General features: G+C 63.7%; 52 protein-coding genes (2 of these 52 running past the window's edge). 22 read left to right on the top strand and 30 right to left on the bottom strand.

The features are described 5' to 3' along the window. The 11 genes from flgK to flgB all read right to left on the bottom strand — a co-directional run. Positions 1-1,571, bottom strand: partial view of a flagellar hook-associated protein FlgK gene (gene flgK / locus GTP41_RS07095; RefSeq protein ID WP_161024867.1) — the 5' portion only. It extends 388 nt beyond the left edge of the window; 1,571 of the gene's 1,959 nt are visible here — the first part of the coding sequence; it begins with the start codon at positions 1,569-1,571; the stop codon falls past the left edge of the window. A gap of 47 nt (positions 1,572-1,618) precedes the next feature. Then, positions 1,619-2,530: a flagellar assembly peptidoglycan hydrolase FlgJ gene (flgJ, locus tag GTP41_RS07090; protein WP_161024866.1), complete on the bottom strand. Its 912-nt coding sequence runs from the start codon at positions 2,528-2,530 to the stop codon at positions 1,619-1,621. 10 nt (positions 2,531-2,540) lie between these two features. Next, complete coding sequence (locus tag GTP41_RS07085; RefSeq protein ID WP_161024865.1) at positions 2,541-3,647, bottom strand: flagellar basal body P-ring protein FlgI; 1,107 nt, start codon at positions 3,645-3,647, stop codon at positions 2,541-2,543. 2 nt (positions 3,648-3,649) lie between these two features. After that, positions 3,650-4,315: a flagellar basal body L-ring protein FlgH gene (locus GTP41_RS07080; RefSeq protein ID WP_161024864.1), complete on the bottom strand. Its 666-nt coding sequence runs from the start codon at positions 4,313-4,315 to the stop codon at positions 3,650-3,652. Positions 4,316-4,324: 9 nt separating this feature from the next. Then, entirely contained in the window at positions 4,325-5,107 is a 783-nt protein-coding gene (gene flgG / locus GTP41_RS07075; RefSeq protein ID WP_161024863.1) for a flagellar basal-body rod protein FlgG, read from the bottom strand. Positions 5,108-5,159: 52 nt separating this feature from the next. Continuing rightward, entirely contained in the window at positions 5,160-7,526 is a 2,367-nt protein-coding gene (locus tag GTP41_RS07070) for an EAL domain-containing protein (RefSeq protein WP_161024862.1), read from the bottom strand. 107 nt (positions 7,527-7,633) lie between these two features. Continuing rightward, the gene (gene flgF / locus GTP41_RS07065; RefSeq protein ID WP_161024861.1) at positions 7,634-8,377 is read right to left on the bottom strand and encodes a flagellar basal-body rod protein FlgF; all 744 of its coding nucleotides are present in this window, start codon (positions 8,375-8,377) and stop codon (positions 7,634-7,636) included. Positions 8,378-8,398: 21 nt separating this feature from the next. Continuing rightward, positions 8,399-9,952, bottom strand: coding sequence for a flagellar hook protein FlgE (locus tag GTP41_RS07060; protein WP_161024860.1), 1,554 nt, complete (start codon positions 9,950-9,952; stop codon positions 8,399-8,401). Between the two features lie 28 nt (positions 9,953-9,980). Next, a complete protein-coding gene (locus tag GTP41_RS07055) occupies positions 9,981-10,661 on the bottom strand; it encodes a flagellar hook assembly protein FlgD (RefSeq protein ID WP_161024859.1) in 681 nt (226 codons plus the stop codon). A gap of 2 nt (positions 10,662-10,663) precedes the next feature. Then, positions 10,664-11,068, bottom strand: a complete 405-nt coding sequence (gene flgC, locus GTP41_RS07050) for a flagellar basal body rod protein FlgC (protein WP_161024858.1) — start codon at positions 11,066-11,068, stop codon at positions 10,664-10,666. Beyond that, the gene (gene flgB / locus GTP41_RS07045) at positions 11,068-11,487 is read right to left on the bottom strand and encodes a flagellar basal body rod protein FlgB (RefSeq protein WP_161024857.1); all 420 of its coding nucleotides are present in this window, start codon (positions 11,485-11,487) and stop codon (positions 11,068-11,070) included. The genes flgC and flgB overlap by 1 nt, the downstream gene beginning before the upstream one ends. A gap of 128 nt (positions 11,488-11,615) precedes the next feature. On the opposite strand from flgB, the gene flgA reads away from it, so the two are divergent. The 4 genes from flgA to GTP41_RS07025 all read left to right on the top strand — a co-directional run bounded on the left by flgA (position 11,616) and on the right by GTP41_RS07025 (position 14,856). Beyond that, positions 11,616-12,332, top strand: coding sequence for a flagellar basal body P-ring formation chaperone FlgA (flgA, locus tag GTP41_RS07040; protein WP_161024856.1), 717 nt, complete (start codon positions 11,616-11,618; stop codon positions 12,330-12,332). Positions 12,333-12,439: 107 nt separating this feature from the next. Next, positions 12,440-12,763 (top strand): flagellar biosynthesis anti-sigma factor FlgM, encoded by a 324-nt coding sequence (gene flgM, locus GTP41_RS07035; RefSeq protein WP_161024855.1) that lies wholly within the window; start codon positions 12,440-12,442, stop codon positions 12,761-12,763. 6 nt (positions 12,764-12,769) lie between these two features. Next, positions 12,770-13,234 carry a flagella synthesis protein FlgN gene (locus tag GTP41_RS07030; RefSeq protein ID WP_229502772.1) on the top strand — a complete coding sequence of 155 codons (465 nt, stop codon included), beginning with the start codon at positions 12,770-12,772 and terminating at the stop codon, positions 13,232-13,234. 44 nt (positions 13,235-13,278) lie between these two features. Further along, complete coding sequence (locus GTP41_RS07025; protein WP_161024854.1) at positions 13,279-14,856, top strand: hypothetical protein; 1,578 nt, start codon at positions 13,279-13,281, stop codon at positions 14,854-14,856. Here GTP41_RS07025 and motD read toward each other — a convergent pair. The 8 genes from motD to GTP41_RS06985 form a co-directional block, all read right to left on the bottom strand. After that, positions 14,853-15,614: a flagellar motor protein MotD gene (motD, locus tag GTP41_RS07020; protein WP_161024853.1), complete on the bottom strand. Its 762-nt coding sequence runs from the start codon at positions 15,612-15,614 to the stop codon at positions 14,853-14,855. The genes GTP41_RS07025 and motD overlap by 4 nt on opposite strands. Position 15,615: 1 nt before the next feature. Further along, positions 15,616-16,362, bottom strand: a complete 747-nt coding sequence (locus GTP41_RS07015; protein ID WP_161024852.1) for a flagellar motor protein — start codon at positions 16,360-16,362, stop codon at positions 15,616-15,618. Next, positions 16,344-17,075 (bottom strand): RNA polymerase sigma factor FliA, encoded by a 732-nt coding sequence (locus GTP41_RS07010; protein ID WP_161024851.1) that lies wholly within the window; start codon positions 17,073-17,075, stop codon positions 16,344-16,346. Before GTP41_RS07010 ends, GTP41_RS07015 begins: the two co-directional genes overlap by 19 nt. Positions 17,076-17,092: 17 nt before the next feature. Continuing rightward, the gene (locus tag GTP41_RS07005) at positions 17,093-17,893 is read right to left on the bottom strand and encodes a MinD/ParA family ATP-binding protein (RefSeq protein WP_161024850.1); all 801 of its coding nucleotides are present in this window, start codon (positions 17,891-17,893) and stop codon (positions 17,093-17,095) included. Beyond that, on the bottom strand, positions 17,886-19,268 hold the full coding sequence (gene flhF / locus GTP41_RS07000) for a flagellar biosynthesis GTPase FlhF (protein ID WP_161024849.1): 1,383 nt from the start codon (positions 19,266-19,268) through the stop codon (positions 17,886-17,888). Before flhF ends, GTP41_RS07005 begins: the two co-directional genes overlap by 8 nt. Positions 19,269-19,424: 156 nt before the next feature. Next, entirely contained in the window at positions 19,425-21,548 is a 2,124-nt protein-coding gene (gene flhA / locus GTP41_RS06995) for a flagellar biosynthesis protein FlhA (RefSeq protein WP_161024848.1), read from the bottom strand. 12 nt (positions 21,549-21,560) lie between these two features. After that, positions 21,561-22,700: a flagellar biosynthesis protein FlhB gene (flhB, locus tag GTP41_RS06990; protein WP_161024847.1), complete on the bottom strand. Its 1,140-nt coding sequence runs from the start codon at positions 22,698-22,700 to the stop codon at positions 21,561-21,563. An 81-nt stretch (positions 22,701-22,781) separates the two neighbouring features. Further along, positions 22,782-23,813 (bottom strand): fumarylacetoacetate hydrolase family protein, encoded by a 1,032-nt coding sequence (locus GTP41_RS06985; protein ID WP_161024846.1) that lies wholly within the window; start codon positions 23,811-23,813, stop codon positions 22,782-22,784. Between the two features lie 92 nt (positions 23,814-23,905). Between GTP41_RS06985 and GTP41_RS06980 the strand changes: the two genes are divergently transcribed. Next, positions 23,906-24,301 (top strand): DUF2061 domain-containing protein, encoded by a 396-nt coding sequence (locus tag GTP41_RS06980; protein WP_161024845.1) that lies wholly within the window; start codon positions 23,906-23,908, stop codon positions 24,299-24,301. Between the two features lie 271 nt (positions 24,302-24,572). On the opposite strand, the gene GTP41_RS06975 is transcribed toward GTP41_RS06980, so the two are convergent. Continuing rightward, positions 24,573-24,953 (bottom strand): Rpn family recombination-promoting nuclease/putative transposase, encoded by a 381-nt coding sequence (locus tag GTP41_RS06975; protein ID WP_161024844.1) that lies wholly within the window; start codon positions 24,951-24,953, stop codon positions 24,573-24,575. Positions 24,954-25,063: 110 nt separating this feature from the next. Further along, a complete protein-coding gene (locus tag GTP41_RS06970) occupies positions 25,064-25,780 on the bottom strand; it encodes a pseudouridine synthase (protein ID WP_161024843.1) in 717 nt (238 codons plus the stop codon). Between the two features lie 144 nt (positions 25,781-25,924). Here GTP41_RS06970 and GTP41_RS06965 point away from each other — a divergent pair, with 144 nt between their 5' ends. Beyond that, entirely contained in the window at positions 25,925-26,218 is a 294-nt protein-coding gene (locus tag GTP41_RS06965) for a hypothetical protein (RefSeq protein ID WP_161024842.1), read from the top strand. 117 nt (positions 26,219-26,335) lie between these two features. Here GTP41_RS06965 and GTP41_RS06960 read toward each other — a convergent pair whose 3' ends face one another. The 4 genes from GTP41_RS06960 to rluC are packed head-to-tail and all read right to left on the bottom strand — an operon-like array spanning position 26,336 to position 29,415. Next, positions 26,336-27,364, bottom strand: coding sequence for a S49 family peptidase (locus GTP41_RS06960; protein WP_161024841.1), 1,029 nt, complete (start codon positions 27,362-27,364; stop codon positions 26,336-26,338). Beyond that, positions 27,361-27,726 (bottom strand): Rieske (2Fe-2S) protein, encoded by a 366-nt coding sequence (locus GTP41_RS06955; protein ID WP_161024840.1) that lies wholly within the window; start codon positions 27,724-27,726, stop codon positions 27,361-27,363. The genes GTP41_RS06960 and GTP41_RS06955 overlap by 4 nt, the downstream gene beginning before the upstream one ends. Continuing rightward, positions 27,726-28,385 carry an HAD-IA family hydrolase gene (locus tag GTP41_RS06950; protein ID WP_161024839.1) on the bottom strand — a complete coding sequence of 220 codons (660 nt, stop codon included), beginning with the start codon at positions 28,383-28,385 and terminating at the stop codon, positions 27,726-27,728. The genes GTP41_RS06955 and GTP41_RS06950 overlap by 1 nt, the downstream gene beginning before the upstream one ends. 10 nt (positions 28,386-28,395) lie before the next feature. Further along, a complete protein-coding gene (gene rluC, locus GTP41_RS06945; RefSeq protein WP_161024838.1) occupies positions 28,396-29,415 on the bottom strand; it encodes a 23S rRNA pseudouridine(955/2504/2580) synthase RluC in 1,020 nt (339 codons plus the stop codon). A gap of 568 nt (positions 29,416-29,983) precedes the next feature. Here rluC and GTP41_RS06940 point away from each other — a divergent pair. Genes GTP41_RS06940 through moeA form a run of 4 tightly spaced genes read left to right on the top strand, consistent with a single transcriptional unit; the run spans position 29,984 to position 37,397 of the window. Further along, positions 29,984-33,019 (top strand): Rne/Rng family ribonuclease, encoded by a 3,036-nt coding sequence (locus GTP41_RS06940; protein ID WP_161024837.1) that lies wholly within the window; start codon positions 29,984-29,986, stop codon positions 33,017-33,019. Beyond that, a complete protein-coding gene (gene chrA / locus GTP41_RS06935; protein WP_161024836.1) occupies positions 33,012-34,376 on the top strand; it encodes a chromate efflux transporter in 1,365 nt (454 codons plus the stop codon). Before GTP41_RS06940 ends, chrA begins: the two co-directional genes overlap by 8 nt. Positions 34,377-34,390: 14 nt before the next feature. After that, a complete protein-coding gene (gene moaA / locus GTP41_RS06930; RefSeq protein WP_161024835.1) occupies positions 34,391-35,503 on the top strand; it encodes a GTP 3',8-cyclase MoaA in 1,113 nt (370 codons plus the stop codon). A 7-nt stretch (positions 35,504-35,510) separates the two neighbouring features. Beyond that, positions 35,511-37,397: a molybdopterin molybdotransferase MoeA gene (gene moeA, locus GTP41_RS06925; protein ID WP_161024834.1), complete on the top strand. Its 1,887-nt coding sequence runs from the start codon at positions 35,511-35,513 to the stop codon at positions 37,395-37,397. Between the two features lie 127 nt (positions 37,398-37,524). Here moeA and GTP41_RS06920 read toward each other — a convergent pair whose 3' ends face one another. The 3 genes from GTP41_RS06920 to GTP41_RS06910 are packed head-to-tail and all read right to left on the bottom strand — an operon-like array spanning position 37,525 to position 39,533. Further along, positions 37,525-37,869: a hypothetical protein gene (locus tag GTP41_RS06920; protein WP_161024833.1), complete on the bottom strand. Its 345-nt coding sequence runs from the start codon at positions 37,867-37,869 to the stop codon at positions 37,525-37,527. A 3-nt stretch (positions 37,870-37,872) separates the two neighbouring features. Continuing rightward, complete coding sequence (locus GTP41_RS06915; RefSeq protein ID WP_161024832.1) at positions 37,873-39,141, bottom strand: DNA recombination protein RmuC; 1,269 nt, start codon at positions 39,139-39,141, stop codon at positions 37,873-37,875. After that, positions 39,141-39,533: a group II truncated hemoglobin gene (locus GTP41_RS06910; protein WP_161024831.1), complete on the bottom strand. Its 393-nt coding sequence runs from the start codon at positions 39,531-39,533 to the stop codon at positions 39,141-39,143. The genes GTP41_RS06915 and GTP41_RS06910 overlap by 1 nt, the downstream gene beginning before the upstream one ends. Positions 39,534-39,625: 92 nt before the next feature. Between GTP41_RS06910 and GTP41_RS06905 the strand changes: the two genes are divergently transcribed. After that, positions 39,626-40,855 carry a sensor histidine kinase gene (locus tag GTP41_RS06905; protein WP_161024830.1) on the top strand — a complete coding sequence of 410 codons (1,230 nt, stop codon included), beginning with the start codon at positions 39,626-39,628 and terminating at the stop codon, positions 40,853-40,855. A 3-nt stretch (positions 40,856-40,858) separates the two neighbouring features. Continuing rightward, complete coding sequence (locus tag GTP41_RS06900) at positions 40,859-41,854, top strand: response regulator (RefSeq protein ID WP_161024829.1); 996 nt, start codon at positions 40,859-40,861, stop codon at positions 41,852-41,854. Between the two features lie 24 nt (positions 41,855-41,878). Here the strand turns inward: GTP41_RS06900 and GTP41_RS06895 are convergent, their stop codons facing one another. Then, positions 41,879-44,404 (bottom strand): ABC transporter permease, encoded by a 2,526-nt coding sequence (locus tag GTP41_RS06895; protein ID WP_161024828.1) that lies wholly within the window; start codon positions 44,402-44,404, stop codon positions 41,879-41,881. 3 nt (positions 44,405-44,407) lie between these two features. Next, positions 44,408-45,421, bottom strand: coding sequence for an adenosine deaminase (locus tag GTP41_RS06890; RefSeq protein ID WP_161024827.1), 1,014 nt, complete (start codon positions 45,419-45,421; stop codon positions 44,408-44,410). A 330-nt stretch (positions 45,422-45,751) separates the two neighbouring features. Between GTP41_RS06890 and GTP41_RS06885 the strand changes: the two genes are divergently transcribed. From GTP41_RS06885 to ileS, 10 genes are all read left to right on the top strand, one after another. Next, positions 45,752-47,674, top strand: coding sequence for a PrkA family serine protein kinase (locus GTP41_RS06885; protein WP_161024826.1), 1,923 nt, complete (start codon positions 45,752-45,754; stop codon positions 47,672-47,674). Positions 47,675-47,724: 50 nt separating this feature from the next. After that, a complete protein-coding gene (locus GTP41_RS06880; RefSeq protein ID WP_161024825.1) occupies positions 47,725-48,993 on the top strand; it encodes a YeaH/YhbH family protein in 1,269 nt (422 codons plus the stop codon). A 5-nt stretch (positions 48,994-48,998) separates the two neighbouring features. Next, on the top strand, positions 48,999-50,528 hold the full coding sequence (locus GTP41_RS06875) for a SpoVR family protein (protein ID WP_161024997.1): 1,530 nt from the start codon (positions 48,999-49,001) through the stop codon (positions 50,526-50,528). A gap of 368 nt (positions 50,529-50,896) precedes the next feature. Further along, on the top strand, positions 50,897-51,562 hold the full coding sequence (locus GTP41_RS06870; RefSeq protein WP_161024996.1) for an energy transducer TonB: 666 nt from the start codon (positions 50,897-50,899) through the stop codon (positions 51,560-51,562). An 87-nt stretch (positions 51,563-51,649) separates the two neighbouring features. Further along, positions 51,650-52,564 carry a MotA/TolQ/ExbB proton channel family protein gene (locus GTP41_RS06865; protein WP_202419650.1) on the top strand — a complete coding sequence of 305 codons (915 nt, stop codon included), beginning with the start codon at positions 51,650-51,652 and terminating at the stop codon, positions 52,562-52,564. 4 nt (positions 52,565-52,568) lie between these two features. Continuing rightward, positions 52,569-52,994 carry an ExbD/TolR family protein gene (locus GTP41_RS06860; protein ID WP_161024824.1) on the top strand — a complete coding sequence of 142 codons (426 nt, stop codon included), beginning with the start codon at positions 52,569-52,571 and terminating at the stop codon, positions 52,992-52,994. A 53-nt stretch (positions 52,995-53,047) separates the two neighbouring features. After that, complete coding sequence (locus tag GTP41_RS06855; RefSeq protein WP_202419649.1) at positions 53,048-53,470, top strand: ExbD/TolR family protein; 423 nt, start codon at positions 53,048-53,050, stop codon at positions 53,468-53,470. A gap of 84 nt (positions 53,471-53,554) precedes the next feature. Next, positions 53,555-54,775 (top strand): tetratricopeptide repeat protein, encoded by a 1,221-nt coding sequence (locus tag GTP41_RS06850; RefSeq protein WP_229502771.1) that lies wholly within the window; start codon positions 53,555-53,557, stop codon positions 54,773-54,775. A 101-nt stretch (positions 54,776-54,876) separates the two neighbouring features. Continuing rightward, the gene (locus tag GTP41_RS06845) at positions 54,877-55,827 is read left to right on the top strand and encodes a bifunctional riboflavin kinase/FAD synthetase (RefSeq protein WP_161024823.1); all 951 of its coding nucleotides are present in this window, start codon (positions 54,877-54,879) and stop codon (positions 55,825-55,827) included. Positions 55,828-55,840: 13 nt separating this feature from the next. Further along, positions 55,841-56,803 carry the beginning of an isoleucine--tRNA ligase gene (gene ileS, locus GTP41_RS06840; protein ID WP_161024822.1) on the top strand. It continues 1,902 nt past the right edge of the window, so the window shows 963 of its 2,865 coding nt (coding positions 1-963); its start codon is at positions 55,841-55,843; the stop codon falls past the right edge of the window.

The following is a 56,803-nucleotide window of genomic DNA, read 5'->3' as shown; positions in this document are numbered from 1 at the left end:
CCGCTGAAGCTGATCTTGGCGCCCGAAGTGTAGGTCACCGGGGTGCCGGCCGGGAATACGGTGGCAACACCGGCTTCGTCAGTCACCGTCACATCCACTGCCGGGAAGCCGCTCAGCGTGTTGCTGGCCAGGTCGTAAGTCAGGTTGACCGGCGCCGCCAGCGCATTGCCCGGCAACAGGTAGTTGGCATCAACCTCGCCCGGGCTCATCTTGACCTTGCCGGTATTGGTGCTCGGCGTCGAGGTGCTGATCGGGGCGGCCAGGGCGATCTTGGTGCCGTCCTTGATTGCCACTTCCATGGTGGAGGCGGCGTAATACGTCGGCCGGATCTCGGCATGGTCGCCCACCACCGGCACACCGGTGATATTGAACGAGACGCCGTCGATCACTTGCGGCACGCCCCCCTGCGGGAATGGCGAAATCGCGGTCGCCACGCCATCCGAGCGGCGCGTCAGCACCAGGTTGGTGCCGTCGAAATTCATATCATAGTCGGCGCCGGTCAGCGCGCCGCCGTCCACCACGGTGGCGGCGATGTCCAGCGTGCTGCTGCTGGCGTTGTCGCGGTCATAGCCGACGTAGGCCTGGATATCCTTGAAGAAGTTGCCGCCCGGCTGGCCGTTCTGGTCCAGGCCCAGCTTGTGCTGGTCATTGAAGGTGTCGGTCAGGCCAGCAGCGATCAGGCCCAGCTGGTTCTGCGCCTTGTCCAGGCCTTCATTACGGAATTGCATCAGGCCGCCCAGTTGGCCGCCCACCAGCACCGCGTCCGGCAGGATGGCCAGCTTGTTTTGCGTCTGGTAACCCACCACCACGCGGCTCGGGTCGGTATCCGAGGTGCCGACCGCCAGGGCTTGCGCGTTGCCACCCACCACCAGCGGCTGGCCGCTGCCGAACGACACGTTCAGCATATGGTTGTCGGCCTGGGTCACATTGACCTTGATGATCTTGTTCATCTCGCTGATGACCTGGTCACGCTGGTCCAGCAAGTCGTTCGGGATGCGCGAAGGATCCACCGACAGGCCGGCGATCTGGTTGTTCAGGTCGGCCACGCGGCGGGCGAAGGCGTTGAGTTCGGACACATTGGCCGTGATGGCGGCATTGGTGCCACTTTGCAAGTCCGACAAGCGGTCGTTCATGGTGTGAAAGCGCGAGGCCAGCGTTTCCGCGGAGGACAGCATGGCCTGGCGCGAGGCCGACGAGGCCGGCGCCGAGTTGGCGTCCTGGATGCCCTTGAAGAAACCTTGCAGCGCAGGCGACAGCCCGACCGTCGAATCGGCCAGCATATTGTCGATCTGGCTGATCTGCTTCAGGTAGGTGTCGACCGACGCCTGCTGGGTCTGCACGCCCAGCAGCTGCTTGTTGACGAAATCATCATAGACGCGCTTGACCTGCGCCACTTCGGTGCCGGTGCCGATGAAGCCAACACCCACATTCAGCGGCGGCGTGGTGCCCTGGATGACGGTCTGGCGGCTATAGCCGGGCACAGCCGCATTGGCAATATTGTGGCCGGTCGTGGTCAGCCCGGTCTGGGCGGCCATTAAGCCGGATTTCGCGATACCAAAGAGTGCAGTCATGATGTCTCAGTTAACGGCGCTGCGCAGCAAAACTTGAAATGGCTCAACTAAGCCAATGTCCTTTTGATAATGCTGGCCAGCTTGGTGGCATAGTTGGGGTCGGTGGCGTAGCCCGCGTTCTGCAGGTTGCGCGCAAAGCCGGCGGCGTCAGTGCCGTTGGCGGCGGCCAGGGCTTTTTCGTAGCGCGGATTCTTGGTAATCAGGCGCGCATAGTCTTTAAAGCTGTCGGCATAGCTGTCATAGGCGCGGAATTTCTCGACGCGCACTTGCGGCTTGCCATTCACATATTCGGTGGTGGCGGTTTCGACCACGCGGCCTTTCCAGTCGGGGCCGGCCTTGATGCCGAACAGGTTGTGGCTGTTACTGCCGTCGCGGCCCTTGATTTCGCGGCGGCCCCAGCCGGACTCCAGCGCGGCCTGGCCCAGCATGAATTTGGCCGGGATGCCGGAGGCGCGGCTGGCCTCCTCCGCATGGCTGGTCAATTTGTCCTGGAAGGCGCGCACGTGGGCCGGCTTGTTGTCGGCCGCCTTGTCGCTCTTGCCGGCGATGGCGCTGGCGCCGCCGCTGGCTTCGATCGAACGCTGCAGTTTGGCCTGGTCGAGCAAGGCGCGCGCCATCGGGTCACCGGCGCTGATGTCCTGCTGCTGCAGGGTTTTCGACAGCTGGCGCACCAGCACGTCGGCCAGGCCGATGCCCTTCTTGGCGATGTCCTGGCTGGTCTGCTGGTCCAGCATGGTGGTGAACATCTTGGTCTGCTGGTTGTCGAACATGCCGTCCTGCGGCGTGGCCTCGCGCATGCTCTTCATCATCATATTGACGAACATGGCTTCGAACTGGACCGCCGTGGTCTTCAGCGCTTCCGGCGAACCGGCGCGCGCCGATTGGCGCAAGTCGCCAAAGCCCTTGCTGTCGATGGCAAGCCCGTTGTTCAGGTCGGTCGAGACGGTCCGAGGGATCATGGCGGCGTCCTCAAATGATTTCCAGCTCGGCGCGCAGCGAACCCGCTGCCTTCATCGCCTGCAGGATGGCCAGCAAATCTTGCGGCGAGGCGCCGATGGCGTTCAGGGCCTTGACCACTTCGGCCAGCGAAGCGCCGCCCTTCAGCATGATGACCTTGCCGGAGTCTTTCTTGATGTCCACATTGCCCTGCTGGACAACGGCTGTCTGGCCACCGCTGAGCGGGTTGGGCTGGCTGACCTGGGTCTCGGCACTCACCGATACTGACAGGTTGCCGTGCGATATGGCGCACGTCTCAAGCGTCACTTCCTGGTTCATCACGACCGAGCCGGTGCGCGCATTCATGATGACTTTGGCCGCCTGGCGCGCCGGGCGCACATCGATGCTTTCCAGGTCGCCGATAAAGGCCACCCGCGCGTCGCTCGACGAGGGCGCGGTGACACGGATGGTGCGGCCATCCTGCGCGTAGGCCACGCCCGGGCCGTATCTGTCGTTGATGGCGGTGACCACGCGGCTGGCCGTGGCAAAATCGGTAGTGTTCAGTTCAAGGCGGATCTGGTTGCCGTCGCCAAGCGCGGTCGGCACCGCGCGTTCCACCGTGGCGCCGTTGGAAATGCGGCCCACCGACAGGTGGTTGACCACCACGGAAGCACCGCCGCCCGGCGCCTGCGCGCCCACGCCGCCCACCAGCACATTGCCCTGTGCCATGCCGTACACCTGGCCATCCGCGCCTTTCAGCGGCGTCATCAGCAAGGTGCCGCCGCGCAGCGATTTGGCGTTACCCATGGAGGAGACGGTGACATCGATCTGCTGGCCCGGCTGCGCGAACGCCGGCAGGTTGGTGGTCACCATCACGGCCGCCACGTTTTTCAACTGCAGGGTGGTGCCGGCCGGCAGCGCCACCCCCATCTGCTGCAGCATGGAGGCCACCGATTGCACGGTGAACGGGGTTTGCGTGGTCTGGTCGCCCGAGCCGTCCAGGCCAACCACCAGGCCGTAGCCCATCAACTGGTTCTGGCGCACGCCGGCAACGCTGGCCAGGTCCTTCAGGCGCTCCGCCTGCGCGGACGGCGCCAGGACCAGGGCGGCGGCAAGAGCGAGGATCGTGAAAGTTTTCATGGTCAGAATGGCAGCAGGCTGAGGAAGAAGCGCGACAGCATGGACTGCACTTCAGCGCGGTCGATATTGCTCTTGGTGCGGTATTCGACGCGGGCATCGGCAATGGCGGTCGAGGTGACGGAATTGCCGTTGACGATGGAATCCGGGTTCACCATGCCGGAAATGCGGATGTACTCGGTACCCTTGTTCAAGCCGACCTGCTTTTCGCCGGCGATCACCAGGTTCCCGTTCGGCAGCACTTCGACCACGGTGGCGCCGATGGTGCCGGTGAACGTGTTGCTCATGGACTGGTTGTCGGCGTCGGCGTACTTGTTGTCGGCGCTGGTGGCAACATTGGTGCCCAGCTTGTTCTGGAACACGCCCGGGATGCCGAAGTTGACGCTGCCCGACTTGTTGCCCGAGCTGGCGCCGTTCTTCACCGCCGCCGTGTTTTCCGTGATGACGACATTGATCACATCGCCCACGTGGCGCGCGCGCCGGTCTTCGAAGGCTGGACGGTAGGAATTGCTCTGGTAAATCGCGCCATTGGTCTGCGCCACGGGCGGATACGGCGGCGGCAGCGGGCGCGCGCTGGTCGGGCCGCTGACGATGGACGACGGCGCCGTGGCGCAGGCGGACAGCAGCAGCGCGGCAGCGGTGACGGCAAGGGCGGCGAAATTCGGGCGCATGGCGAATCCTTACAGCTGCGACAGGCGCTGCAGCATCTGGTCCGAGGTGGTGATCGCCTTCGAGTTGATCTCATAGGCGCGCTGGGTCTGGATCATATTCACCATTTCCTCCACCACGTTGACGTTGGAGGTTTCCACGTAGCCCTGCAGGATCACCCCGGTGCCATTGGTGCCCGGCTGGTTGACGGTGGCCGCGCCCGAGGCGCCGGTCTCCACATACAGGTTCTCCCCTTTCGACTCCAGGCCGGTCGGGTTGATGAAGGTCGACAGCTGGATATTGCCGATCTGCTGCGGCGCCACCTGGCCCGGCAGCGTGACCGACACGGTGCCGTCGCGGCCCACCGTGATGCTCTGCGCATTGATCGGGATGGTGATGGCCGGCTGCAGCACGAAGCCGCTGGAGGTGACCATCTGGCCATTATTGTCGCGCTGGAACGAACCGTCGCGGGTATAGGCCGTGGTGCCATCCGGCAGCAGCACATTGAAGAAGCCGTTGCCGTTGACCATCATGTCCTTGTCGTTGCCGGTCGACTGCGGGTTGCCCTGGGTGTGGATGCGCTCGATCGCCACCGGACGCACGCCGGTGCCAAGCTGCATGCCGGAAGGCAGCTGGGTCTGCTGCGAGGAAGCGGCGCCCGGCTGGCGGATGTTCTGGTACAGCAGGTCCTCAAAGACCGCGCGCGACTTCTTGAAGCCATTGGTTTGCACGTTCGCCAGGTTGTTGGACACGGTGTCCATCTGGGTCTGCTGTGCTTCCATGCCTGTCTTGGCAATCCACAGTGATCGAATCATTTGCCTGCTCCAGTTACGGTTTTTCTATGCAGGCATTATCCCGTGGGGGGCGTCAACTCAAAGCGTCGATCTGGGTGGTTTTCGCGGCCTTATTCGCCGCTTGCCACTCTGACAAGGGCTGGGGCCGCCCTACCCCGTAGCCCTGGGCATAATCGACGCCCATGGCGCGCAGGCAGGCCAGCTCGGCTTCAGCCTCGACAAACTCGGCAATGGTCTGCTTGCCCATGACGTGGGCGATCTGGTTGATCGATTCCACCATGGCGCGCTCGGTCGGGCTGTGCAGGATGCCACGGATGAAGCTGCCGTCGATTTTCACGTAATCGACCGGCAAGTGCTTGAGGTAGGCAAAGGACGACATGCCGGCGCCGAAGTCGTCGAGGGCAAAGCGGCAGCCCAAGGTTTGCAGGTTCTGGATCAGGGCTGCGGCCTGGGCCAGGTTGCCCACTGCGGCGGTTTCCGTTATTTCGAAGCAGACGTTCTCCAGCGCCACGCCGCAAGCGCGCTGCTGCGCCAGCACGTACTCCAGCAGGCCCTCGTCGCACACCGAGGCGCCGGACAGGTTGATGGCCCAGCTGGTGCCGGGCGGCTGCTGCGCCAGCGCGGCGAAGGCGTGACGGATCACCCAGCGGTCGAGCAGCGGCATCAGGTCGTAGCGTTCGGCGGCGGGGATGAAGGCCATGGGCGGAATCAGCCCGCCTTGCTCGTCCAGCATGCGCACCAGCACTTCGGCGTGCGCCTGGCCGCCCGGCTTGAGCGGGGCGATGGTTTGCAGGTACAGGCAGAAGCGGTCGTGTTCCAGCGCCGCGCGGATGCGCGACACGGCTTCCATTTCCGTCTGGCGCACCGACAGCTCGGCATCGTCGTCGCTGTACAGGTGGATGCGGTTGCGCCCCTTCTCTTTCGCCATATAGCAGGCGGCGTCGGCCGACTTCATCACTTCCTTCAGGTTGCCCTGGCGCCCGGCCAGCAGCACCACGCCGATGCTGACCCCGATGCGGTAGCTGCGTACGCCCCACAGGAAACGCAGGTCGACCACGGCTTGCCGCACTTTTTCGGCCACATGCAAGGCGTCGCTATGGCTGCACTGGGTCAGCACAATGCCGAATTCATCGCCGCCCAGGCGGCCAACGATGTCGCGCTCACGCAGGGTGGCTTGCAGCAGCTGGCTGACCTGGCGGATCAGTTCGTCTCCCGCCGCGTGGCCGCTGGTGTCATTGATCACCTTGAAGCGGTCCAGGTCGAGATAAAGCACAGCATGCTCACCTTGCCGTCCTTCCTGCAGGCCGGCCAGCAGTTCGCACAGGCGGCGCTCGAATTCGCGCCGGTTCAGGATGTCGGTCAGTTCGTCATGCGTGGCCTGGTAGGACAGCTGGGCCGCGTGGCGCCGCGCCTCGCTGGCGTCGTGCAGCACGATCACCTGGCCTATGGCCTGGCCGTCCGGCGCGTGGATCGGCGCCAGCGAGCGGTCCACCGGCAATTGGCGGCCATCGGCCGACTGCAGGTGCAGGTGGACGCTGCCTTCCGCGCCTTGCAGGCGGCACACTTCGTCCAGCGGGCGGCCCACCAGCATGTCACTTGGCAGCCCCAGCATTTGTTCGGCGTTGCGGTTGCAATAGCTGACGCGCTGCTCCTGGTCGGTGGTGATCACGGCGTCGGCAATGGAACCGAGCGTGACCTGCACCAGTTCCTTTTCGGCAAAGGCTTCCGCCTGACTTTGCTGCAATTGCAGCAGCAGGCGTTCGCGGCGCAGGAACGCGCGGCGCAGGTAGCTATGGCAGCTCCATGCCAGCAGCGCGGCCGACAGCACCAGCACGCCAAGCAAGGCGTGGGTGACCTGACGCGCTGCTTCATTGATGGCGGAGGCGAAACCCAGCGCCAGCGGCGACAGGCGGCGGTCGATTTCCTGCAACTCGAGCAGGAACACATCCTGCGCCGGGCGCGCGGCATGCGGCGTGGCGTGCAGGCGTTCACCCAGGTCGCGCAGGCGCAACAGGTGTTCGTCGCTGTGTTTCCAGTAGGCGATGGCGCGCGCCATCAGGGGCACTTGCTTGAAGTTGCGGTAGAGCCAGACCATGCCGCCGATATCTTCTTCGGCATTGCGTCCGCCCAGAAATCCGGTACGCACGAGCTCCCAGTCCGGCTGATCCTTGTCCATTTCGCGCCGCGCGCTAAGGTCGGACAGCGGCACCGCCAGTTCGTTGCGGAATTGTTGAAAATCCTGTTCGTCGGCAGTGACCAGGTAGCGCTGCAACGTCGCAATGGCGGCCTTCTGCCCCTTTGACCAATGGCTTTCGCCCGCCACGTAGGCGCGCAGCATGGACATGATCGACACGCTCAGCACCGCCACCAGCGTCAGCGCGGCGACGGCCAGCGCGAACGGCAGAACCACGGCAATATATCGTTCCTGGGACGAACGCATGGGCTTGCTCTGGCGGGTGGCAAAACCCCATGATGGGCAATTCCCCCATCCCGCGCAATGGCATAAATGTCATGCCGTTGCCAAGCGGCAACAAGCATGCAAGCTGCTTAATTCAAGGCCAGGATTTGCGTTGCCTTGGCGGCATTATTTTCCGCATTTTTCAGCAAGCTCATCTGCGTTTCGAACGAGCGCGCCAGGGAAATCATATTGACCATGGCGTCGATGGCATTGACGTTGCTGCCTTCCAACGTGCCGTCCACCAGGCGCACGCCCTGGTCCACGTCGGCCGGCAGTCCGCTTTGCTGGCGGAACAGGCCATCGTCACCGCGCACCAGGCCGCGCGTTTCGGGATTGACCAGCTTGATGCGCCCCAGCACATTGCTGGGGCCGGGCTGGGTCTGGGTGGTGTCGATGGCCGAGACAGTGCCGTCGCTGCCGATCGCCACCTGGGCATCGGGCGGGATGGCGATCGGGCCGTTCTCGCCCACCAGGGTCAGGCCGGCAGCCGTTTGCAGCAGGCCGTTTTCGCTGACTTTCAGGCTGCCGTTGCGGGTGTAGGCTTCCGATCCGTCGGCCGACTGCACGGCGATGAAGCCGTCGCCGCGCAGGGCCACGTCCAGCGGCCGCCCGGTGGTCTGCATCGCGCCCTGGCGGAAGTCGGAACCGACCGTGTTGTCGACCACGAAGGTGCGGGTCGGCAAGCCATCGGCCACCACCGGCACGGCACGGAAGGAATCGAGCTGGGCCCGGAATCCCGTCGTGGTGGCGTTGGCCAGATTGTTCGACGTCGTCGCCTGCTGCTCCAGCAGGTGGCGCGCGCCGGTGGCGGCGGTGTAGATGAGACGGTCCATGGCTTGCTCGCTCCCTTACGCTTAGCGCAGGTTGACCAGGGTTTGCAGCACCGAGTCCTGGGTCTTGATGGTCTGCGCATTGGCCTGGTAGACGCGCTGCGCGGTGATCATGTCGACCAGCTCTTCGGTCAGGTCCACGTTCGACGCTTCCACCGACGAGGAGCGTAGCTGGCCCCAGGAACCGGTATTGGGCGAACCGATCTGCGGCACGCCGGAAGCGGCGCTCTCGGTCCAGGCATTATTCCCCAGCGGGATCAGGCCTTCCGGGGCGGCGAAGTTGGCGAGCACGAACTGGCCCAGGGCGCGCGATTTGCCGTTACTGTACTGGCCAGTGATCACACCGTCCGGGCCGGTGCTGAAACGCTGCAGTTGGCCGGAGGAATAACCGTCCTGGGTCGAGAGTTTCTCCGAGGTGGCGCCGACGAACTGGGTGGTGCCGACAAAGTTGGTTTCGATGGTCAGCGGCATGCGCGAGCCGGTATCCGGGAACATCGGCAGACTAATAGTGAACGGCAGGGTTTGCGGCGGAACCATCGCGGCCATGGTGGCCGTGTCGATCTGGCCGTCGCGCGTGAACATCATCGTACCGACTTTGACGGCAGGCACCTCGACCGCGGCGCCGATCGACTTCAGGATCGAGTCCGGCGTGGCGCCCGGCACCGAACCGACGTTGGTGGTACCGGTGAAGAGCGAAGTGATGTAATCGGTCGTTTCCACGGTCGCGCCGGCGGCGGCGGCGGCGGCCACAATCATCGGGCCCACGGTGGCGGCATACTCTTCCGCTTCGGTCTTGATCGCCGCTGGAACGCCGCTGGCCACGGCGGCCAGGTATTCTGCGCGTGCGGCCGCTTCGGCGCCAGCATTGGCAGGATCGGTAAACACGGTCGCCGCTGCAGCTTGCGCGGTGATTTCCACGCCATCCACGGCGGAGTACACGTCCCAGGTGTTGGCAGCCGTCTTCACATAGAACATCGACATCACGTGGGCATTGCCCAGGGTGTCGTACACGTCCATCACGGTCTGCTTGTTGTAGGTCAGCGGGTCCGTCACATCGAACGGCACTTTGCTAGGCGGCAGGGCCGCCGAGCTCAGGTTGATCTGGTAGTTGGCCTTGGTGGTAGCCACCGGCACCAGGTCCGAGTAATCAATGGTAATCGGCTTGGGCGCGCCTTGCAGGATCACGCCATCCTTATTGGCTAGGTAGCCGGTAATCGCAGCGCCCTGGGCGTTGATGATGGTGCCGTTTTTATCCAGCTGGAACTGGCCGTTGCGGCTGTATTGAATCGAGCCGCCCGGGGTCACGGTGCGGAAGAAGCCGCCGCCGTTGATCGAGATGTCCAGCGGGTTGTTGCTGGTTTCGATATTGCCTTGGGTGAACTGCTGCGCAATCCGTGAGATCGAAACGCCGATACCAGGGTTGTTCCCGGCCAGGCCGTTCAGGGAGTTCGCGTACAAGTCGGCAAACTGCGCCTGCGAACCCTTGAAGCCAACGGTACTGGCATTGGCAATGTTGTTACCAATCACGTCCAGCGATTTGGAGGCGGCGTTCAGGCCGCTGAGACCTTGTTGAAACATGGTATTCCCCTATTCAGAATGCGCTTGCTTACAGTACTTGCTTGATCGCGTCCATGGTCACCTGGCCATAGGACGGGATGTTCAGTTTGACGCCGTTGGCCCCGGTCGAGATGCTGGCGATGGTGCCGAATTGCAGGGTCTTGGCATCCTTCAGCTGCTCGGCGCCGCGGGTCGCCTTGATATTCATGGTGTAGGTATTATTGGAGGCGGTGGTGCCGTCGGGCAGCTTGCCATCCCAGGCCAGCGGCACGATGCCGGCATCGACATTCTTCATCGTGACGGTCTGCACCACCTTGCCGCCGGAGGCGCGGATTTCCACTTCCACCTGGTCGGCGCGCGAGCCGAGCTCGATGCCGAACAGCGATTTGCCGTCAGCCAGGGTCAGCTGACTGCCTTCGACCAGCACGCCGTGGTTGATCAGGTTGGTAGCCGCCAGGTTGGCCGAGGCCTGGTAATCCGCTTTCAGCGAATTCAGCGTCTCATTCATCTTGTTGATACCGGTCACGGTATTTAGCTGCGCCAACTGGCTGGTCATCTGCGCGTTGTCCAGCGGGTTCATCGGGTCCTGGTTCTTCAGTTGCGTGATCAGCAACGTCATGAACTTGTCCGTATCAGCTTCTACGCCCGTCTTGGCCGTCTTCGATGGGTTCATGGCGTTCAGCAACGCCGGAGAGACGGTTTTGGAGTTTTCTGCACCGGTTACGGCCATGATTACTGTCCAATCGTTAAGGTTTTCAGCAGCATGGTCTTGGCTGCATTCATGGTTTCCACATTGGTCTGGTAGGAGCGCGAGGCCGACAGCATATTGACCATCTCGTCGACCACATTCACGTTCGGCATCGTCACATAGCCTTTGTCATCGGCCAGCGGATGCTTGGGGTCATAGACCTGCTTCATCGGCGACGGGTCTTCCACCACCTGGCGCACCTTGACGCTGGTCGCGGCGCCATTGGCGCTTGGCGTGGCTTCGAACACCACTTGCTTGGCGCGGTAGGCTTCGCCGCTGGCCGAGGTGGCGCTGTCGGCGTTGGCCAGGTTGGAGGCCACCACGTTCAGGCGCTGGGCCTGGGCGCTCATGGCCGAGCCGGACACATTGAAAATACTGAACAAGGACATTACTGGCCTCCCTGGATCGCGGCCATCAGGCCTTTGATCTGCGAATTAATAAAGGTGACCCCGGCTTCGTAGCGCAGCGCGTTGTCGGCGAAGCTGTTGCGCTCGACGTCCATGTCGACCGTGTTGCCATCCACCGCGCCCTGGGCCGGCGTGCGGTACAGCAGCGGCGTGCCGTCGGGCAGCGTGCTGCCGTCTTGCGGGGGGCGCGGGAAATGCTTGCCGGCCGTGGTATTCAGCGGCTGCGGATTCTTGACGCGATCCAGCGCCGCCTGCAGGTTGGCGGAGAAATCAATGTCGCGCGCCTTGTAATTCGGCGTATCAGCATTGGCAATATTCGACGCCAGCACGGCCTGGCGCTTTTCGCGCAGGCTGAGGGCGGTTTCGTTGAACAGCAGGTGATTGTCGAGTTTGCCTAACATGGCGCTTCTCCGCTTGATGACAGGTTCGATGATACGGAGCAATGCCCGCCCTTGATCGGAAGAGTAAGACGGGGTTTTTACCCCTATTCCTCCGATTCAAGCTCCGCGCGAGGGCTAACATGTGTCCCATGAAACGCAAACTCATTACCGCCGCCCTGCTGCTCGCCACGATGGCCGCCACCGCCGTCGCCATGGCCGCCCCTGCAGCGCCAGCCCCGGCGCGCATGGAGCCGGCCGCCTTGCGCCAGGCGGCCGAGCAATTCCTGCAAGTGCAGACCGCCGGCCTGCCCGGCAAAGTCACGGTGAGCGTGGGCGCGGTCGACCCGCGCCTGAACCTGGCGCCCTGCCCGGCGCCCGAGGCCTTCCTGATGCCTGGCGCGCGCGCCTGGGGCAAAACCACGGTCGGTGTGCGCTGTGCGGCGCCTTCGCCGTGGACGGTATATATTCAATCCCAGGTATCGGTCTTGGGCAGCTATGTGGCCGCCGCCGTGCCGCTGGCCCAGGGCCAGGCGATCGAGGCCGGCCAGCTGGCCATGATGCAAGGCGAATTGACCGCCCTGCCGCCGGGCATCGCCACCGACAAAGCACAGTTGATTGGCCGTACCAGCAACCTTTCCATTTCGGCAGGCACACCGCTGCGGCTGGATCTGGTCAAGGCCAAACCCGTCGTGCTGCAGGGTCAACTGGTCAAGCTGGTATCGAAGGGCAATGGCTTTTCCGTGTCGGCCGAAGGCAAGGCGGCCGGTTCGGCCGCCGACGGCCAGGTGGTGGCGGTTCGCACCGGCAACGGCCAGCAAATCAGCGGGATTGCGCGTCCCGGCGGCTTGGTGGAAGTGACATTTTGACAAAAAATAACAGGGAATTGCCAGTCGCCAGCTAAAGTTTGGGCGCAGGCTGCCGTAAAAGACTCGTATGCCGGGGTAAACGCCTCCAACCAGACGAGGATAAAGCTGTGAAGATCAACGACACATTAAAGAACACGCCGGGCTTGCCAAGTGCGCCCGCGACGGGCTCGAACGCGCGCGGCGCGGACAAAGCCGCCGCCGCGACCGCGTCCGCACCGCAGGCAAGTACCGACAATGTGCGCCTGTCCGCGCAAGGACAGGCTTTGGCGGCCAGTGGCGCTGCCGGTAGCAATGCCGTATTCGACACCAAGAAAGTCGAACGCATCAAAATGGCAATTGCTGACGGTCAGTTCCAGGTCAATTCGGAAAAAGTGGCAGACGGTTTGCTGGAAACAGTCCGCGATCTGCTGCACTCGCGTAAGCAACGTTAAGGAAATATGATGGCCGCTGTCTCGCCGAAACACAGCCTGCAGGCTGAGCTGGACAAGATCACTACCCTGCTGGAGGTCCTGAAACAGGAACAGCAGGACCTGGTCGCGGCGGACATTGAGCACCTGACCGCGCTGACGCCGCAAAAATCGGCCCTCGTGAACGAGATGGCCGCGCTGGCCACCGTGCGCCACCAGGCGCTGGCCGATGCCGGTTATCCCGCGATGGAAGCGGGCATGGAGTCGTGGCTGGACGCGCAGCATGATGACGCCGCCAATATGCTGTGGCAGCGCCTGCTGGACCAGACCCGCGCGGCCAAGGAACTGAATCGCCTGAACGGCGTGCTGATCAACAAGCACCTGGGCCACACCCAGGGCGCGCTGCAAGCGCTGCGCCCGCAGCAAACCACCGTCTACGGCCCGAGCGGCATGACCACCGGCAGCGGCACGCGCCGGGGATTCATCGCGGGTTGATTTTTCTCAAACTGTGCCCGTCCCGGGCATTGCATAATGGGCGGATGCGCCCATTTTTCCCAGCACTTTTTCTCGCAGCCCAGGCTGCACTCCCGCTCGCCGCCCACGCGGTCACCCAGCCGGCCCTGGCCAATGAACATTTCGGCCTCTATCGTGCCGACCAGTTCCGCCTGGCCAATGGCCGCTGCCAGGACTGCGGCCAGCCGCAAGCCCTGTGGTACTTCCAGGACGACCTGGTTGCCGTGCCGAGCCAGCCACGCGCCGCCGCTGAATCGCCGGGGCTGATTTGGCTTGGTTCTCCGCAGCTGGTGCCACAGGCCCGCTTCGACGGCAAGGCTTTGCATCTGGCCGATGGCGCGCAGCTGGACCTGCGCCTGGCGCCCCGCCTTGCCAGCAACCGCTCGTATTTCGACGCCAGCTCGGAAGCCTTCTTCCGCAAGCGCGAAGTGCGCGTGCGTGGCCAATGGGATCCGGGCAGCGCCCAGTTCGAAGCGCGCACCATCTGGCCGCGCGATTTCGCGCTGGACGCCGCGGCGCCGCTGCGCCCGGTAACGGGTGAGGATGGCTTGAAAGACTTTGTACGCGAAGCTGGCGGCGGTGCGCGCAGCGATTTCGCCGTGCGCAAGATCTGGCAGCGGCCCGGCACGGCGCCGCAGGCGCTGGCCGGCAAACCGGTGCTGGCCTTCATGCTGAACGGGGCGCAGGGCGACGATGACGAGGCCTATGGCGGCCACTTTGCCATCGCGACCGGCAAGATCGGTCCGCGCGGTGAATGGTCGGACTGGCTGGTCAACAATTTCTACGGGCTCGATTCGTACAGCGAAAAGGGTATCGTCGCCTCCATGGTGCCAATGGACGCCTATTTAATGGACCTGAACAGCGGCCAGCAGTATTACCGCCCTTCTTACATGCTGGTGGCGGTGCTGGACGATGCGCGTACGGCGCAGGCTTACCAGCGCAATGTGCAGCAGGTGTTCCAGTCCTTCTATGCGCACCATTTCAGCTACCAGCACGCGCAGGCAAATTGCGCGGGCATCAGCCTGGATGTGCTGCGCCAGCTAGGCTGGCAGTGGCCGCTGCACGGGCCGACCAACCGGGTCAAGGCGGTCGGTGCGTTCGGCTACATGGCGGCAAGCGAGATGAGCATCGCCAGCGGGCGCAAGGCGTATGCCTATTTCACGGAGGAGCAGACGCGCTTGTATCCGGCGGTGGCGTTCGATGCTTTGGGCAATGACCTGCTGCGCATGCTGCAGGGGCGCGCCGGACGCCAGCTTGGCGGCTTTGAGCAGCAGTTACGGAAGGATGTGGCGGCATTGATGCTGGTGCGTATTCCGCAGGTGCCTTCGAGCCGGGCGTTTGGGTCGGCGCCGGCGTATTCGATCGATGAATTCATGGCGCGCGCGCCGGCCGACCGCAGCAAGTGGCAGGTGGTGCCGACGGCTCCGCGGCCATTCCCACAGGAGCTGATGGACGAGCGGGCGCGGCAACAGGCGGCGGCGCCGGTGTGGCCGGTGGCGGCTTTGCTGCTGGCGGTGGCGGGCTTGGGCGCGCTGTGGCAGTGGCGTAGGCTGCGGCGCAAGCGCGCGGTTGTGCTGGCGCCGAGGGAGAGGTTACGGGCTTAGCGGGTCGGGATTTCAGTCGCTGGATCAGGGATGCCGGACAGGATCGTGATCGCCACGCGCCGGTTGCGCGCGCGCGCATCGGGGTCTTCGTTAGCGGCGACCGGCTGGTTATCAGCATGGCCAACCGCCGTCATGCGCGATGGCGCAATGCCGGACTCAATGAACAGGCGCACCACCGTCCCCGCGCGCACCGCCGACAACTCCCAGTTGGACGGGAACAGCGCATTGCGGATCGGCGTACTGTCGGTATGCCCCTCCACCTGCACCGCATGCGGATCATCCTTGAGCAAAGTCGCCACCGCCGTCAGCGCCTCGCGCGATTCGCCCGTCAGGCGCGCGTCGCCCGGATTGAACAGCACCGAGGCATTGATCTCGACGCTCACGCCACGGCTATTCTGCGTTACGCGCACCTTGCCCTCTTTCACCAGCGGCGCCAGGGTACTCGACAAATCCTTGGCCAGGCGCGTCATCTGCTCCTTCTCGCGCTTGATCTGCTCATTGCGCTTGCGCTGCGCGGGATTGGGAATCGGCAGGCTCTGGATCTCGGTATTGGTGGGCGGCGCGGCGCCGGCGCCGCCGAAGGCATCGCCCAGGGCGTCGGAAAACACCTTGTACTTGCCCAGGTTGACCGAAGAAATGGCGTACATCACCACAAAGAAGGCAAACAACAAGGTGATGAAGTCGGCGTAGGAAATCAGCCAGCGTTCGTGGTTTTCGGGATCGTCGTCGAACCGGCGGCGGGCGCGGCGATACTGCATCTCACGGCTCCCGCATCAGGGTCGCGATCCGTTCGTCGATCACGCGCGTGAAGTCGCCGGTGGCGATGTCATAGAACACGGCGGCGGCCAGCTCCTGCTGGTAGACCTGGCGCGTGACGATGGTTTTGAGCTTGTTGGCGATCGGGTAGAAGAACAGGTTGGCCAGGCCCACACCGTAGATGGTCGAGACGAAGGCCACTGCAATGCCGGAGCCAAGTTTGCTCGGATCGGTCAGGTTTTCCATCACGTGGATCAGGCCCAGCACCGCGCCCAGGATACCGATGGTGGGCGAATAACCGGCCGCCGATTCCCAGATGCGCACAGCCTGGCGCTCCGCCGTTTCAAAGGCGGTGATCTCCATGTCCAGCATCTGGCGCATCTTGTCCGGCTGGATGCCGTCCACGATCATGCGCAGGCCCTTGGCGATGAACTTGTCCTTGGCGCCCAGCATGGGTCGCTCCAGCGCCAGCAGGCCGTCGCGGCGTGCGATCTGGCTCCAGTTGTTGATGTCGCGCGCCAGCTGGGCGCGCGTATCCGGCGGCGGTTTGAAGATCCAGCGCGCCATGCTCAAGCCGCGCCGCAAGGTGGGCGTGCGGGTCTGCAGCATGACCGCGCCGAAGGTGCCGATCACCACGATGGAAAAAGCGGCCGGCTGCAGCAGGGAGCTGAGTTTGCCCCCTTCCAGCCCCTGGCCAATGAGGATGCCGGCCAGCGCCAGCAGCACCCCGGCTACGCTGGACCAGTCCATGCCTGCTCCCGTAGCGCGGCACGCAGGCGCGCCACGGCTTGTGTGTGCAACTGCGAAACCCGCGATTCGGAGACGCCCATCACGGCGCCGATCTCCTTCAGGTTCAGCTCTTCTTCGTAATAAAGGCCCATCAGCATTTTCTCGCGTGGCGGTAGTGCGTCAATGGCGTCGATCACGGCTTGGCGGAAATCGGTATCCAGCAGCGCGCGCAGCGGATCGGCATCTTCATCATGGGCATAGCGGTCGAGGAAGCTGTCATTGCCATCCTCGTCGTGAAAGTCTTCGTAGTACACCAGCTGGTGGCCGCCGCCTTCGGACAGCATTTCCTGATAATCGGCCAGCGAGAGCTTGAGCGATTTGGCCACTTCCGATTCGCTCGGCGGACGGCCCAGGCGCTGCTGCAAGGTGGCCATGGCGTTTTCAATCTTGCGCATGTCCTGGCGCATGGAGCGCGGCATCCAGTCGGAGCTGCGCAATTCATCCAGCATGGCGCCGCGGATGCGCATCACCGCGTAAGTCTCGAACTGGGCGCCGTGAGTTTCTTCATAACGGCTGATTGCGTCGAGCAAGCCAATCATGCCTGCTTGTACCAGGTCATCCACTTCCACACTGGGCGGCAATTTTGCCTTCATATGGTGGGCCAGGCGCTTGACCAACGGCATATGCTCCGTCAGCAAGGAATCCTTTTCCACCTTCCCTTTGACCGTGTACATAAAGGTTCTAATTCTTTTCAGGCTCTAAAATGGTTGCAGCTCCCCATTGCAAAACGACCGGCCAGTTGGCGGAACGCCACCGAAGCCCCAGCCAGCGGGAAGGCATCCACCACCGCCCGCCCCAGCCGCGCGGCACGCTGCAGGTATTCGTCCGCCGGCACAGACCCCATGGAAACTAGGTTGACCGCCAGGTAACGACTTGCCGCATGCGCCATATTATCGTAAACCACCCTGGCTTCGGCCTCGGAAGCGCCAGTGACCAGGATGCCGAAGGGGCGGCGGCCCAATTCATGGTTGAGCCGCTTGATCATCATATAAGCATTTTTGATGGAAGTGGCACTGTTTGACACTTGCACCACGATCTCGGAGCTGGCCATGAGCGGCACCGGGAAGGCTTCGCCATCGAACTCGCCATCCACCAGCACGATGCCGGTCTGCTTGACCAGCACGTCGAAAGCCTTGGCCAGGCGGCGCCCTTCGTCCGGGCCGCGGCGCCCTTCCCCGCGCGTCATCGACACCACGTTGAAGCCCTGCGGCGCGGCGTGCAGCACCTGGTTCAAGCCGCAGCGCTGGCGCGCCACATCGAGCAGGCTGGCGCCGGCGTCCAGGCCGAGGCGGGAGGCCACGCCGTGGGCGCTGGCGCAGGCGTCCACCAGCAGCACGTCGTTGCCGGCTTGCGACAGCGAAGCGCCCAGGTTCACCAGCATGGCGCCCTTGTCGTCCTGCGGGGTCGCCGAGAGGAAGGTGATGATGCGTGGCCGGGGCCCGGCCAGCATCCGGCGCAGGCCTTCGGCCTGGTCGAAATCGAAATTAGCCAAAGCGCACCTCGCGCAGCATTGGGTCGTGGGCGGCGCCGGCCATCAGCAGCGGCAGTTCGGCGTCGCCGAATTTGGCGGCGGACTGGCCGCCGAGGGCGCGCTCCACCAGCGCCGCCGGGTCGGCCAGGTGCAGGTCTTCCGGCACGCGCTGGCCGTTGGAGGCGTAGAACAGGCGCAGCTTGTGGCGGATCACCACGTCCAGCGCGGAGCCGATGGAGGCGGCTTCATCGAGCTTGGTGATGATGGCGCCGGCCAGGCCGCTGCCCTGGTAGGCACGCACCACTTCGGACAGGGTTTCCTGGGTCGAGGTGGCGTTCATGCACAGGATGCGCTGCACATGGCTGCCCACACCCTGCAGCATGGCGACCTGCTCGGCCACCATCTGGTCGCGCTGGCTGACGCCGACGGTGTCGATCAGCACGGTGTGCTTGTTTTTCAGTTCATTCAGGGCGATGCGCAGGTCGGCTTCGTCCTTCACCGAGTGCACCATCACGCCCAGGATCTTGCCGTAGATGCGCAGCTGCTCATGGGCGCCGATACGGTAGGCGTCGGTGGTGATCAGGGCCAGCTTTTCCGGGCCGTGGCGCATGACGCAGCGCGCGGCCAGCTTGGCGGTGGTGGTGGTCTTGCCGACGCCGGTCGGCCCGACCAGGGCGAACACGCCGCCCTTTTCCAGCAGCGCGTCTTCGTTGTTCATGGCGTTGATATTGCGGGCCAGGGCGGTGCGCGCCCATTGCAGCGCTTCGGCGGCGTCGCGCGCGGCGGGCAGCTTGTCGGCCAGGTAGCGCGCCAGGCTGGCGGAGAAGCCGGCCGCCAGCAGTTCGCGCATGACGGCGGTCTTGTGCGGTTCGCGCTGGGCGGTGTTGGAGAAGGCCAGTTCGTTGAGCTGGGTTTCCATCATGCCGCGCATGGCGCGCAGCTCGCTCATCATGGTGCTCATTTCGGCGGCGGCATTGGCTTTGGCATGGGCGACGGCGTCGGCCACCAGGGCGGAAATGCGGTCCATGTCGAGGGCGGGTGCCGGGGCCGGCGCCGCTACCGGCGCGGCGGGACGGGCCGGGGCGCGCGGCGCGGCTGGCGCGGCGGCTGGGCGGGCGCTGGCGCGCACCACCGGTGCCGCGGGCTGCGCTACCAGGGCCGGGGCGAAGGATGGCTCGACGCTGGTCGGCAGCTCCATCTGCGGCGCGGGCGCGGACATGGGGGAATCGGCGGCGTGCGGGGCCAGGGAGGCGGCGTCGTCGCCGGCCAGGGCCAGGATTTCCACAATGCCGTCGACGGCACGGTTGGACAGGATCACCGCATCCGGACCCAGCGCTTCACGCACTTTGCGCAGCGCTTCGCGCGACGTTGGGGCGGTAAATTTTTTGACATTCATTTCCAGCGACTCCGCAGATTGCTCACATGGTCAAATTATTGACGATGCATGGGGGTAACAATCGGTGGAACAGCTTGGGAAATGCCTCTTAATTCAAAACCGGGAAAGCAGGGGCCGGCCCTTGGGCGGCCCCCCGGTTTCCCGGCGTTAGGGTTTTTACTGCGCGCCGACCAGGGAAGTAACGCGAATCGTCTTGGTTTCCGGGATTTCCGCATGCGACAGCACCTTCAGCTGCGGCAGTGCGCGGCGCAGGAAGCGCGACAGCAGCGGCCGCAGCGCGCCCGGCACCAGCAGCACCGGCGTCACGCCCAGCGCCTCCTGCTGCGCCGTGGCGGAAGCGGCCTGTTGGGCGATAGTATCGGCCAGCCCCGGCTCGATGCCCGCCGCATCCGCGCCGCCGGTCTGCATGGCTTGCATCAGCAGGCGCTCCAGGCGGTTGTCCAGCGTCATGACGGACAGTTCGCCGCCAGTCGGGAACAGCTGCTGCACGATCGCCCGGCCCAGCGCGACACGCACCTGCGCCGTCAGGTCGCTCGGATCCTGGGTATGCGGCGTGAACTCGGCCAGCGTCTCGATGATGGTGCGCATATCGCGGATATGCACGCCTTCCGCCAGCAGGTTCTGCAACACCTTCTGCAAGGCCGACAGCGACAGCATTTTCGGCACCAGGTCCTCCACCAGCTTTGGCGACTCCTTGGCCAGGTGGTCCAGCAGCGACTGCACTTCGGCCCGGCCCAGCAGCTCGGAGGCGTGGGTCGTAATCAAGTGGTTCAGATGGGTCGCCACCACGGTGCCGGCATCCACCACGGTGTAACCCATGCCGGTCGCCTGGTCGCGCAGCGAAGCGTCGATCCAGATCGCCGGCAGGCCGAAGGCCGGGTCGGTGGTCACCATGCCAGGCAAAGTGCCGCTGGCCATGCCGGGATTGATCGCCAGGAACTGGCCGTTGAAGGCCTCGCCCGTGCCCACTTCCACGCCTTTGAGCGTGATGCGGTAGGCGGACGGCTTGAGCTCCAGGTTGTCGCGGATGTGCACCGGTGGTGCCAGGAAACCCACTTCCTGCGCGAACTTCTTGCGGATGCCCTTGATGCGCTTCAGCAGCTCGCCGCCCTGGGTCTTGTCCACCAGCGGAATCAGGCGATAGCCCACCTCCAGGCCGAGCGTATCGACTGCCAGCACGTCCTGCCAGGTCGCCTCCTCCTGCTCGGGCGCCGCCTGCGCGCCGCCGCCTGGCCCGCCGGCGCCGCCGGGACCTGCCGCTTCCTTGGCCGCCGCCGCCGCCACTTTATCCTTCTCTTTCTTTTGCAGCAGGTAGCCAGAACCGCCCAGCACCGCCGCCAGTAAAATGAACACCAGGTTCGGCATGCCGGGAATCAGGCCCATGCCGCCGATGATGGCGGCAGTGATGTACATGACCTGCGGCTTGGCGAACAGCTGGCTGATGACCTGGGTGCCGATGTCGGATTCCGATGCCACGCGCGATACCACAATACCGGCCGCAATCGAGATGATCAGCGACGGGATCTGCGCCACCAGGCCGTCACCAATCGCCAGCAGCACGTAGTTTTTCAGCGCATCGGCAAAGCCCATATCGTGCTGGATCATACCCACCAGCAGGCCGCCGACAATATTGATCACCGTAACCAGGATGCCCGCGATCGCATCGCCGCGCACATATTTGGAGGCACCGTCCATGGCGCCGTAGAATTCCGCCTCCTGTGACACCTCGTTGCGGCGGCGGCGCGCTTCCGGCTCGCCGATCAGGCCCGCATTCAGGTCGGCATCGATCGCCATCTGCTTGCCCGGCATGGCGTCCAGGGCAAAACGCGCGCCCACTTCGGCGATACGGCCCGCGCCCTTGGTGACCACCACGAAGTTGATGATGGTCAGGATCACGAACACCACGATACCGACCGTGTAGTTGCCGCCGATCAGGAAGTGGCCGAAGGCCTCGATCACCTTACCGGCCGCATCGGGGCCGGTATGGCCCTCGGTCAGCACCACACGGGTCGAGGCCACGTTCAGGGCCAGGCGCAGCATGGTGGAGATCAGCAGCACCGTCGGGAAAGCCATGAAGTCCAGCGGCTTGACCGTGTACAGGCTGGTCAGCAGCACGATGATCGAGAGCGCGATATTGAAGCTGAAGAACAGGTCGAGCACGAACGCCGGCAAGGGCAGGATCATCATCGCCAGCAGCATGATGATCAGGATTGGTGCAGCCAAGGCTTGTCCGTTACCGGAAAGGCCTTTCATCCATGGCGGCATATTCAGGGCGTTCATTCTTCTACTCCGTTACTGTTTCTTATTCAAAGGGTCCATATCATCCGGCACATCGAGCTTGCCCGGACGGTCCGGATAACGCAGGCCTGGACGATAGGCCTTGATCTGGAAGACATACGCCAGCACTTCCGCCACGGCGGCGTACAGGCGCGGCGAAATCTCATCGCCGATCTCGGTGTGCTTGTGCAGGGCGCGCGCCAGCGGCGGCGCCTCCAGGATGGCGACGCGGTGCTCCTTGGCCAGCTCGCGGATCTTGGCCGCCACTTCGTCAGTGCCCTTGGCCACCACACGCGGCGCGCCCTGGCCGCCTTCGGTGTACTTCAGCGCGACCGCATAGTGGGTCGGGTTGGTCACCACCACGTCGGCGGTCGGCACTTCCTGCATCATGCGTTTCTTCGCCATTTCGCGCTGCAGCTGGCGGATCTTGCCCTTGATCTGCGGATTGCCATCCGACTCCTTGGATTCCTGGATCACTTCCTGGCGCGTCATCTTGAGCTTGTTCGCGTAATGCCACATCTGGTACGGCGCGTCGATCAGGGCGATGAAGCCAAGCGCACCGACAATCACCACAAAGCTGAAGGCCAGCATTTCCAGCACGTGCGCGCTGCCGCGGTGCAGCGGCTCGGCCATCAGGCCGATCACTTCCTGCTGCTGGCGCGAAATAACCATATACGCCACCACGCCCACCACGATGGATTTGATAATGGCCTTGACCAGCTCCACCAGCGAGTTGGTGGAAAACATATTGCCCAAGCCCGTCATGGGGTTGAGCTTCATGAAATTCGGGGTGAAGGCCTTGCTCGAAAAGAGCCAGCCGCCCACCAGCAGCGGCGACGCCAGCGCCACCACCATCACGGCCACGCCCAGCGGCAGGCAGGCCAGCAGCACGTGCACCACGTCGACCAGGATGCGGCTGATCAGGACATCCGGGTTATAGACTTGCTCGCGCGTCAGCGACAGCCCCGAGGTGAGGCTGCGGCTCAATTCGCGCACCAGGCCGGAACCCGTCATCCACAGGCCGGCACCCGCGGCCATGAGAACGGTAAAGGTCGCCACTTCCCGCGACCTGGGTACGTCCCCTTCTTCACGCGCCTGCTCGAGGCGCCTCTGTGACGCGGGTTCTGTTTTCTCGGCTTCGCTGTCTTCAGCCATGCACCGCTCCTGTTATCGACCATGCCATTATGGCGGCGGCCGGGCCAGAGCTATCGATGGAAAAGGCAGGGAAATCGGGCTTTACTCGGCTGCCTCGGCGTCCGGGGCGGCGTCCGGCACCGCTTTCGGGCGGCCCAGCTGCCAGACTTGCTGCTCAATGGCGCCGAAAATCGACTTGCCGTCCGCGTCCAGCATCTCGATCTTGATGGTGTCGCCGAAAGACATGAACGGTGTTGTCGGTTTGCCATCGGCGATCATTTCCAGGCAGCGCTTTTCGGCGATGCAGGAGTAGCCCTTCTTCGCGTCCTTATTGGACACGGTGCCGGAGCCGACGATGGTGCCGGCGCGGGCGTTGCGAGTCTTGACCAGGTGGGCGATCAACTGGGCAAAGTTGAACACCATGTCGACGCCGGCATTGGGCTGGCCGACCAGTTTGCCGTTCCAGCTGGAGCGCAGCGGCAGGTGCACCTTGGCGTCGCGCCAGGCCTCGCCCAGCTCGTCCGGGGTAACCGCCACCGGCGAGAAACTGCTGGCCGGCTTGGACTGGAAGAAGCCAAAGCCCTTGGCCAGCTCTTCCGGGATCAGGTTGCGCAGGGAAACGTCGTTCACCAGCATCAGCAGGCGGATTTGCTGGAAAGCCTGGTCGGGCGTGGCGCCCATCGGCACATCGTCGGTGACGACCGCGATTTCCGACTCAAAATCGATGCCCCATTCCTCATGCTTGAGCTCGATATCGTCGCAAGGGCCGATAAAGTCATCGCTGCCGCCCTGGTACATCAGCGGGTCGTCCCAGAAGGAGGCGGGCATTTCCGCATTGCGCGCCTTGCGCACCAGCTCCACGTGGTTGACGTAGGCCGAACCGTCGGCCCACTGGTAGGCGCGTGGCAACGGGGCCATGCAATCCTTCGGCACGAAGTCAAAGCTGCGGCGCGCCCTGCCTTCGTTCAGTTGGCGGTACAGCTCGTCGAGCTGCGGGGCGATGAAGGCCCAGTCATCCAGGGCGCGCTGCAGGCTGCGCGCGATGCCGTCGGCGACCACGGCGGTTTTCAGGTCGCGGGCGACGACGATCAGTTGCCCGTCACGGGTACCGTCTTTAAGGGTGGCGAGTTTCATAGGAATGCTATCGATTCGGTAGAGATAATCAATTTTACCTCTTAGGTGAGAATCATTACCATTTGACTCAACGAATCAAGGAGTCCCTCATCATGGCAGTCGCAGCGAAAAAACTCAGTCAGGTCAGCACCCATATGGCAATCGCGTTCGGCTTGATGTACGCCTTGACCGGCTCGCTGGCCTTTGGCGGCCTGGCAGCCGTACTGGAGCCCGTGATCAATGTCGCGCTGCTGCCCTACCATGAGCGGGCCTGGCTCAGGCTGCGCACACGCTTCGCCAGGCGCCGCCTGGCCTTGCTCGCCGCCGAGAAGGTTTCGCAAACGCTGATGCATGCCGGCGTCGCGTTCGGCGTGCTGTACACCGCCACCGGATCGCTCGCTTTCGGCGGCCTGGCGGCCGTGCTGGAGCCGATTATCAATGTGATCGCCCTGCCCTTGCACGACCGCCTGTTCGAACGCCACGTGTTGAACACGCGGGTCGCCGCCTAAACGTCCGTCAGTTCCGGCGGGAGGCGGCCCTTTTCCAGGAAACTATTAATCCAATGCATCATCTGCTCCGGCGATGTCTGCCCGAGGAGGGTTAATGCAGGTTCCGATAGCGGCATTCCAGCATGCTTGAAAAGCAGCCCCACGCCGGCCTTCCGCTCGCCCGGCACGGCGCCCCCGCATCTCGGCGCAGTACTCGAGCATATCTTCGATATTATGGAATCTGTTCTCAACCAACATGGCAAGTCCCTCCATCGTCAAATTCAGTCCGCAGTCAAAACCAGGAAACTGCGCTCGCAACCGCATCTGCGCCCAAGCGGCAAGCCCTGCCATGCGTGACGCCTCGTTGTTTCACCAGACCATCCGATAGCAGTGCGGCATAGCTCAGCATCCGCGTTGGCATTGACTTGTCGGGACGCGCCTGGAACTCATTCAGCATGTGCACGCCAGGATGACGCGCCCGTTGGATTCCCCACACGACATCATCATGCCGCTGGGCGCCGCCTTGCGCGGTGTAGCTTGCGTTATGGCGCACAAAGTCGCCAATGCGGGTGCGCCGGGCCCAATCTTGCGCTACTACGACAAGAAGCAACTCGCGCGCCAGCTCCGGAAACGCGAACAGTTGCTTGAAGCCGGCATCCGAGGTCAGGGACATTGGGGACGTCTATGTCCCCTGCTAACCGAGCCATTTGGTCTTGCGCAAAGAAATGCGATTACGCCTCGTCGTGCTGGCGTTCGCCAGCGAAGACGTTGTGCAGGCGCCTCTCAGGCAGGGGCAAGCAAAGCCAGTTGTTCAGGCGTGAGGTAGCACCACTCGCCCTCCTCCAGACCGAGCGACGAGAGTTCCAGCTGGCCGATGGCGGAGCGATGCAGCGCGGCGCAGTGGTTGCCGGCGGCGGCCAGCATGCGCTTGACCTGATGGTATTTACCCTGCTCCAGCACGATCTCGAGCTGATGTTCGCCGCGCTTGATGCAGGTAACAGCGGCCAGCGGGGCCGGCTCGTCGTGCAACTGGACGCCGGCCAGCAATTGCGCCACCAGCTCATCTGTCACGGGCTCGGCCGTGGTGGCCTGGTAGACCTTGGGGACGTGGCGCTTGGGGGAGGATTGGGCGTGGATGAATGGGCCGTCATCGGACATCAGCAGCATGCCGGTGGTATCGTGGTCGAGCCGGCCCACCGGCTGCACATCGCGCCAGGTGAATTGCTCTGGGAGCAAGGTCAGCACGCCCGGGTGGTGGCTTGGCTTGCGCGAGCATTCGTAATTGGCAGGCTTGTACAACGCGATATAGACACGCTCGCGCACCACCCACTCTTCGCCGAACACTTCCAGCACCAGGCCCTCGGCCTCATACGTCGCTTTGTAGTTGTCCTGCACTTCGCCGCCGACCAGGACGTCACCGTCTTCGATCAGGGCGCGGCAGTACTTACGGGTGCCGAAACCTTGCGACTGCAGGATTCGGTCCAGGGATAATTTGCTCATGGGGCGGGATTTTACCGGATTTACGTTAGCGCAAGCTTACCTATTGATGCAGATCAAAGGGCGTGCCGATTGCATTGCTACACTAAGAAAACATTAGGAATCTGCTGAATGGGCTATAGGAATTTCTTAGGGAGAACTCAGCAAATGAAACTCAACGTAAGCCGTAAGTCGTTGGCGCTGGCCCATGCCGCCGCATTGGAAACCCAGTTGGCCGTGGCGCGCTGGAGCGGCCAGGCCGACGCCATGCCGCAGGCCGCCTGGCGCCGCCAGCGCCAGGTCGACCTGGAAAGCTGGCTGATGCAGGGCGGCTTTGCGCTCGCCGCCGGCACGCCGGAAATGAAAACAGCGGCCAGGGGCCGCCGTTCTCTTGCCTCCCAAAGAGACAGTAATGAGGAATGTCAATTCACTCAACTCCGCATCCGTGATGCGGCTGCGTAGTCTGCCTCAAGATTTGATTGCTTGTCGCCCTCCCCTTGACTCGAACTACACCGTCAATATAGTCCACCTCGGGGAAATGGCAAGCAAAAATGCCAATGTTGACTGCTGAGCCAAGCCCTAGCGCAGGCTGGGCTTGGCCGCCTCCGCCGCCGCCTTGATGGCGCCATGGCCCACCGCCGCGCCAAACTTTTTCAGCACGCGCTCCGGCAGGTTTTCGTGTTGGGTGTAGTCAACAATATCCTCGGCTTTGACTACGTCGCGCGCCACGCTGTCGACGCTGCCCAGGTCGTCGGCCAGGCCCATCTCGACGGCGCGCGCGCCGGTCCAGTACAGGCCGGAGAACATGTCCGGCGTTTCCTTCAAGCGCTTGCCGCGCCCGCTGCGCACCACCTCGATGAATTGCTGGTGGATTTCCTTGAGCATGGATTGGGCATGCTGCTTCTGCTTTTCCGACTGCGGGCTGAACGGATCCATGAAGCCCTTGTTCTCGCCGGCGGTCAGCAAGCGGCGCTCGACGCCCAGCTTTTCCATGGTGCCGGTAAAGCCAAAGCCATCCATCAGCACGCCGATCGAGCCGATGATGCTGGCCTTGTTGACGTAAATGCGGTCCGCTGCCGAGGCAATGTAATAGCCGCCGGAGGCACAAATCTCATCCACCACCACATACAGCGGCTTTTGCGGGTAGCCGCGGCGCAGGCGCTGGATCTCATCGACGATCATGCCGGCCTGGACGGCGCTGCCCCCCGGGCTGTTGATGTGCAGGACCACCGCCACCGAGCCGGAGTCGGCAAAGGCCTTGTTCAGCGATGGAATCACCACGTCGGCCGCACCGCTGCCTTCGGTTTCGATACTGCCTTCGATCTCGATCAGGGCCGTGTGGCGGCCCAGCGCCTCGGCGTCACCGCCCATCAGGTTGATGCCGAAATAGCTGGCCACGGCGAAGAAGATGATCGCCAGGGTCGACACTTTGAAGAAGATGCTCCAGCGCCGGTTGGCGCGCTGCTCTTTCAGCGTGGCGAAGACCAGCTTTTCCAGGACTTCGCGCTCCCACTTGATCGGCGGCGTGTCGGAGGGCGCCGGTGCGGGTGCGGGTGCGGGTGCCGGGGCGGGTCCGGGCTGGCCGGTTTGGTCGGTATTGTCGCTCATGGTCGTGGCCCCACATAATCGTCAGGCTGCCAGTAAATATTGTTGTCGTGTTCGTTCACTGCAATCGGTCGCAGGCGGCCGCCGCGGCAAGGGCCGCCGGCGCATTGCCCATTTTCCGGCATATAAATCGCGCCGTGGGTGGAACACATAATATATAAGCCGCTGGATTCGAAAAACTCCCCTTCCGCCCAGTCCAGTTCGATCGGCACATGGGCGCAGCGGTTCAGGTAGCCATACACCTTGCCACCGTAGCGCACCACGAAACCGGTCGTATCTTCGCCGCCCGCGCGCAGCGGGAAACGAACCCCCTTGCCGCCATCGGCCAGCGCGTCGGCCGCGCACACCAGGATTTCAGCCGTCATCACGCGTGCTCATTCAGCCACTGGTGCAACTGCGGCACGGTACGGGCCGAGAACACCGGATTGCACGCCATTAGCTGATCCACCGGATGGGCGCCATATTCGACGGCGATGCCGGAAGATCCCGCATTTTGCGCCATCATCAAGTCATGCGTGGTGTCGCCGATCATGACCGTGCGCTTCAGGTCCTGGCCCAACTCGCGGGTCAGTTCCTGCAGCATGGCAGGGTGCGGTTTGGAGAAAGTTTCGTCGGCGCAGCGGGTGGCATCAAAGGTCGACAGCAGGCCGGCCGCATTCAGGGCACGATTTAGGCCGACACGGCTCTTGCCGGTGGCCACGGCCAGGAAGAAGCCTTGCTGTGATAAATCCTGCAACATTTCCTGAACACCATCGAAGAGCGTCAGTTCATGGTCTTTGGCCAGGTAGTGGTAACGGTAGCGTTCCACCATGCGCGGGTAATACTTGGGGTCGATATTCGGCATGGCCACCTGCATGGCTTCGCCCAGGCCCAGCCCGATCACATGGGCAGCCTGCTCCCGGCTGGGGATCGGCAAAGCCAAATCCTTGGCCGCGGCCTGGATGCATTTCACGATGGTGGCGGTGCTGTCCATCAGCGTGCCATCCCAATCGAAAACGATCAGGTCAAATTGCTTTCTCGGCATTATTTTTTTCTCAATTCAATGGATTACCCAAGCTTACCAAGAATCGCTGGCATTCGGCGGCTAACGGCGCATTCAGCGTCATCGCCTTGCCCGTTTCCGGGTGGGTAAACGTAATCTGGTGGGCGTGCAGGAACATGCGTTTCAGCGCACCGCGTGTTTCAGTGGCCTTTTGCAGCGCCTTGTTCAGTGCAAAATCGCCGTATTTGTCGTCACCTGCGATGGGGAAGCCCGACGATTGCAAGTGAACGCGGATCTGGTGGGTGCGGCCGGTTTTCAGTTCGGCCTCCAGCAAGGCATAGCCGTCGAATTTTTTCAGCAGGCTGAACACGGTGTGCGAAGCCTGGCCGTCGGCCTGCACGCGCACCCGGCGTTCGCCGTCCGGCAACGTGTATTTATGCAGTGCCAACTTGACGTGCTGCCGCTTGTTCTTCCAGTCGCCCACGCACAGGGTCAGGTAGCGCTTGTCGGTCAGGCCGTCGCGCATCTGGTCGTGCAGGCTGTTCAGGGCCGAACGTTTCTTGGCAATCAACAAAATACCCGACGTTTCGCGGTCCAGCCGGTGCACCAGCTCCAGGAACTTGGCATCCGGGCGAGCGGCGCGCAACTGCTCGATCACCCCAAACGACACGCCGGAACCACCGTGCACAGCGACGCCGGCCGGCTTGTCGATCACCAGCAGGTGGGCATCTTCGAACACCACGGGGAATTCGGCGGCCGGGACGTTCGCCTCTTGCTTCTCGGCAATTCGAATCGGCGGGATGCGCACCAGGTCGCCCGCATTCAAGCGGTACAACTGGTCGATGCGGCCCTTGTTGACGCGCACCTCCCCCGAGCGCAGGATGCGGTAAACGTGGCTCTTCGGCACGCCTTTGCAAACACGCAACAGGTAGTTATCAATGCGCTGTCCGGCCTCTTCTTCGCTGATTGTCACGAATTGCGCTTGCGGCAGGACCTGTTGGGCGGAAGCGGATTCGGCCTTTTGCGCCTTGTTTTGGACCGGCTTCCCAGAAAATCTCTCTAAGTCCTTCATTTTGAATATATAATCGTTTTGCCGCGGTTTTAACTGCTGCATGTGTAAAGAATTAAACGTACATTTTACACAGGGGCGTATCCACTGGCCTCGCCAACAAGCAAATTCGGTGGAAATAATTGTATACGCACATTCGTGCGCCGATCAGGGTTGCAACCACTGTTGCCATCGGCTCAGGCGCCGGGTGCTGGATTAGACTGGCTGGATTGTTAGGATAAGTCCGGTGAGCAAGCACTACAGTCGTTGCTCGCTGGTTTGATGAAGTCGATAACGCTTGCCGTTTCGCCAAGGCACCATACAAGATGCCTTGGCCCGACGATGTGCGCACGCCTGCATTCTCCCGCCACCCGACTCGGTTCGGGCCGTTGGATGATGTTGCACGCTGTGCGCAAACTCGGCATGACGATCGGCTTCATGCGCCCAATGCGGCGGCAGCGCTTCGCGCAGCTGCGCCGCATGGTGAGGCATTTCTCCCTACAGCCTCCTTAATTCACGCGTATATCCTTGTACTTCGCCGTCTCCCCGGAGGCGGCTTTGACATGGCCCAAGGGTCGCGGAGTTAATAAAAATGAAACGCATGTTGTTTAATGCTACGCAGCAGGAAGAGCTGCGCGTAGCAATTGTCGACGGTCAAAAATTGATCGACATCGACATCGAGACCGCCGGACGCGAGCAGCGCAAGTCCAATATCTACAAAGGCGTCATCACTCGAATCGAACCCTCCCTCGAAGCTTGCTTCGTCAGCTACGGCGAAGACCGCCACGGCTTCCTCCCCTTTAAAGAAGTTGCCCGCTCCTATTTCCGCGAAGGCGTCGACGTGCGCAATGCATCCGTCAAGGAAGCGCTGCGCGAAGGCCAGGAAATCATGGTGCAGGTGGAGAAAGAGGAGCGCGGCAATAAGGGCGCGGCGCTGACCTCCTTTATTTCGCTGGCCGGCCGCTACCTGGTGCTGATGCCGAACAACCCGCGCGGTGGCGGTGTTTCGCGCCGGGTGGAAGGCGAAGAGCGCCAGGAACTGCGCGAAACCATGGACAAGCTGGACCTGCCGCAAGGCATGTCGGTGATTGCCCGTACCGCCGGCATCGGCCGTACCGTAGAAGAGCTGCAGTGGGACTTGAACTACCTGATGCAACTGTGGCGCGCGATCGAAGGCGCGTCCAAGGCCGCCACCGGCGCCTTCCTGATTTACCAGGAATCGTCGCTGGTAATCCGCGCCATCCGCGACTACTTCCAGCCTGACATCGGCGAGATCCTGATCGACACCGACGAGATCTACGACCAGGCGCACCAGTTCATGTCGCACGTGATGCCGGACATGGTGCACCGCGTGAAGCGCTACAGCGACGACGTGCCGCTGTTCTCGCGCTTCCAGATCGAGCACCAGATCGAAACCGCGTACTCGCGCACCGTGCCGCTGCCATCCGGCGGCGCCATCGTGATCGACCACACCGAAGCCCTGGTCTCGATCGACGTCAACTCGGCCCGCGCCACCCGCGGTTCGGACATCGAAACCACCGCCTTCCACACCAACTGCGAAGCCGCCGACGAAGTGGCGCGCCAGCTGCGCCTGCGCGACCTGGGCGGCCTGATCGTGATCGACTTCATCGACATGGAAGTGTCGAAGAACCAACGCGAAGTCGAACAACGCCTGAAAGACGCCCTGCACCACGACCGTGCGCGCGTCCAGATGGGCAAGATTTCCCGCTTCGGCCTGATGGAATTGTCGCGCCAGCGCCTGCGCCCTTCCCTGTCGGAAGGCTCGCACGTGACTTGCCCGCGCTGCTCGGGCACCGGCCACATCCGCGATACCGAATCGTCCGCCCTGCAAGTGCTGCGCATCATCCAGGAAGAGGCGATGAAGGAAAATTCCGCCGCCATCCACGTGCAGGTGCCAGTCGATGTGGCGGCCTTCCTGCTGAACGAGAAGCGCGGCGAAGTGCTGAAGATCGAGACCCGTCACCGCATCACCGTGATCCTGATCCCGAACAAGCACCTGGAAACCCCGCACTACAAGCTGGAACGCATCAAGCACGACGATCCGCGCCTGGAAGACCACGCTGCCTCCTACACCATGGCGGAAGCGGCGGAAACCGATATGTCCTTCAGCAAGCGCCAGAAGGAAGAGTCGAAGCCGCGCCAGGAAGCGGTGGTCAAGACCATTACTCCAGATCAACCAGCGCCACTGGTGGAACACAAGCCGGAAGCGGCCAAGGCGGCCGCGCCGCGCGTCGCAGCGCCCGCTGCACCTGCGGAAAAAGGCTTCTTTGCCAAACTGATCTCCTTCTTCACCGGTGCTGACAAGGAAGAACCAGTACAGCCGAAGGCGCCAGTCATCGTCACCAAGGCGCCCGCCAATGGCGAGCGCGGCGACCGCAAGGATCGCGGCCAGCGTGGCCGTAACCGTGGCGGCAAAGGCGGCCGTGGCGAGCGTGAGGAGCGCGAGCCGGGTTCCCGCCCAGGCGCCGAGGAAGCCAAACCGGCAGCGGAAGCGCGCAAGCCGCGCGAGCCGCGCCCGCCGCGTGAACCACGCGAGCCGCGCGAAGGCGCCGAGGCGCAAGCCGCGCGCGCCGAGCGCGAGCCGCGTGCTGAACGCGAGCCGCGTGAACCGCGTGAGCCGCGCCAGCCGCGTCCACCACGCGAGCCGCGCGCCGAGAAACCGGTTCCAGCGGAAGCCAAGGCGGAAGAACTGGCATTGGCAGCAGCAGGTGTGGGCCCGGTGGGCACCGGCACCGGCGCTGTGGAAACCCCGGCCCTGGTGAAAGCTGTCGGCAATACCGGTCCCGAGGGTGATGAGCTGGAAGGCGCGGAAGGTGGCGACGAGCCACGCCGCCGCCGCCGCCGTGGCGGCCGCAACCGCAACCGTCGTGAGCGCGAAGGCGCCGAGGGCGTCGAGGGCGCGGAAGGCATGGAGGGCGCAAGCGAAGCCACCTTCACCGTGGCGCCAGCCGAAGGTGAAGCCGCCGCACCGGAAAGCGTTGCCGTGGCTGCGGCCGCAGAACCCGTCGTGAGCGAGGCCGCTGCGGTCGCCGTGGCGCCTGCCGAGCCGGTTGCTGTCGAAAGCAGCGCCGCCGCACCAGCCGTGGCCGAGCCTGTCATTGCCGAGCCGGCAGTTGTCGAGGCAGCCCCTGCACCGGTCGCTGCCGAGCCTGTGGTCGCTGAAGCCGCCGCACCGGTGGTAGCCGAAGTGGCCGCCGTCGAGCCAGCCGCTGAGCCGGTTCCTGCGCCGGTTTCCGAGCCGGTTCCTGAGCCAGCCGCCGAGCCGGTTGCCGCCCCAGCGTCGCCGCAAGCCGTACTGCCGTTCGCCGAAGCCGCACCGGTAGCTGCCGCCGCCGAAGCGGTCGAGCCAGCGCCGGTCGCCGCCCCGGCAGCTCCGGCCCCTGCCGCAGCCCCGGCGTCCAGCGCGCCGTCGGCCAACGTCGACGACATGCTGGCAGCCGCCGGCCTGTCGATGGCAGTGACCGATCCTGCCAAGGCCCGCGCCGCGCAGGAAGCGGCCGCCGCCGCCGCCAACACCCAGCCGATCCGCGTGCCACGCGAACGCAAGCCGCAAGCTGCGATCGTCAATGAGCCGCTGGTGCAGGTTGAAACCAAGGTGAATGGCTAAACCGCCGGACACCGATGGAAAAGGGAAGCCCAGTGCTTCCCTTTTTTACGTCCCCCTATCGCAGGCCATCCTGTACTGGCTCAAGCTGGGCTTCATCAGTTTCGGCGGCCCCGCCGGCCAGATCGCCATGATGCATGCCGAGCTGGTCGAGCGCCGCCGCTGGATTTCCGAACAGCGCTTCCTGCACGCCCTCAACTACTGCATGCTGCTGCCCGGCCCCGAGGCCACCCAGCTGGCCATCTACATCGGCTGGCTGATGCACCGCACCCTGGGCGGCATCGTCGCCGGCATCCTGTTTGTCCTGCCCTCGCTCTTACTGCTGATCGCCCTGTCCTGGCTGTATATGGCTTACGGCAGCCTGCCCGCCGTGGCCGGCGTCCTGTACGGCATGAAGCCGGCCGTCGTCGCCATTGTGCTGGCCGCCGCCTGGCGCATTGGCCAGCGCACCCTGCGCAACCGCCTGCTGGCCGCCATCGCCCTGGCCGCCTTCATCGCCATCAGCGTGCTGCGGCTGCCCTTCCCCGCCATAGTGGCCAGCGCCGCCCTGCTGGGCTGGCTCGGCGGCCGCCTGCGCCCGCAGGCATTTTCCCTGGGGGCCGGCGCCCACGCCGCCACGGCTGCGCCCGGCGCCAGCCACCCGCCGGCGCTGATCGACGACCACACCCCCACCCCGCCGCACGCCCGCTTCAGCTGGGCCGGACTGCTGCGCACCAGCGCCGCCGGCAGCGCGCTGATGGCGCTCGCCTGGCTGCTGCTGGCCTGGCTGTTCGGCGCCGACCGGACGCTGGCGCAAATGGGCTGGTTCTTCAGCAAGGCCGCCCTGATGACCTTCGGCGGCGCCTACGCCGTGCTGCCCTACGTCTACCAGGGCGGCGTCGAGCACTTCCAATGGTTGAGCGCCGCCCAGATGGTGGACGGCCTGGCGCTGGGCGAAACCACGCCCGGCCCGCTGATCATGGTGGTCGCCTTCGTCGGTTTTGTCGGCGCCTGGACGCACGACGCCATCGCCGGCCAGCCCGCCCTGGCCGGCGTGCTGGGCGCCCTGGTCGCCGCCTGGTTCACCTTCGTGCCCTCGTTTGTCTTCATCCTGGCCGGCGGCCCGCTGGTCGAGTCCACGCGCGGCAATCTGCGCATGACCGCGCCGCTCACCGCCATCGCCGCCGCCGTGGTCGGCGTGATTGCCAGCCTGGCATTATTTTTCGGCAGCCATGTCTTCCGCCCGGCCGGCCAATGGGAGTGGCCGGCCCTCTTGATTGCCGCGGCCGCCGCCATCGCCTTGATGCGGTTCAAGCAAGGCACAATCCGTGTGCTGATAGCCTGTGCAATTGCTGGCATCGTGCTATCGTACCGGGTGTAACAGAACACCCCAGCATGACCGAAAAAATCATCCTCCTGAATGATGGCCGCAGCCAGACGCCGGCCATCCCCGCCACCCTCGAGGCGCCCACGGGCAGCCTGCGGGATCGGCTCGACCGTCCGCTGCACGACCTGCGCATTTCCATCACCGACCGCTGCAACTTCCGCTGCGTCTACTGCATGCCGAAGGAAGTGTTCGACAAGGATTACCAGTACCTGCCGCACAACGCCCTGCTGACCTTCGAGGAGATCACGCGCCTGGCGCGCCTGTTCATTGAACACGGTGTGGAGAAAATCCGCCTGACCGGCGGCGAACCGCTGCTGCGCAAGAATGTGGAACGGCTGGTCGAAATGCTGGCCGGGCTGCGCACGGCGAGCGGCAAGCCGCTCGACATCACCCTGACCACCAACGGCTCCCTGCTGGCGCGCAAAGCGCAGTCGCTGAAGGATGCGGGCCTGAAGCGCGTCACCGTCTCGCTCGACGCGCTGGACGACGCGGTCTTCAAACGCATGAACGACGTCGATTTCGCGGTGGCCGACGTGCTGCACGGGATCGAGGTGGCGCACCAGGCCGGCCTGGGGCCGGTCAAGGTCAACACCGTCGTCAAGCGCGGCATGAACGAGCAGGAGGTGCTGCCGCTGGCGCGCCACTTCAAAGGCTCGCCGGTGATCCTGCGCTTTATCGAGTTCATGGACGTGGGCAGCTCGAACGGCTGGAATATGCGCGACGTGGTGCCATCGGCCGAGGTGGTGCGCATGATCGGCGCCGAGATGCCGCTGGCGCCGATCGACCCGAACTACACCGGCGAAACCGCCGAACGCTGGCGCTACACCGACGGCGGCGGCGAAATCGGCGTGATTTCCAGCGTCACCCAGGCCTTCTGCAAGGACTGTTCGCGCGCCCGCCTGTCCACCGAGGGCAAGCTGTACACCTGCCTGTTCGCCTCGCGCGGCCACGACCTGCGCGCCCTGCTGCGCGAGGGCCGCAGCGAGGCCGAAATCTCAGCCGCCGTCGGCGCCTTGTGGCGCGTGCGCAGCGACCGCTACTCGGAGCTGCGCACCATCAATACCGACGGCCTGGTGCAAGGCGCCAGGCGCAAAGTCGAAATGTCATACATCGGGGGATAAGCAGTACATGGAGAGCATCAGTGCATTCATCCTGGCGGGCGGCCGCGCCACCCGCATGGGCCGCGTCGACAAGGGACTGCAACCGTTCCGCGGCCTGCCCCTCGCGGCCCATGTGCTGCAACGGCTCGCCCCCCAGGCCGCCAGCGTCACCATCAACGCCAACCGCAACCTGGCCGCCTACGGCGCGCTGGGCGTGCCGGTCCTGCAAGATGAACTGCAAGGCTACGAAGGCCCGCTGGCCGGCCTGCAAACCGGCTTGCGCCACTGCGCCACCGACCTGCTGTTGACCGCGCCCTGCGACTCGCCCTTCCTGCCCGCCGACCTGGCACAGCGCCTGTACGACGCGCTGCAAGCGCAGGGGGCCGACCTGGCTGTGGCCGCCACGCTGGACAGCGACGACAGCGGCGCCACGCACACACAACCGCACCCGGTATTCTGCCTGGTGCGCAAGAGCGCCCTGCCGGCCCTCGAGGCCTACCTCGCCAGCGGCGCGCGCCGCATGGACGGCTGGTACCGCTCGATCAAGGTGGCGCAGGTGCTGTTCAGCGATGCCAACGCCTTCCGCAACATCAACACCCTGGCCGAGCTGCAAAAGGAAGAAGAAAGCGCCGCCAATCCGGCACTGAAAGACGTGGCCAGCTGCCTCGCCGCCTACGACCCGGATGCGCTGCCGGTGCGCAGCGCGCAGCGCGTCATCCGCGATTTCGTCCAGCCGGTGCGCGGCGTCGAAAAGGTAGCCCTGCGCAGCGCCCTGGACCGGGTCCTGGCGGAGGACGTGATTTCGCCGATCAATGTGCCGGCGCACGACAACTCCGCCATGGACGGTTACGCCTTTGCCGGCAGCCAGCTCAAGGCCGATGCCAACACCACGCTCAAGGTGATCGGCACCGCCCTGGCCGGCCGCCCCACCGCGCTCAAGCCGGGGCCGGGCGAATGCGTGCGCATCATGACCGGCGGCGTCATGCCGGACGGCTGCGACACCGTGCTGCCGCAAGAACTGGCGGCCGACCTGAGCGACGTGGCCGTGACCATTGCGCCCAATACGGTGCGCAGCGGCGATAACCGCCGCTTCAAGGGCGAAGACCTGGCCGCCGGCTTGCCCGCGCTGCGCAAGGGCAAGCTGCTGCGCCCGGCCGACCTGGGCCTGGTGGCCTCGCTCGGCCTGGCCGAGGTGCCGGTGCAGCGCCGCCTGCGCGTGGCCTTCTTCTCCACCGGCGATGAACTGCGCTCGATCGGCGAGCCGCTGGCCGATGGCTGCGTGTACGACAGCAACCGCTACACCCTGTTCGGCATGCTGCAGCGGCTTGGCTGCGACATCGTCGACATGGGCATCGTCAAAGACGACGCCGCGTCGCTGGAAGCGGCGCTGCGCACCGCCTGCGAGTGCGCCGACGCCGTGATCACCTCGGGCGGCGTATCGGTCGGCGCGGCCGACTACACCAAGCAGGTGATGGCCGCCGTGGGCGACGTCCACTTCTGGAAAATCAATATGCGGCCGGGCCGCCCGCTGGCCTTCGGCCGCCTGCGCTCCAACGGCCACAGCGCCTACCTGTTCGGCTTGCCGGGCAACCCGGTGGCGGTGATGGTCAGCTTCTACTTCTTCGCGCGCCACGCCCTGCTGCGCATGATGGGCGCCGAGGCGCCCGCCGACCAGCTGCTGCGCGTGCGCTCGGCGCAAACGATCCGCAAGAAGCCGGGCCGCACCGAGTACCAGCGCGGCATCCTGTCCAGCGCCCTGGACGGCACGCGCGAGGTGCGCATCACAGGATCACAAGGCTCAGGCATCCTGCGCTCCATGTCGGAAGCGAACTGCATGCTGGTGCTGCCTGACGAGCAAGGCAATGTGGCGCAAGGCGATATGGTGGACGTGATCCTGTTCGAGGGACTGCTCTGATGAAGCGCCTGGCCGATGGTTGCAAGGCCAGCTTGGACGCTATGGCAGAAGCCCGGACTGAAACCGGCAACCGCGTCGTTGACGGGGCCTGGCGCGTCGACCTCAGCGGCCGCTGCACAACAATAGCCTAGTACCGGTAGCAGTGGGCTTGCTGCGGCTCGCTGCGCATGATCGCCGTGGTCCAGGCCGGGTTGCTGGCCTGCTGGCACTTGATGAGCACTTCTGACCACGCCTTCAGGTTGGCTTCGGCAGCATCCTTCTTCCACGCCTGGTCCAGCGCGCGCGCGGCGGCGGTTTGCGGGCGGGGCACGCCCCGCGCACGGCCGAAGCTGTCGCGTTCCGGGGCCAGGCTGGCGGCGTCGACGCGTTGGCGCATGCTGGGCATGGTCGCGGCCGGCGCCGGATCTTCCGCCTGCGCGCTGGCCGCTGCGGGCAGCAGCCAGGCCACCATCAGGCACGCCAGGCGCGTCATCGCTCAGGCGACGCTATCGGCATCGGCTTCGGCACCGTCCGTGCCTTCGGCAGCATCGGCGGCACCGAGCATCAGCAGCGCCGCTTCGGCCGGCAAGGCTTCCACCGATTTCAGCTTGCGCGCCATCTGGCGGCTGCGCACCTCGGCCGATTCGATATTGCGGGCGGCGCGTTCCAGGGTGGTCTTGGTAGCGGCCAGCACGTCGCCAAATTTGGCGAACTCGGTCTTCACCGCGCCCAAAACCTGCCACACTTCCGAAGAACGCTTTTCCAGCGCCAGCGTGCGGAAGCCCATTTGCAAGCTGTTCAGCAGCGCAGTCAACGTCGAGGGACCGGCGATGCTGACCCGGTTCACGCGCTGCAGTTCATCGGCCAGGCCGGGGCGCCGCATCACTTCCGCATACAAGCCTTCGGTCGGCAGGAACAGGATGGCGAAATCGGTCGTCAGCGGCGGCGACAGGTATTTTTCGGCGATGGTGCGCGCTTCGTTGCGCACGGCGCGTTCCAACTCGCGGCCGGCGCTGGCCACCGCTTCGGCATCGGCCCGGTCGGCCGCTTCCAGCAGGCGCTCGTATTGCTCTTTCGGGAACTTGGCGTCGATCGGCATCCACACCGGCGCCCCGCCCTCCTTCTGGCCCGGCAGCTTGAGCGCGAACTCAACGCGGGCATTGGTGCCGGGCACGGTCTCGACGTTTTTCGCGTATTGCTCCGGCGTCAGGATCTGCTCCAGCAGCATTTCCAGCTGCACTTCGCCCCAGGTGCCGCGCGTTTTCACATTGGTCAGCACGCGTTTCAGGTCGCCCACGCCCAGCGCCAGCTGCTGCATCTCGCCCAGGCCCTGGTGCACCCGCTCCAGCCGCTCCGACACCTGGCGGAACGATTCAGTCAAGCGCGTTTCCAGCGTCTCGTGCAGTTTTTCATCGACCGTCTTGCGCATTTCCTCCAGCCGCGCGCCGTTATCGGCTTGCAGCTCGCGCATCTTGGTTTCCAGCGCCACGCGCACTTCCAGCAAGCGGCGCGTGTTCGATTCGGTCAGCACCTCGATCTGGCGCCGCATGGTTTCCAGCTGCTGCACGGTGGCGGCGTGCGACTGCGCCAGCATATTGCCCATTTCCTGGCGCTGCGCCTGGGCGGTGGCCTGCAGCTGCAGGCGCACTTCGCGCTCCACCCGGTCCAGCTGGTCGGCCACGTCGCCGCCACGGCTGCGCAACAGCGCGACGATTTGCAGGATGATGATGACGGCGGCCAGCGCCAGCAGGATGTATAACTCCATCAATCGGCCTTGTTCCGCATCCAGTCGGCGGTCTGGTAGAAGGACTCCATCAGGCGCAGGCGCAAGTCTTCGGCGATACCGACATCCTGCATGGCCCACGCCATGCAGCGCAGCCACTGGTCGCGCTCGCTGGAGCCGACCGCAAACGGCAGGTGGCGCGCGCGCAGGCGCGGGTGGCCGAAACGCTCGATAAACAGGTCCGGCCCGCCCATCCAGCCGCTCAGGAACCAGAACAGCTTGTCGCGTGAGCCGTCGGTGCTGGGCGGGTGCATGGCGCGGATGCCGGCGAATTCCGGCTCCAGCTCCATCAGGTCATAAAAACGGTCGACCATCTCGCGCAGCTTGGTTTCGCCGCCGATAACGTCATAAAGGGTGCGTGATTCTTGATTCATATGGATAATGATAGCGCATGGACGTATTGATGTGGATCAAGCTTCGTGCTGATACCGCGCAAAACCCCGGCACAAACCGCCATCATGAAAAGATGATTCCACGCCTGATCCGATCAGTGCTGCGCGCGCGCAGCGCCGAAGAAATTGCCGACTTGCGCCTGGCCGCCCTGAGCTGGCTGGGTGTTAGCTGTTTCCCCCTGTATTACGTGTTCTTCGCCTGGCTGCTGCCGCAACCCTACGAAAACCTGCCGCTGCGCGCGCTCGGCACCCTGCTGGCCCTGGGCGGCCTGCTGGCGCGCAAGCTGCCGCACAGGCAGCGCGACCGCTACACCCTGCTGCTGGTCACCTTCGAACTGCCCTTCTTCTGCACCTTCATGTTCCTGATGAACGGCGCCAATGCCGCCTGGTCGCAGGTGATGCTGGTGATGCTGGTGGCCCTGTTCCACTTTGACTTCCGCCAGGCCTTGCGCGCGGGCGCGGTGGGCGTCGGGGCGGCCCTGCTGCTGGCTGTTCTGCTGGGCGCGGGCCGCACGCTGCTGTCGCAGGAAGTGCTGCAACTGCTGCCGGCGCAGCTGTTCCTGGTGGGCTGGATGTGGGTGTTCTCCCTGAGCCGCAAGGCGCTGGAGGAGGAAAAGCTGGAGGGCCTGGGCGAAGGCCTGGGCGCCGTGGCGCACGAAATGCGCACGCCGCTGGCCAGCCTGGACGCCAATGTGCGCGGCCTGTCGCGCCTGCAGCAGCGCAGCGGGCAGGAAAGCCCCGTCATGCGCCAGGCGCTGGGGCGCATGCAGTACGAGGTGCGCCACATGAACCACATGATCGACCTGTTCCTGCTTAGCGCGCAGGCGGTGCGGCAAAAGCTGGACCCGCACGAAACCGTCTCCATGCTCGACACGGTGGAATCGGCCCTGCGCCGCTACCCCTTCACCGGCGAAGCCCAGCGCCAGCAAGTGGCGCTGCAGGTGCGCAGCGATTTCCGCTTCGGCGGCCAGAACGAGCTGGCCATCATGCTGCTGCTGAACCTCCTGCGCAATGCCATGCAATCGGTGCAGCGCGCCGGCAAAGGGCGGGTGCGGATCGTGATCGACGGCGCGCGCAGCACGCCGCGCCTGCTGGTGGTCGATACCGGCTGCGGCATCGCGCCGCGCCACCTGCCGCTGATTTTCCAACGCTTCTTCGCCTACCCGGAGCATAATGGCGCCGGCATCGGCCTGGCATTGTGCCGCCAGGTGATGCAAGCGTGGGAAGCGCGACTACATTGTGTCTCCCGCGAGCATGCTTATGCTATCTTTGTGCTCGAATTTCCTTCACCTGCCAGCCGCTGAACCATGAAACTGCCCGTTTACGCCCACCCCACCATGACCGTCCTGGTGGACGACAGCGACACCTTCCTGCATAGCCTGGTGTTCCAGCTCGACCCCATGCAGGCCAGCGTCTGCTTCCACGATCCGCTGCAGGCACTCGAGTGGTTCAAACAGAACGCCCGCAGCAGCGAGCTGCCCTTGCAGGTGGACTTCGACAATCCCAACCAGTCGGCCGAGCAGCGCAATGTGGCGGTGGACCTGGAGCGCATTTACCGCATCTCCGGCCAGCGCCAGCGCTTTTCCATCCCTTCGGTGCTGGTGGTCGACTACTCGATGCCGCAGATGAACGGCGTGGCGTTCTGCCAGGCCATCCAGCACCTGCCGTGCAAAAAGATCCTGTTTACCGGCCAGGCCGACGAGAAGATTGCGGTGGACGCCTTCAACCGCGGCCTGATCGACCGCTACATCAAGAAGAGCGCCGACGATGCGCTGGACCGGCTGGAGGAGGAAGTGGCGGCGCTGCAGAAAGCCTTCTTCCGTGAGCGCTCGGAAACCCTGCTGGAAATGCTGGTGCTGCACGAATTCAGCTTCCTGCGCTGCGGCGCGCTGGCCCAGGTGGTGCAGCGCCTGTACCGCGAGCACGGTTTTGTCGAGCACTACCTGTTCCCCTCCCCGAGCGGCGTGCTGTTCTTCAATGCCGACGGCGCGGCCAAGCTGATGGTGGTAGAGACGGAGCGCGGCTACCAGGCCCAGGTGGAAATGGCGCGCGACAGCCGCGCCCCGGCCTCGCTGCTGCAAGCGCTGGAGGAAAAACGCATGCTGCCCTTCTTCCCGCCGGACGGCATGTATTCCAACGAGGTCGGCCAGCACTGGCACCGCTTCTGCAAGGAACCGCAGGTGTGCCAGGGAGTGGAAACTTACTACTGGGCCCTGTTCGACATCGACCCGGCCCTGCTCGCCATCAAGCCCACCCCCTACGCCGAATTCCTGCGCCAGCACACCCCGCCGCTGGCCGCCTAACGCGGCCAGCCGGCGGCCCCGGCGTCAGGCTTCGCGCAGGGTTTGCAGCGGCGGATGGTTGAGGACATTGCGCAGGCCGAGCCAGCCGCCGATCACCGCGCACAGGGCGCCCGCCACCAGGCCGGCGACCCAGACCCAGATGCTGATGGTCCAGGGGAACTTGAACTGGTAGGTGGCCAGGCCCCATCCCATCAAGCCGGCGCCGGTGGCGGCCAGCAGGCCGCCGACACCGCCCACCAGCATGAATTCAATCAGCTGCGCTTGCGACAGCTGGCGCCGGGTGGCGCCCAGGGCGCGCAGCAGGCCGGCTTCGCGGCGCCGTTCGTCCTGCGAGCCCATCAACGCGGCGTACAGCACCAGCACACCGGACAACAGGGTGAAGGCGAACAGGAATTCCACGGCCTGGATCACCTGCTCGAGCACCGTTTGCACCTGGCGCACCACGCCGCCCACATCGATGATGGTGAGGTTGGGGAATGCGCGCGACAGCGCGGTGCCGGCCTGGGCGCCGCCCGCCGGCATGTGGAAGGCGGTGATATAGGTCTGCGGGGTGTCGGCCATCACCGCCGGGTTCAGGATGACGAAGAAATTCACGCGCATCGAGCCCCATTCGAGCTTGCGCAGGCTGGTGATCTTCGCTTCCACCGGCGAGCCGGCGATGTCGAAGCGCATGCTGTCGCCCAGCTTCAAGCCCAGCGTCTTGGCCAGGCCCTCCTCCACCGAAGCTTCGCCGGCCTGCCCTTGCATCGCCCACTTGCCGGCGGTGACCTGGTTCTGCGCCGGCAGCTCGGTCATGGTGGACAGGTTGAATTCGCGTTCGGCCAGGCCGCGCGCGCGCTCGTCGCTGTAGGTGTCGCGCGTGATGACCTTGCCGTTCACGGCCAGCAGGCGGCCGCGGATCATCGGGTACAGCGGCAGCTCCTTGACCCCGGCCGCTTGCAGGCGGCTGGCAATGGCGTCCTTCTGGTCCGGCTGGATGTTGATGATGAAGCGGTTCGGCGCGTCCGGCGGCATGGTGTTGCGCCAGGTCGTCATCAGGTCGCCGCGCACCACGGTCAAGAGCAGCAGCGCCATCAGGCCCAGCGAAAGCGAGACCACCTGCACCACGGTGGCGCCCGGGCGGCGGCGCAGCGAGGTGACCGCGAAGCGCCAGGCTTGCTGTGGGAAGACGTTGCGCAGCGGGCGCAGCGCTTGCAGGCCGAGCCAGGCCACCAGGGCGAACAGGCCGAAGCCGGCCAGGAAGCCGCCGCCGGTCATGGCGGCCAGCTTGACGTCATTCGATTGCCACAGCAGCAGTGCGCCGAAGGCGGCAATGCCCAGGCCATACGTGGCCAGGGCGGCTGGCTTGGGCGCCGCCTGCTCGCGCCGGATGACACGGTTGTGCGGCACATTGCGCAGCTGCAGGATGGGCGGCAGGGCGAAGCCGGCCAGCAGCAGCAGGCCGGTGGCCAGGCCTTGCAGCGCCGGCAGCAGCGAGGGCGGCGGGATGTCGGCGCCCACCAGGCTGCCCAGCAGCTCGATCAGCACATAGTGCGCGCCAAAGCCGACCAGCACGCCGAGCGCGCTGCCGGCCAGGCCGACCAGCAGGAATTCCACCAGGTAGATCACGGTCACCTGGTTCTGCGTCAGGCCCAGGCAGCGCAGCATGGCGCAGGAGTCGAGGTGGCGCTGCATGAAGCGGCGCGCGGCCATGGCCACGGCCACCGCGGCCAGCATGGCCGACAGCAGGCCGACCAGGGACAGGAAACGGTCGGCGCGGTCCAGGGTGGCGTTCATTTCCGGCCGCCCTTCCTCCAGCGACTCGATGCGCACGCCGCGCACATTGTCTTTCTTGACCAGGGCGCGCAGCCATTCGCCGAATTCCTGCGCCGGCTTGGCGCTGGCGCCATTGCCGGCCACCAGCAGGCGGTAGCCGATGCGCGAGCCTTCCTGCACCAGGTTGGTGGCGGCCATGTCGGACAGCGGCACGAAGACGCGCGGCGCGAAGTTGATGAAGCCGCCGCCGCGATCCGGCTCGGCGGCAATCAGCTGCGTGACGCGGAATTGCTTGTCGCCCAGCTGCAAGGTGCCGCCGATGGCCACCTCCAGCGTGCCGGCCAGCGAAGGGTCGATCCAGACCGTGCCCGCCGCCGGCGCGGCCGGGGCCGGGGTGCCGATGCTTTCGCTGGCCTGGGCCAGGTCGGTGTTGACTTTGACGCGGCCGCGCAGCGGGTATTCCGCGCTGACCGCTTTGAGCGAGACCAGCACGGAACGGGCGGCGTCGCCCTCCCCGGCCTGGGCCATGCTGGGGAAGGCCATGGTTTGCGCCACCCGCAGGCCGCGCCGCAGCGCTTCCTCGCGCCAGGCGGCGGGGATCGGGTTGTCGTAGGCCGCCACCATGTCGGCGCCCAGCAGCTGGTGGGCGTCGCGATTGAGCCCGGCGCGCAGGCGGTCGATAAAGAAGCCGGCCGCCGACATGGCCGCCACCGCCACCACCAGCGCCACCAGCAGGAAGCGCAATTGCCCGGCGCGCCAGTCGCGCGCCGTCATCCTCAAGGCTTGTTTGAACATTGCTCAGACCACGTTAAAGGCAGAAAAATAGGTATCGACTTCGTCCAGGAAGCGCTGCTTCTCGGGCGCCGGCAGGAAGGCGGCTTCAAAGCTGTTGCGCGCCAGCTGGTGGGCATGGGCCAGGCCCAGCGGCAGCGCGTCGAAGACGGCCACGAAATTATCGTTCAGATAGCCGCCGAAATAGGCCGGGTCGTCGGAATTGACCATCGCGACCAGGCCGGCGTCCAGCAGCTGCAGCAGGTTGTGGTCGCGCATCTGGTCGAACACGCGCAATTTGGTGTTGGACAGCGGGCAGACCGTGAGCGGCATGCGCATGGCGGCCAGGCGGCGCGTCAGGGCCGGGTCTTCCAGGCAGCGCACGCCGTGGTCGATGCGCTCCACCTTGAGCAGGTCGAGCGCGGTTTCAATATAGGCCGGCGGGCCCTCCTCGCCGGCGTGCGCCACCAGGCGCAGGCCGAGGTCGCGGCAGCGCGCGAAGACGCGGGCGAATTTTTCCGGCGGGTGGCCCACTTCGGAGGAGTCAAGGCCGACGCCGATGAACTTGTCGCGGTACGGCAGCGCCGCCTCCAGGGTGGCGATGGCATCCTCTTCGCTCAGGTGGCGCAGGAAGCACAGGATCAGGCTGGCGCTCAGCGGGCTGTCGGCGCAGGCGCGGTGGATGCCGTTGATCACGTCGGCCATCGGCACGCCGCGCGCGGTGTGGGTCTGCGGGTCGAAGAAAATTTCGGTATGGCGCACATGGTCGGCCTGGGCGCGCTGCAGGTAGGCCGCCGTCATGTCGTAAAAGTCCTGCTCCTTGCGCAGCACGCTGGCGCCGGCATAGTAAATGTCGAGGAAGGATTGCAGGTCGGTAAAGGCATAGGCGGCGCGCAACGCGTCCACCGACGGGTAGGCCAGTGTCACGCCGTTGCGTTCGGCCAGGGTGAAAATCAGTTCCGGCTCCAGTGAGCCTTCGATATGGATGTGCAGTTCCGCTTTGGGCATGTTCTGCACGATGGCGCGCATTTGGGTGGTCATTTTTGCTCTCTCAGGCTGCTGGCTAGGTGTGCAATCTTACTGCAATTAAGTGTGCTGCAGAGTCGGGCCAGCCGTGCTACTGTGGTGCTAACGCGCGCGGGGACTGGTCCTGCTTTACTTCTACATCCAATAGAGCAATAATAAATTTCATCAACGTAAGATGCGTTTCGAGCCCGGCAACCATCCCCCCGCCGGCTAATAATGATCCAGCTCCGAGCCTCGGGCAATCCCTGGCACCTCAGGCAAGCTGGCGCGAATGACGCAGGCCTGCAGCCCACGCTACGACTGCCGACCATGTGACGAGTAGATTTTTCATTAAAGGACATTCACATGACCATTTTTGACAACTACGCAGCACGGTATGAGCGCACCAAGGAAGAGGAAATGTCCCTCTCCGAATACCTCGCGCTTTGCAAAAAGGACCGCCTGACCTACGCTTCGGCGGCTGAACGCATGCTGGCTGCCATCGGCGAACCGACCCTGGTCGACACGCGCAACGACACGCGCCTGTCGCGCATCTTCGCCAACAAGGTCATCAAGATTTACCCGGCCTTCCGTGAGTTCTACGGCATGGAGGACGTGATCGAGCAGGTGGTCGCCTACTTCCGCCACGCGGCGCAAGGGCTGGAAGAGCGCAAGCAGATCCTCTACCTGCTGGGCCCGGTCGGCGGCGGCAAGTCGTCGATTGCGGAAAAGCTGAAAACCCTGATGGAAGAAGTGCCTTTCTATTGCCTGAAAGGTTCGCCGGTGAATGAATCGCCGCTCGGCCTGTTCAGCGAGGTGGAAGACGGCACCATCCTGGAAGAGGATTACGGCATCCCGCGCCGCTACCTGCGCAACATCCCCTCGCCCTGGGCCGTCAAGCGCTTGCACGAATTCAATGGCGACATCAACCAGTTCCGCGTGGTCAAGCGCTACCCTTCCGTGCTGAAGCAGGTGGCCATTTCCAAGACCGAGCCGGGCGACGAGAACAACCAGGACATCTCCTCCCTGGTGGGCAAGGTCGACATCCGCAAGCTGGAGGACTATTCGCAGGATGATCCGGACGCCTACAGCTATTCCGGCGGCCTGTGCCTGGCCAACCAGGGCCTGATGGAATTCGTGGAAATGTTCAAGGCGCCGATCAAGGTGCTGCACCCGCTGCTGACCGCCACCCAGGAAGGCAACTACAAGGGCACCGAGGGCTTCGGCGCGATTCCCTTCGAGGGCATCATCCTGGCGCACTCGAACGAGTCGGAGTGGAAGAGCTTCAAGAACAACCGCAACAACGAGGCATTCCTCGACCGTATCTATATCGTCAAGGTGCCGTACTGCCTGCGCGTGACCGACGAAATCAAGATCTACGAGAAGCTGCTGCACAACTCCTCGCTCGACAAGGCGCCGTGCGCCCCCGGCACCCTGCGCATGATGTCGCAGTTCGCCATCCTGTCGCGCCTGAAGGAACCGGAAAACTCGAGCATTTTCAGCAAAATGCTGGTGTACGACGGTGAAAACCTCAAGGACACCGACCCGAAAGCCAAGTCCATCCATGAATACGTGGACTATGCCGGGGTGGACGAGGGCATGAACGGCCTGTCGACCCGCTTTGCCTTCAAAATCCTGTCGAAAGTGTTCAACTTCGACTCGACCGAGGTGGCGGCCAATCCGGTGCACCTGCTCTACGTGCTGGAGCAGCAGGTCGAACGCGAGCAGTTCCCGCCGGAGACCGAGCAAAAGTACTTCTCCTATATCAAAGAGCACCTGGCCCAGCGCTATGTCGAGTTCATCGGCAAGGAGATCCAGACCGCCTACCTGGAGAGCTACTCGGAATACGGCCAGAACATCTTCGACCGCTATGTGACTTTTGCCGACTTCTGGATCCAGGACCAGGAATACCGCGACCCGGACACCGGCGAGAGCTTCGACCGCGAGTCGCTCAACAACGAGCTGGAGAAGATCGAGAAGCCGGCCGGGATTTCGAACCCGAAAGACTTCCGCAACGAGATCGTCAACTTCGGCTTGCGCGCGCGCGCCAACAATGGCGGCAAGAACCCGGCCTGGACCAGTTACGAGAAGTTCCGCACGGTGATCGAGAAGAAAATGTTCTCCAATACGGAGGAACTGCTGCCGGTGATTTCCTTCAACGCCAAGGCCAGCGCCGAGGACGCCAACAAACACGCCGACTTCGTGGCGCGCATGGTGGAAAAGGGTTACACGGCCAAGCAGGTCCGGCTGCTGTGCGAATGGTATCTGCGCGTGCGGAAGTCGTCCTGATCTAATTAGGTGGATAATCAGGACGCGCCAATCAAGCAGGCAGGAGGCACATGACTTACCTCATCGACCGACGTTTGCAGGGCAAGAATAAGTCCGCGATCAACCGCGAGCGTTTTTTGCGGCGCTACAAGGGCCAGATCAAGGATGCGGTCGGGCGCGCCATCAAGGGGCGCTCGATTACCGACATCGAGAATGGCGAAAAGGTCTCCATTCCCGTCAAGGACGTGAACGAACCGTCGTTCGGGCATGCCCATGGCGGGGTGTGGGAAGTGGTCAACCCGGGTAACCAGGAGTACCAGAAGGGCGACCAGATCAACCGTCCCAAGGGCGGCGGTGGCAGCGGCCGCGGCCGCGCGGGCAACAGCGACCAGACCAGCGAGGATGACTTCATCTTCGAATTGTCACGCGAAGAATTCATGAACTACTTCTTCGAGGACCTGGAACTGCCGCACATGGTCAAGACCCAGCTGACCGCCACCACCGAGTTCAAGCAGCAGCGCGCCGGCTATACGGTATCCGGCACGCCCTCCAACATCCACGTGCTGCGCTCGCTGCGCGGCGCGCTGGGCCGGCGCATTGCCGTCGGCGGCTCCTCGCGCAAGCGCCTGGTCGAGGCCGAGCGCGAGCTGGAGGAATTGCTGGTGGCCGGCGCCCCGCTGGACGACCCGCAGGTGATCGAGCTGAAAAAGCTGATCCACCACCTGCACACGCGCCTGCTGGCGATTCCCTATATCGACCCGTTCGACCTGCGCTATTCGAACCGCGTCAAGGTGCCCAAGCCGATGACGCAGGCCGTGATGTTCTGCATCATGGACGTGTCGGGCTCGATGGACGAGCAGCGCAAGGACACCGCCAAGCGCTTCTTCATCCTGCTCTACCTCTTCCTCAAGCGCGTGTACGACAAGATCGAGGTGGTTTTCATCCGCCACCACACGGCCGCGTCGGAGGTGGACGAGAATGAATTCTTCCACTCGCGCGAATCGGGCGGCACCGTGGTGTCCTCCGCCCTGCACCTCTTAAACAAGGTGATCGACGAGCGCTTCGGCGGCGGTAGCTGGAACGCCTACGTGGCGCAGGCCTCGGATGGTGACAACTGGGACAACGATTCCGTGCTGTGCCGGCAACTACTGGTCAACACCATCATGCCCAAGGTGCAGTACTACACCTACGTCGAGATCACCGACGGCCCGCCGCAAAACCTGTGGGAGCAATATTCGCAGGTGCCGGAGTATCACCCGCACTTCGCCATGCAGAAGATAGTCACGCCGGCCGATATTTACCCGGTGTTCCGCGAATTGTTCAAGAAGCAGCCAAAATGAACCAGATGACCAAACGCCCGCCGCATCCACGCGCCCTGCCCGAGCAATCCGAGTGGACGTTCGAGCTGATCGAGCAGGCGCACGAGGAAATCCGCCGCGTGGCGCACAACTTCGGCCTCGACACCTACCCCAACCAGCTGGAGATCATTACCGCCGAACAAATGATGGATGCCTACACCTCGGTCGGCATGCCGGTGTCCTATGCGCACTGGTCGTTCGGCAAGCACTTCCTGTCCACGGAGAAAGGCTATAAGCGCGGACAGATGGGCTTGGCCTATGAGATCGTCATCAATTCCAATCCCTGCATCGCCTATTTAATGGAGGAGAACAGCCTGACCATGCAGGCGCTGGTGATTGCCCATGCTGCCTATGGGCACAACTCCTTCTTCAAGGGCAACTATCTGTTCCGCACCTGGACCGATGCCGACGCCATCATCGATTACATGCTGTTCGCCAAGAACTACATCACCGAATGCGAGCAGCGGCATGGCATCGACGCGGTGGAACTCCTGCTCGACTCCTGCCACGCGATCCAGAACTACGGCGTGGACCGCTACAAGCGCCCGGCCAAGCTGTCGCTGGCGCAGGAACAGCTGAAACAGAAGGAGCGCGAAGCCTACCTGCAGTCGCAGATCAATGAACTGTGGCGCACCTTGCCGCGGCGGGAGGAGGAAGCGGTGGACAAGCCGGCGCCGCGCTTCCCGCAGGAACCGGAAGAGAACCTGCTCTACTTTATAGAGAAGTACGCGCCGCTGCTGGAACCCTGGCAGCGCGAGGTGGTGCGCATCGTGCGCAAGATCAGCCAGTACTTCTACCCGCAGCGCCAGACCCAGGTCATGAACGAGGGCTGGGCCACCTTCTGGCACTACACCATCCTCAACCAGCTCTATGACGAAGGCGTGGTGGGCGACGGCTTCATGATGGAATTCCTGAAGAGCCACACCAATGTGGTGTACCAGCCGCCGGTGCACAGCCCCTATTACAACGGCATCAATCCCTACGCCCTGGGTTTCGCCATGATGTCGGACATCCGCCGCATCTGCGAGAACCCGACCCAGGAAGACCGGGAATGGTTCCCCGACATCGCCGGCAGCGACTGGAAGAAAACCCTCGACTTTGCGATGCGCAATTTCAAGGACGAAAGTTTCATTGCCCAGTACCTTTCGCCGCGCCTGATCCGCGAGTTCCACTTCTTTGCTGTATTAGATGACGACAAGAATGAGAAGCTGGCCGTCTCGGCCATTCATGACGAACTGGGCTACCGCTACGTGCGGCAAATGCTGGCCGACCAGTACAACCTGGGCAACCGCGAGCCCAATATACAAGTGTGGTCGGTCAATACCCGCGACGACCGCGCCCTCACACTGCGCCACACGCAGTACAACCGCCGCCCCCTGAACCAGCAGGCGCAGGAAGTCCTGAAGCATGTGGCCCGGCTGTGGGGATTCGACGTGCACCTGGACACGGTTGCGCCGGATGGCCAGGTGGTCAGCACCATTGAGTGCAAGCGCGAAAAGCGTAACCGGGTGATCTGACCTGGCGCGTTTTGACAGAGTTTCGTCAAAGCAACACACTTCACCAAATTTCCTCAGCCTCGCCAGCAAAGTTGGCGGGGAATCTTTTGTATTCGCAAAAAACTGATGAAGATCAATCGCACCGGCGAAAAAATACTCAATTTTCTCTTGCTTTTTCTGCCAGATGGTCTAGCGGCCATCGGACGCCAGCCTGCCAATATGGGGCTAAGGGCATGAAATTTAAACGGTTTTACGGACAAAATTCTATGCAAAAATCCAAAATTCGTATGTATAATTCGCCGACGTCCCGGATGCGGCTGGTGGTTTTGTGTCGCCATTTTGGGGGTTTAAAGTAGCAACACAAAGAGTTGGTATTGGAGAAAGCAGGCATGAATTTCAGTGATAACGAGAAAATTGCCGGGAAAAAGAACTATACGGGCATTGCGTTCGTTGTAGTGCTGCACCTTGTAGTCGGTTACGGCATCGTATCCGGCCTGGGCAAGCGTATGATCAGCAAGATGATCGAACCGGTGGAGACCAAGATCATCGAGGAGGTAGCCCCGCCTCCGCCAAAAGAACTGCCGCCACCGCCACCTCCTCCTGAGATGAAGGCACCCCCACCGCCATTCATTCCTCCGGTCGAAGTGAACGTGCAGCAACCGCCGCCAGCGCAGAACGTGATCGCCAACGCGACCAACGTGAAGCCAGCCACCACGGATATTCGTCCCGCACCGCCAGCAGCTCCGCCAGCACCTCCTGCCCCTGCGGCAACTGGTGTGAAGACTGCGGCTGTGGTCGACTTCAGCACCTGCGCCAAGCCAGAGTGGCCGAAGTCGTCGCTGCGTAACGAAGAAACCGGCGTGGTTACCCTGTCGTTCCTTATCAGTGCGGACGGCCGTGTAGGCGATTCGAAAGTAGTGAAATCTAGTGGTTTCCGTGATTTGGACAAGGCTGCCGTGAACGGCATCGCCAAGTGCAAATTCAAGCCGGCCACCGTGGACGGCAAACCGCAAGAAACCTGGCAACAGATGCAGTATGTCTGGACGCTGGAATAAACCAGAGACAAAACACCGTCTCGCAACTAAGTAAGTCCGTTGTCGTTTAAGCCAGCGAACTGATAATTTTTCAAATTTGGAGGAAGCATGTTTAAGAATACCCGTTTGTCCGCTGTACTGGCCGCTGTGCTGTTCTCGGTGACCGCAGCTACCGCCCTGGTAAGCGCGCCAGCTATGGCTGACGCTCCTGCCGCGGCAGCCGCTTCGGCTCCAGCCGCTGACGCACCTGCAGCTCCAGCAGCTGACGCGGCAGCAGCACCAGCAGCCGACGCAGCCGCTCCAGCTGCGCCAGCTGCGCCAGGCGCGAAAGAAGAAGTGGAATCCCCATTCGGTATCGCTGCCGTGTGGGACGGTGGTATCGTTGACCGCGCCACCCTGATCATCCTGTCGATCATGTCCATCGGCTCCTGGTACATCATCGTGACCAAGCTGATCGACCAACAGAAGATCTTCAAGCAGCAGAAAGAAGCCGCTTCCAAGTTCTGGAAAGCCTCCTCGATCGCCGCTGGCACCGCCACCCTGACCGAAGGTTCCCCATTCCGCTTCATCGCTGAAACCGGCACCAAGGCAACCCAGCACCACGACGGCGCCCTGCTGGAACAGATCGACCTGTCGACCTGGGTGACCATGTCCGTGCAGCGCGCTGTAGACAAAGTGCAGTCCCGTCTGTCCGATGGCCTGTCCTTCCTGGCAACCGTTGGTTCCACCGCACCGTTCATCGGTCTGTTCGGTACCGTTTGGGGTATTTACCACGCGCTGACCGCAATCGGCATGTCCGGTAACGCGTCGATCGACAAAGTGGCAGGTCCTGTGGGCGCCGCACTGATCATGACCGCGTTCGGTCTGCTGGTAGCAGTTCCAGCCGTTCTGGGCTACAACTGGCTGCTGCGTCGTAACAAGACCGCAATGGAAGATGTGCGTTCGTTCTCCGCTGACGTGCACTCCGTGCTGATCTCCGGCGCAATGTCCACCTCCGCTGCTGCATCGAAAAAAGTAGGTTAATACCATGTCGATGTCCGTAGGCTCCGAGGGCGGAGAAGAGCAGCTTAACAGTGAGATCAACACGACTCCGCTCGTGGACATCATGCTGGTTCTGCTGATCATCTTCCTGATCACGAGCCCGGTCGTTCTGAAGCTGCAGAAGATTACCCTGCCAGCCGAGATCAACCAGGCTATCCAGACCAAGCCAGAGAACGTCAACATCGTTGTTAACAAGGATGGCGACATCTACTGGAACCAGAAGAAAATGCGCGACACGAATGAGCTGTTCGATTTTCTGAAAGAGGAAGCTGTGAAGGTGCCTCAGCCTGAAGTTCATGTGCGCGGCGATAAAGACGCGAAATATGAATCGATTGGCCGTGTGATCTACACCACCCAGCGCGCTGGCATCCAGAAGGTCGGTTTCATCACCGAACCACCTGATAAGATGTAAGAACAAGCCGCCCCCGGGCAACCAGGGGCGGCCTTCTGAAAAGGAAACAATTCATGAGTATGAGCGTAGGCAGTTCCGGCGGCGAAGCGGAACCGATGATGGAAATGAACATGACGCCGATGATCGACGTCATGCTCGTTCTGATCATTCTGCTGATCATTACCATTCCTAAAGCTAACCACTCGGTTAACCTGAACATGCCGGTCGGCACCCCGCCACCGCCAACCAAGGAACCTGTGGTAGTGACCATCGACGTGGACTTTGACGGCACCATCCTGTGGGACAACGTGGTCGTTCCTGACCGCAGCGCCCTGGAAGCCAAGCTGATGAACGTAGCGGCCCAGGCTGACCAGCCTGAAGTCCACCTGCGTCCCAACAAGCTGGTGAACTACAGCGTGGTGGCTGGCGTAATGGCTTCGGCCCAGCGTCTCGGCGTCACCAAGATCGGTCTGGTCGGTAACGAGCAGTTCCAGTAAATAATTGGGTCAGAACACCCTTTATTTTCCCAAATAGGCAGGTTATCCTGCCTATTTCGCATTTTGAAGAAAGAAAATCACCCCATGTCCAAGTTTCGTCTCGCACATCTCGGCCTGGTAATGGCCGCAATCGGTTTCACTGCAGCCGCCCCGATGGTGGGCCTGTCGTCCGTCGCCTACGCACAATCCGTCCGCGCCGAAGTCGGTAAGCCACTGCAAGAAGCACAGAAACTGGCCGCTTCCGGCAAGAACAAGGAAGCCCTGGCGAAACTGAAAGAAGCAGACGCCGTCGGCAATAAATCTGAACTGGAAAAATTCCAGCTGGAATACACGCGCGGCTCCATCGCTGCTGCTGCCGGCGAGAATGAGACCGCCGCGCGCGCTTTCGAGTCCGTCCTGGCTTCCGGCAAGCTGAACGCCAACCAGCAGTCGAAAATCACCGAAGCGCTGGCCAGCATCTACCTGCGCGCCCGCGACTATCCCAAAGCCATCACCTACATCCAGAAAGTCCTGAAGGACAATCCGGGCAACAGCCAGATGCGCGAACAGCTGATCCAGACCTACTACCAGAGCGGCAAGCTGGCCGAAGCGGCCAAGGAACTGCAAGCGGGCGGCGCCAAGTCGGAAGGCAACCTGCAAATGCTGGCCAATATCCAGCTGAAGCAGAACGACAAGGCCGGCTACGTGCAAACCCTGGAAAAGCTGGCGGCGTCCTACCCGAAGGCGTCCTACTGGGCTGACCTGCTGAACCGCGTGGTCGGCAAGCCGGGCTTCTCCGGTTCCCTGAACCTGGACGTGCTGCGCCTGAAACTGGCCCTGAAGCAGATCGCCAAGCCGGCCGAATTCATGGAAATGGGCCAGCTGGCCCTGCAAGCCGGCAACCCGGCCGAAGCCCTGAAGATCGTGGAAGAAGGCTACAAGAAAGGTGCCCTGGGCACCGGCGCCGACGCCGGCCGCCACCAGCGCCTGAAAGACCTGGCCCTGAAGACCCAGGCCGACCTGCAGAAGAACGCTGCCGCCCAGGAAGCGAACTTCCGTAAGGAAAAAGACGCTGACGGCCTGGCCAACCTGGGCTTCGCCCTGGTATCCGAAGGCAAAGGCGAGGCAGGCCTGAAGCTGATCGAGGAAGCGATCAAGCTCGGCTCCGCGCGCCGTCCGGAAGAAGTCAAGCTGCACTACGGTATCGCCCAGTACAACGCCGGCAAGAAAGCCGCCGCCCTGAGCACCCTGAAGACCGTCAAGGGTACCGCTGGCGAGCCGGAACTGGCCCGTTACTGGTCCATGCTGATTAATCACCCGATCTGATCCGGTCGGGCTGAGCCAGAAAAAGCGCTGCCTGCACCCGCAGGCAGCGCTTTTTTACTTTCACCACGTATAATCAAGTATTTACGCCAAACAACTGAAGCATGAAGGTATTTCGCGGACTACCCAACGCAGCGGCGCGCGCGCCCTGCGCCTTGACGATCGGCAACTTCGACGGTATCCACCGCGGCCACCAGGCGTTGCTGGCGCGCGTGCGCGGCGCCGCCGATCGCCTGGGCCTGGAATCGGCCGTGATGACCTTCGAGCCGCACCCGCGCGAATTCTTCGCCCGCAAGCTGGGTGACCTGTCGAAAGCGCCGCCGCGCATCGCCAACCTGCGCGACAAGCTGCAGGCGCTGGAAGCCAATGGCGTCGACCGGGTGATCGTCGAGCACTTCTCCGAGCAATTCGCCGGCCAGTCGCCGCAATCCTTTGTGGAGCAGGTGCTGGTCGAGGGCCTGCACGTGAAATGGCTGATGGTGGGCGACGATTTCTGCTACGGCGCCAAGCGCGCCGGCAATGTCGCCATGCTGATGGCAGCGGGCCGGCAATACGGCTTTGAAGTGGAAGTGCTGCCCACCGTGCGCAACGGCGAGACGCGCATCTCCTCCTCCGCCGTGCGCGCCGCGCTGGCGCAAGGCGATTTTGCGCAGGCGCAGGCGCTGCTGGGCCATCCCTACGCGATTTCCGGCCACGTGATCCACGGCGCCAAGCTGGGGCGCGACATCGGTTTCCCCACCCTGAACCTGAAAGTGCCGCACCGCCCTGCCCTGTGGGGCATCTTCATCGTGCAGGTGCACGGCCTGGGCCCGCAGCCGCTGCCGGCCGTGGCCAGCCTGGGCGTGCGCCCGACGGTGGAGGATGCCGGCCGCGTACTGCTGGAAGTGCATATTTTCGACTTCGCCCAGCACTGCTACGGCAAGGTGGTGCGCGTCGAATTCCTGCAAAAGATACGGGACGAAGAAAAGTTCATTGACCTGCCTACCCTGGTCAAAGCCATCGAGCGCGACGCCGACCAAGCGCGCGCCTTCTTCGCCCACCGAAACACGAACTAAAAAGCTATTTACCATGTCCGACAACAAACCCAAGAAGCAAGAGAGCAAATACCCGGTCAATATGACCGAAACCCCATTCCCGATGCGCGGCGACCTGGCCAAGCGCGAACCGGGCTGGGTCAAGCAATGGCAGGACAAGAAGATCTACGAGCGCGTGCGCAAGGCCGCCGCCGGCCGCCCGAAATTCGTGCTGCATGACGGCCCGCCCTACGCCAACGGCGACATCCACATCGGCCACGCCGTCAACAAGATCCTGAAGGACATCGTGGTCAAGTCGCGCACCATGGCCGGCTTCGACGCGCCTTACGTGCCGGGCTGGGACTGCCACGGCATGCCGATCGAGATCCAGATCGAGAAACTGCACGGCAAGAACCTGCCGACCGCCGAGGTGCTGTCGAAAGCGCGCGCCTACGCGCACGAGCAGGTCGAGCGCCAGAAGAAGGACTTCATCCGCCTGGGCGTGCTGGGCGAGTGGGACAACCCTTACCTGACCATGAACTACCGCAACGAAGCCGACGAGCTGCGCGCCCTCGGCAAGCTGCTGGAAAAAGGCTATGTCTACCGCGGCCTGAAGCCGGTCAACTGGTGCTTCGACTGCGGCTCCGCGCTGGCCGAAGCGGAAGTGGAATACCAGAACAAGCGCGACCCGGCGATCGACGTCGGCTTCGCCTTCCATGAGCACGACAAGCTGGCCGCCGCCTTCGGCCTGCCGGCCCTGCCGGCCGGCGACGGCTTCGTGGTGATCTGGACCACCACCCCCTGGACCATCCCGTCCAACCAGGCCCTGAACATGCACCACGAGGTGGAATACGCGCTGGTGCAGACCGCGCGCGATGGCAAGCCGCTGCTGCTGATCCTGGCCAAGGACCTGGTGGCCTCCTGCCTGGAACGCTACAAGCTGGAAGGCAGCATCATCGCCACCGCCAGCGGCGCCAAGCTGGCCGGCATCGCCTTCAAGCACCCGCTGCACGCGCGC

Source organism: Pseudoduganella guangdongensis (assembly GCF_009857475.1).
In the GTDB taxonomy this organism is placed as follows: Bacteria; Pseudomonadota; Gammaproteobacteria; order Burkholderiales; family Burkholderiaceae_D; genus Rugamonas; species Rugamonas guangdongensis.
The sequence above is the reverse complement of the archived record's forward strand: the minus strand, read 5'-3'. Positions and strand labels throughout refer to the sequence as shown.

Excerpts from the sequence above, each read along its gene's own strand:
- GTP41_RS07085 (WP_161024865.1), bottom strand. The coding sequence starts at position 3,647 with ATGAAAACTTTCACGATCCTCGCTCTTGCCGCCGCCCTGGTCCTGGCG.
- GTP41_RS07055 (WP_161024859.1), bottom strand. The coding sequence starts at position 10,661 with ATGGCCGTAACCGGTGCAGAAAACTCCAAAACCGTCTCTCCGGCGTTG.
- GTP41_RS06985 (WP_161024846.1), bottom strand. The coding sequence starts at position 23,813 with ATGAAACTCGCCACCCTTAAAGACGGTACCCGTGACGGGCAACTGATC.
- GTP41_RS06890 (WP_161024827.1), bottom strand. The coding sequence starts at position 45,421 with ATGACCACCCAAATGCGCGCCATCGTGCAGAACATGCCCAAAGCGGAA.
- GTP41_RS07060 (WP_161024860.1), bottom strand. The coding sequence starts at position 9,952 with ATGTTTCAACAAGGTCTCAGCGGCCTGAACGCCGCCTCCAAATCGCTG.
- GTP41_RS06915 (WP_161024832.1), bottom strand. The coding sequence starts at position 39,141 with ATGGAGTTATACATCCTGCTGGCGCTGGCCGCCGTCATCATCATCCTG.
- moaA (WP_161024835.1), top strand. The coding sequence starts at position 34,391 with ATGACCGAAAAAATCATCCTCCTGAATGATGGCCGCAGCCAGACGCCG.
- GTP41_RS06905 (WP_161024830.1), top strand. The coding sequence starts at position 39,626 with ATGATTCCACGCCTGATCCGATCAGTGCTGCGCGCGCGCAGCGCCGAA.
- GTP41_RS06880 (WP_161024825.1), top strand. The coding sequence starts at position 47,725 with ATGACTTACCTCATCGACCGACGTTTGCAGGGCAAGAATAAGTCCGCG.
- flgG (WP_161024863.1), bottom strand. The coding sequence starts at position 5,107 with ATGATTCGATCACTGTGGATTGCCAAGACAGGCATGGAAGCACAGCAG.
- GTP41_RS06980 (WP_161024845.1), top strand. The coding sequence starts at position 23,906 with ATGGCAGTCGCAGCGAAAAAACTCAGTCAGGTCAGCACCCATATGGCA.
- GTP41_RS06975 (WP_161024844.1), bottom strand. The coding sequence starts at position 24,953 with ATGTCCCTGACCTCGGATGCCGGCTTCAAGCAACTGTTCGCGTTTCCG.
- GTP41_RS06855 (WP_202419649.1), top strand. The coding sequence starts at position 53,048 with ATGAGTATGAGCGTAGGCAGTTCCGGCGGCGAAGCGGAACCGATGATG.
- GTP41_RS07015 (WP_161024852.1), bottom strand. The coding sequence starts at position 16,362 with ATGGACTGGTCCAGCGTAGCCGGGGTGCTGCTGGCGCTGGCCGGCATC.
- GTP41_RS07080 (WP_161024864.1), bottom strand. The coding sequence starts at position 4,315 with ATGCGCCCGAATTTCGCCGCCCTTGCCGTCACCGCTGCCGCGCTGCTG.
- flgA (WP_161024856.1), top strand. The coding sequence starts at position 11,616 with ATGAAACGCAAACTCATTACCGCCGCCCTGCTGCTCGCCACGATGGCC.
- GTP41_RS06910 (WP_161024831.1), bottom strand. The coding sequence starts at position 39,533 with ATGAATCAAGAATCACGCACCCTTTATGACGTTATCGGCGGCGAAACC.
- chrA (WP_161024836.1), top strand. The coding sequence starts at position 33,012 with ATGGCTAAACCGCCGGACACCGATGGAAAAGGGAAGCCCAGTGCTTCC.
- GTP41_RS06940 (WP_161024837.1), top strand. The coding sequence starts at position 29,984 with ATGAAACGCATGTTGTTTAATGCTACGCAGCAGGAAGAGCTGCGCGTA.
- GTP41_RS06845 (WP_161024823.1), top strand. The coding sequence starts at position 54,877 with ATGAAGGTATTTCGCGGACTACCCAACGCAGCGGCGCGCGCGCCCTGC.
- GTP41_RS06870 (WP_161024996.1), top strand. The coding sequence starts at position 50,897 with ATGAATTTCAGTGATAACGAGAAAATTGCCGGGAAAAAGAACTATACG.
- GTP41_RS06885 (WP_161024826.1), top strand. The coding sequence starts at position 45,752 with ATGACCATTTTTGACAACTACGCAGCACGGTATGAGCGCACCAAGGAA.
- flhB (WP_161024847.1), bottom strand. The coding sequence starts at position 22,700 with ATGGCTGAAGACAGCGAAGCCGAGAAAACAGAACCCGCGTCACAGAGG.
- flhF (WP_161024849.1), bottom strand. The coding sequence starts at position 19,268 with ATGAATGTCAAAAAATTTACCGCCCCAACGTCGCGCGAAGCGCTGCGC.
- GTP41_RS06965 (WP_161024842.1), top strand. The coding sequence starts at position 25,925 with ATGAAACTCAACGTAAGCCGTAAGTCGTTGGCGCTGGCCCATGCCGCC.
- GTP41_RS06950 (WP_161024839.1), bottom strand. The coding sequence starts at position 28,385 with ATGCCGAGAAAGCAATTTGACCTGATCGTTTTCGATTGGGATGGCACG.
- GTP41_RS06960 (WP_161024841.1), bottom strand. The coding sequence starts at position 27,364 with ATGAGCGACAATACCGACCAAACCGGCCAGCCCGGACCCGCCCCGGCA.
- GTP41_RS06850 (WP_229502771.1), top strand. The coding sequence starts at position 53,555 with ATGTCCAAGTTTCGTCTCGCACATCTCGGCCTGGTAATGGCCGCAATC.
- GTP41_RS07025 (WP_161024854.1), top strand. The coding sequence starts at position 13,279 with ATGCGCCCATTTTTCCCAGCACTTTTTCTCGCAGCCCAGGCTGCACTC.
- flgC (WP_161024858.1), bottom strand. The coding sequence starts at position 11,068 with ATGTCCTTGTTCAGTATTTTCAATGTGTCCGGCTCGGCCATGAGCGCC.
- GTP41_RS07010 (WP_161024851.1), bottom strand. The coding sequence starts at position 17,075 with ATGTACACGGTCAAAGGGAAGGTGGAAAAGGATTCCTTGCTGACGGAG.
- GTP41_RS07070 (WP_161024862.1), bottom strand. The coding sequence starts at position 7,526 with ATGCGTTCGTCCCAGGAACGATATATTGCCGTGGTTCTGCCGTTCGCG.
- flgF (WP_161024861.1), bottom strand. The coding sequence starts at position 8,377 with ATGGACCGTCTCATCTACACCGCCGCCACCGGCGCGCGCCACCTGCTG.
- GTP41_RS06860 (WP_161024824.1), top strand. The coding sequence starts at position 52,569 with ATGTCGATGTCCGTAGGCTCCGAGGGCGGAGAAGAGCAGCTTAACAGT.
- GTP41_RS06875 (WP_161024997.1), top strand. The coding sequence starts at position 48,999 with ATGACCAAACGCCCGCCGCATCCACGCGCCCTGCCCGAGCAATCCGAG.
- flgB (WP_161024857.1), bottom strand. The coding sequence starts at position 11,487 with ATGTTAGGCAAACTCGACAATCACCTGCTGTTCAACGAAACCGCCCTC.
- moeA (WP_161024834.1), top strand. The coding sequence starts at position 35,511 with ATGGAGAGCATCAGTGCATTCATCCTGGCGGGCGGCCGCGCCACCCGC.
- GTP41_RS06970 (WP_161024843.1), bottom strand. The coding sequence starts at position 25,780 with ATGAGCAAATTATCCCTGGACCGAATCCTGCAGTCGCAAGGTTTCGGC.
- motD (WP_161024853.1), bottom strand. The coding sequence starts at position 15,614 with ATGCAGTATCGCCGCGCCCGCCGCCGGTTCGACGACGATCCCGAAAAC.
- GTP41_RS06865 (WP_202419650.1), top strand. The coding sequence starts at position 51,650 with ATGTTTAAGAATACCCGTTTGTCCGCTGTACTGGCCGCTGTGCTGTTC.
- GTP41_RS06920 (WP_161024833.1), bottom strand. The coding sequence starts at position 37,869 with ATGACGCGCCTGGCGTGCCTGATGGTGGCCTGGCTGCTGCCCGCAGCG.
- flgJ (WP_161024866.1), bottom strand. The coding sequence starts at position 2,530 with ATGATCCCTCGGACCGTCTCGACCGACCTGAACAACGGGCTTGCCATC.
- rluC (WP_161024838.1), bottom strand. The coding sequence starts at position 29,415 with ATGAAGGACTTAGAGAGATTTTCTGGGAAGCCGGTCCAAAACAAGGCG.
- GTP41_RS06955 (WP_161024840.1), bottom strand. The coding sequence starts at position 27,726 with ATGACGGCTGAAATCCTGGTGTGCGCGGCCGACGCGCTGGCCGATGGC.
- flhA (WP_161024848.1), bottom strand. The coding sequence starts at position 21,548 with ATGAACGCCCTGAATATGCCGCCATGGATGAAAGGCCTTTCCGGTAAC.
- GTP41_RS07030 (WP_229502772.1), top strand. The coding sequence starts at position 12,770 with ATGATGGCCGCTGTCTCGCCGAAACACAGCCTGCAGGCTGAGCTGGAC.
- GTP41_RS06900 (WP_161024829.1), top strand. The coding sequence starts at position 40,859 with ATGAAACTGCCCGTTTACGCCCACCCCACCATGACCGTCCTGGTGGAC.
- GTP41_RS06895 (WP_161024828.1), bottom strand. The coding sequence starts at position 44,404 with ATGTTCAAACAAGCCTTGAGGATGACGGCGCGCGACTGGCGCGCCGGG.